This window comes from Halorubrum sp., assembly GCF_046498025.1.
In the GTDB taxonomy this organism is placed as follows: domain Archaea; phylum Halobacteriota; class Halobacteria; order Halobacteriales; family Haloferacaceae; genus Halorubrum.
Genome location: NZ_JAWOBM010000002.1, coordinates 1 through 52,635, shown reverse-complemented (window position 1 = coordinate 52,635; position 52,635 = coordinate 1). Strand labels below are relative to the sequence as shown.

Here is a 52,635-nt window from a genome sequence, read left to right as displayed (position 1 = left end):
CAGCCGCGCTCTCGAAAGCCGAGATGGCGACTGCGATGCCCGAGTCCGGCGGAACGTATCTCTACATCGACCGGGCGCTCGGCCCGTTGTTCGGGACGATCGCCGGGGTCGGAGCGTGGTTCTCGCTGGTGTTCAAGAGCTCGTTCGCGCTCGTCGGACTCGGCGCGTACCTGCTGTTGTTCGCGCCGCTCTCGCAGGGCGCGGTGGTGTACGTCGCGCTCGCGCTCGGAGCGGTCGTCGTCGCCCTGAACGTCTCGGGGACGAAGATGAGCGGCCAGATACAGGCGGTCATCGTCACGCTCGTCGTCGCGGGGCTGCTCGCGTACGTCCTCAACGCCGGGTTCGTCGCCGACCCCGCTCGGTACACCCCCGTCACGACCCACGGCAGCGGCGGCGTCATCACGGCCGCCGCCTTCGTCTTCGTTTCGTACGCGGGCGTCACGAAGATCGCGAGCGTCGCCGAGGAGGTGAAGGACCCGGGAACGAACCTCCCGCGCGCGATGCTCGGCTCGATGGCGATCATGACGCTCCTGTACATCGGGGTGGTCGGAGCGATCATCGGTCTGAGCGACCCGGAGGTGTTGAAGACGGGCGGCCCTGGCGGGACGGCGTCGCTTACCCCGATGGCCGACGGAGCGGACGCGCTCTTCGGCGGCTTCGGGATCGCGTTCATCTCCGTGATCGCCGTCGTCGCGCTCACGAGCATGGCCAACGCCGGCGTGTTGTCGTCCTCGCGGTTCCCGCTCGCGATGAGTCGCGACGACCTCCTCCCACCCGCGCTCCAAACCATCGACGACCGGTTCAAGACCCCGCGGAACGCCGTGCTGCTCACCGGGGTCGTGTTGCTGCTGCTCATCGCGTTCGTCCCGGTGATCGAGCTGGCGAAGCTGGCGAGCGCGTTCCAGATCCTCGTCTTCTCGATCATCAACCTCTCGCTGGTCGCGTTCCGCGAGGCGGACCTCCCGTCGTACCAGCCCGAGTTTCGGGCCCCCGGCTACCCGTACGTCCAGCTGTTCGGCTTCCTCGCGGGGATCGGCCTCTTGACCCAGATGGGGACGCTACCGATCCTCGGAGCGGTCGGGATCATCCTCGGGAGCGCGCTCGTGTACGTCGCGTACGGCCGGTCCAGGACGGACCGAACCGGAGCGATCGGAACGATCCTTCGGGCCCGTCGCGGCGAGGAAGACGACGGGATCGCCTCGACGGAACCGGAGTGACGGCGTACCGCGGAAGCGAGTCAGTAGTCGCGGTTGACGACGATAACGGGGTCGCCGGTCTCGTCGGCGATCCGGTCCGCGAGCGTCCCGAAGACCCGGTCACCGAGGCGGGCCTCCGGCTCGTACATCACGACCGCGTCGTACTCGGCCGCGACCCGGAGGATCTCCTCGTCGTGTTCGTCACCCTCCACGACCAGCGTGTCGACGGCCTCGGCGTCGAACCCGTCCTCGATCAGGCGCTCGCGGGTCTCCGTGACGACGGCCTCGCCTCGCTCGCGGGACTCCTCGCCCTCGACGACGTGGAACAGCGTGATCCGCTGGGTCGAGTCCTCGCTCAGGATCCGAACGAACGTCGGAAGCCGATCGAGTTCGGCGACGTCCGGGATCGGGACGAGGATCGTCTCGATCCCCTCGGTCGGGGCGGGGTCGAGCTCGGCGGCACAGTCCTCCTCGGCCGCGACCTGTTGGATGGCGGCCGCCCGATCCTTCCCGAACACGAGCCGCGTCCGGACGGACGCGCCGGCGTCCGCGAACGCGTCCGCGACCTCGTCGAGCGTCGCCTGCGCCTCCTCGCCGAACTGCTCTCTCGCCGAACTGGCCGGCGTCTGTTCGGGGAGGTCGTAGTGACCAAGGACCACGACCGAGAGCGAGGCCAGGTCCTCGACCAGCACCGGTGACAGGGGCTCGGGGTCAGGGAGCTCGAGCGGAACGAGGATCGTGTCTGCCATGGCTCCCCGTTGCTCGTCCAGAATAATAAACGGGCAGACTCACGACGTCGGCGGCGGCGTCTCGTCCCCCTCGGCGATGAACGCTTCGATGACCTCCTCCCCAGACGACTCCTTCGGAAGCACCGTCACCACGTCGTCCGGCCGGATCGTCGTGTCGTCGACGGGATGGATGATCGACCCGTCGCGCTCGATCGACGTCACGATGTCGTCGCTCGACAGGAGTCCGTCGGCCTGCGCCTCAGACGGAGAGCGACCCACGATCGGCGCGTCATCGGTGACGCATACCTCGATCACGGCGCTCCCGTCCGCGAGCGTGACGGTGTCCGTGACCACCGATCGCTTGGAGTCGTCAGCGAGGAACCGCGAGTACGGGGTGTGTAGTTCCGTCTGGAGCAATTCCTCGTCTTCGATGCGGATGTCGAGGCCCGAGAGCGCGCGGGCGATCTCGCGGAGGTCGCTCGTCTCCTCGCCGACCGCGACCACCTGAAGGTCCCGACGACCCGCCATCAGCACGCGCACGTTGATCACGCCGGGAATGGACCGGGCCGCGAGCGCCAAGCGCTCCCGCTCGTCGGCGGGAACGGTGCACATGAACACCGAGGTGAGTCGGCCGCCCGCCTGCTCGAAGTCGACGATGGCCGTGTATCCACGGATGACGCCCGCCTCCTCGAGGCGTTCGATCCGGTTTCGAACGGTCCCCGCCGAGACGTTCATATCCTCCGCGATCATCGGCGCGGAGGTGTTTCGCGCGTCCGACATCAGCGCGTGAATGATCTGTCGGTCGATCTCGTCGAGGTGGTGGCTCACGGGAGAGTGCCTCCTCCTCCGGGTGAGACCGCACTGTGTCGTCGAACGGTCATCATAAGAAATCATAGCCGCCAGAGCGTAATATGGCTTACTCACGAGGTCTCGCTCGCTCCTCGCGGACGCGAGCCGCCCGGTAACGTTACCGGCTCGTCGACGGAAACGTCACGCATGCACTTCGACGTGATCCGAGGCGACATCGCCGAACAGCGCGCGGACGCGCTCGTGAACGCCGCTGGAACCAGTCTGCAGATGGGCAGCGGCGTCGCCGGTGCGCTCCGCCGAAACGCTGGCGGACCGATACACGAGGCCGCCGTCTCGAAGGACACGACGACGTCACTCTGTTCGCCGGACTCTGCATCCGCGGCATCGGTGATCGCACCGGCAAACGCATCCCCCGGCGAGGAACTCGTAACCCGGAGCGTATCGGGATAGTTCAGGTCTTCGGACGCGGGTCCATTGACGTCATCGTCTGTCATTGATCTGGAGCGCCTCGTTAGGGAAGCGCTCGACAGGGTCATCGAGACCGGTCAACTCGATTCCGGTCAGTCCTTCGCGTACCGGTGGTGTCCCGATTCACTCGTCCTCGTCGGGCAATTGTTGAGGGAGCTCCGCACCGTGCTCGACCAATTCGGAATCAAACGAGACGAGGGCTGCGTCGGCAGCGTCGGCTGCCGAGAGGATCATCGCGTCCATGGGGTACAACAGCGTTTCCGATTGGAGGCAGTTCGCTGCCATCATATCGGAGGTGTCGGGAAAAGTCACGGTCATACGAGAGGTAACTCGGTTCTCGATAGCCTCGATGCGATTTCTCGATAGCCTCGATGCGATCTCGTTCGAACCGTTTCTCTTTGCTCAGAACACTCCGCAATTCCATGAGGCTAAGAACCGAAACGAGTGGACTGTCGACTTGATCAAGCAGTTCGATCGCTTCATCAGATCGATCGGTATCCCGAGTAACTGCTGCGACGAGAACGTTCGTGTCGAGGAGTATTCTCATAACCGTTCGCGGACGTCACGAACGGCTTCGACGGAGTCAACCTCGACGTCGAGTCCCAGCTCTGAGAGTGCCTGTCCGAGCGGGACCGTCTCGTCATCATCGGGGTCCGAGGAAACGAACTCCTCGAAGTCGTCTGGAGTGAGACTCATACCTGTTTTTATCCACCAACTCGCAAAAGACTACTGGTGGTCTCGTTGCGTAATGAGGCGACGGACCTCCAGACCGTCGGTTCGAGTATGCGTCTCACCGCAGTATCAACACTGTGAAACTGTTTCTGCGTTGCAGTTTCCCTCGTGTTTCGTCGTAATGCGGTGCTGTTTGAATTGACATGGACAGAGCCGACATCGAGCGAGGTAGAGGCGAAATCGTTCGTCGCCATGATTCCGTACACGTATCCGAATCAGATGATGTACCGACACTCGTCCGAAGTTCATCGGCCTCTGTTTGCTTGACTGACGACCGGATCGAGTCAGTTTGGTTATTCGTGACTGAGTCGACCTCGTCGAGCTGGCCGAAAACGTCGTTCGAGTTGGTAGCTGCGACCACTTCTAAGTGGGAGACGAGTGAGCACAAAGCAGTCGCTCAGTGTCGAAAAAGAATGTAAAGAAGTGTGGATGTTCGTTACTCGTTGCCGAACATCTGGCGCATCATCGGATGCATCTCCATCAGCTGCTCCTCGGCGATCTCCTCGTACAGCTTGTACGTGATCGAGACCGCGAGCAGCAGCCCGGTTCCGGAGACCTGTCCGATAGTGCCGAGCAGGTTCGCCATCACGGCGAGGAACCCGACGAGGGCGCCGCCGATGACGGTCACCTGCGGGATGTACCGCTCCATCACCTTCTCGACGACCTGTGGATTCCGCCGGAATCCGGGGATCTGCATCCCGGAGTTCTGGATCTGCTTCGCGGTCGCCTCCGGGCCCATCCCGGTCGTCTCCACCCAGAAGATGGCGAAGATCGCCCCGCCGACGATCATGAAGGTGAGGTCGATCGCGAGCCGAACCGCGATCATCCACGGTTCGCCGGTCGCCTCGCCGCGGAACCACATCCACTGCTCCGGCTGCTGAATGGGGTTCAGGTAGTAGAACAGTCCGGACGTGGGCTGTCCCTGCTCACCGTACGCCCCGAGCCACGCCGGCATCCCCGCCCACTGCGAGGAGAGGAGCTGGCCGAGGAACTGGATGTTCGCCTGCAGCGCGCGGACGAGGATCATCGGCAGGACGGACGCGTAGATGAGCTTCACCGGGAACCGACCGCGCGCGCCCTTCACGCGGGCGTGCGAGAGCGGGATCTCGACGCGGACCGACTCCGCGTACACCACGATCCCGAAGATGAACACCGTCGTGAACAGCGCGAGGATGTTCCCCGGCTCGAAGAGCAGCGACTCCAGCCCGGCCGACGTGAACGGCGACCCGAGCTGGGTGCCTCCCGTCGCGATCGCGTACCAGTTCGCGAAGAAACCGGGTGCGCCGAGCGCGGAGAAGCTGAAGAAGCCGCCGACGATCTGCTGGCTCACCGCCGCGATGATGAACAGCCCGACGCCGGAGCCGACGCCCCACTTGCTCACGATCTCGTCCATGAACAGGAGGAGGACGCCGCCGATGAAGATCTGCACGAAGATCAGCCCTTGAACGCCGAACGTCCCGATGCCGAGCGCCTGTCCGACGGCCGGGTCCGCGGGCAGGAACTGTCCGGTGAACACCATCGGCGCAGCTGTCAGCGCCGTGACGATGATCACCAGCAGCTTCTGGAGGCCCTGATACAGGACCTGGTCACGCGGGTCGTCGGTGTCGAGGCCCAGCAGATTCGCACCGCCCAACAGCTGGAGGACGATGGACGCCGTGACGATCGGTCCGATACCGACCTGAAGCAGCGAACCGGACTCGCCGGCGAGCACCGACCGGAACTGCCCGAAGAAGTCCGTTCCCCCCGCCGCCAACCCGAACGGGTTGATGTTGGTCAGGAAGAAGTAGACGATCAGGATGCCGGCCGTCCACGTGAGTTTCCGTCTGAACGGGACGTGACCCGTCGGTCGCTCCACGACGGGCATCCGCGAGAGCACCGGTTCGGCGGCCTCCTTCCAGCTCATGATTACGCCTCGTCAGTCTCGTCGTCTGAAGTGTTTTCTGATTCGGCGGCGGCTTCCTCGGCGCGCTCGGAGAGCGTCGCCTCGCCGCCGGCCTCCTCGATCAGCTCGACCGCGCCGGCGGTGAACGCGTCGGCCGTGACGCGGAGCTCGCGGCGGACCTGCCCGCCGCCGAGCACTTTTACGACGTCGGCGTCGTGGCCGTCGTCGACGACGTCGCGCGCGTCGATCACGTAGGCGTCGCCGTCTTCCTCGGCGAGGTCCTCCGCGGCGTACAGCGCCGCGTCCTCGTCGAGCTTCTGGACCTTGACCTCGAGGACTTCCGTCTGGGCGTCCTCGGGGCGCTTGAATCCGTACTTGCCGAGCGGCCCGTAGTTGTGGAACTCGTGTTTCGAGCGGCCGGCCGCGCCGCGACCGCCACGGTGCCCGGCGCCGCGCCGGTTCTTGTGCGTTCCGCCGCCGTGCGTCCGGGATCCGCGCTGTCGACGTTTCTTGCTCGTCATCGCATCGCCTCCAGGAGACCGTCGATCTCCTCGGTCGTGTGTCTGCCGAGCTCGCCTCCCTCGATCACGGGGTGTTTGATGCCCTCGTGACCGCCGCGGGGCGCGTGGAGTCGCAGCGTCGGGGAGAGCCCCTGCTCGCGCAGAGTCGTCTCCTCGGCGACGAGCGCCTCCGCCAGCGCCTCCACGTCGGCGTAGTCGGTGTTGTCGTCGATCCACTCGTCGTCGATGTCGGCGGAGCCCTCGAGGGGCTCGCCGCGTCGCGCGATGGTGGTCGCGACGGCGTCGACGCTCGGTTCCCCGAACGCGACGATGTCGTTCACCTTGGTGATCATGCCGCGGTACGAGTCCGTCTCAGGGACGAACGTCGCGTGGTTGACGCGCCCGACGTTCAGCATGTCGAGCGTGTCCTCGACGCCGTACTCGAGGTTGACGTCACCGCGGAGCTGCACGATCGCCTGCATCACTCGCTCACCTCGTCGTAGTGGACCTCGCGGGCGTGCTGCGGAGTGCGGGACTGCGCCGCGTTCTCCAGCGCGTTGAACGTCGCCTTCGCGAGGTTTACCGTCGTGCGGGTGTTGCCGTCGGAGCTCGTCCAGGCGTCCTCGACGCCAGCGAGCTCCAGGATGTTCCGGACCGTCTCCGCGGCCGCGAGTCCCAGCCCCTGCGGGGCGGGCTTGATCTCGACGGTGACGGAGCCGGCCTTGCCGGTGGCCGTCCGGGTCAGGGAGTTCGTGCCGCCGGGCTGGTCCTCCCAGGAGCCGGAGCCGCGGTCCACCTTGATGATGTTCAGCTTCGCGACGTCGATCGCCTTCTGAATGGCGCCGCCGACCTGGTCGTCCCGGGCCTGCGCGTAGCCGAGGTAGCCGTCGCGGTTGCCCACGGCGACCACGCAGCGGAACTTCACGCGGCGGCCGGAGTCGGTCATGCGCTGGACCATGTTGATGTCCAGCACCTCGTCTTCCAGCCCCGGGAGGAGCTGGTCGACGATCTCCGCCTCCTTCAGCGGGAGGCCGGAGTCGAGCGCCTGTTCCATCGACGTGATGTCGCCGTCCTGTACCTTGCGGCCGAGTCGCGTCCGCGGTTCCCAGCCGTCGTTGTGTCTACTCATGGTCCTCCTGGATTGTCGCGAGCACGTCGTCGAAGTGCTCGGGTAAGTCGGCCGCGTCGAACTCGCCGCTGTACAGCGGCTCGTCGAGCTGCTCGTCGTACGCGGCGATGTGCTCGCCTCGCGTACGCGACCAGTCGGCCAGCACGCTGTCGTTGTGCGGGATCTCGAGGCCGGCGTCGATCGCTCCTTCCTGTACTGCGAACGTCTTGTTGCCGGGCGTCGCCGTGTTGAGCCCGATGTCGAGCACGGCCTCGTCGAGGCCGGCATCGACGGCGCGGGCGCCCACGAGGTATCCCGTGAGGTACGCGCTGGGGAGGTTGCCCGTGGGGGCGTCCCAGCCGTACTCCGCGAGGTCCTCGCTGGAGGCGGCCGCGTGGGTCTCGTCGCCGTCGGGTCCGGGGGTTACCAGCTGCGCCCTGATGTGAGCGTTGCTCGCCCGGGCGACCAGGCGAGGCTTGCCCGATTTCAGCAGGCGCAACCTCTGATGGTAATCAGTCCGGACCTCGCGGCGGCGCCGCATCGGCACCTTGTATCGTGGTCCTGTCGCCATTAGTCGGTCACCTCATAGCCGTACTGCGTCTGGATGTACGCCTCCAGTCGCGCGACGTCCTCGAACTCGCCGCCGCTCGCCTTGTTGTAAAGCGTGCGGTACTCGCTGGCGTCGAGCACGTCCTTGTCGTCGCGGAGTTCCCTCAGGCGGGCGCGCTGCGCGCGGATCCGCGCCTTCCAGTCGTCCTTCGTGTTCTGTCGCGCACCGGCCTTCCCCTTCCGGGTGCCGGCGCCGGACTTGTGTCCGTACGAGCGCTTCGCGGCGCGCTCGCGGGCCCGACCGCGGGAGTTCGACTTCGCGTCCTTCGCGCGGATCGTGCCCTGTTCGATGAGCTCGCGGACGTCCTCGCGGGTGATGGCGTCCTCGATCTCCTCCTGTGCCTCGGGGTCGAGCCAGACGCGGCCCTTGCCGACGTCCAGCTCGTCCGCTGCGAGCCGTTTCTGTGCTTTCAGGTCACTCATCGTCGTCGACCTCCACTTCGACGTAGGTCGGGTTCAGCACGCGGATCTCGCGCTCCTCCGCCTCGTCTTCGATCAGTTCGCGCTTGCGACCGCCGACCTTCGAGGCGATCCGCACCGCCTGCGTGTCGCCGTCGACGCCCTCGAGGTCGTCCGTGTTGTGCACGCGGACCTCCTCGAAGCCGCTCGGGTGCAGGTCGCGGGACGCCCTCGGAGAGCGGAACCCCGCCTCGACGACGGGGCCCTTCGCTTTCATCCGACGGCGCTGCTTCGAGAGTCCGCCGCGCGGCTTGCGCCACGACGTCGGGATGCGCTTTTTCTTGTGGTAGTCCTGCCGGTTGAACTGGGGTTTTCCCTCGCGGTGCTTCTGTGCGAGCGCGCGAGCGGTCTCGTCGTCCAGTTCCGGCGTCTTGTCGGCGTGACCGCGGGGGCGAAGCTCCGTCTCGACCTCCTCGTCGGCCTCGGCCTCGTCGGCCTCCTCCTCCTCGTCGGTCTCGTCTTCGATCTCCGCGTCCGCCTCCTCGTCGACCTCCAGCCCGCCGACGTCGGCCTTGATTCGCGCTGCGAGCGCGTTGCCGACGCCTTCGACCTCGGAGAGCTCCGACTGGGAGGCGGCCTTCACGTCCTCGACCGTCTCGTAGCCGGCCTCGCGAAGGGCGTCCGCCTTCGAGGGACCGACACCGCTGATGTCTTCCAGTTCTTCGGCCATTGGTTAGGCACCTCCGGTGGGCTTCTCGACGATGTACACGCCGTCCTGGAAGACGCGCGTGTCCTTGTCGGTCACCTTCGTCAGCTGTTCGATGTCGGCGGCGGTCTGCCCGACGGCCTCCTTGTCGGAGCCCGTAAGCCGTACCGTCTCGCCGTCGACCTGTACCTCCGTGTCACCGCGGATCGGGGTGCGTCGCTGTGCTCGCTCGCCGAGGAAGTTCTCGATGACGACCTCGTCGCCCTCCACGGACACCTGCATCGGGAAGTGGGCGTAGTACACTTCCATCGTGTACTCCCATCCGTCGGTGACGCCGTGGATCATGTTGGCGACGTGGCTCTCGAAGGTGCCGACCGTGGCGTTCGTCTTCGCGTCCTCGTTCTCGGAAGCGATCGCGACGACACCGTCCTCGACCGTGACCTCGACGTCGGGGTACCAGAGGCGTCGCGTGACGCTCCCGTTGGGACCCTCGACGGTGAGTTCGAGGTGGTCGGTCGCGGCGGAGACGTCGTCCGGAATCTCGATTTCGACTCTGTTCATTGTTAGTAGACGTATGCGATCACTTGGCCGCCGATGCCCGCTTCGCGTGCATCGTAGTGGCTCATGACGCCGTGGCTCGTCGTGACGATGAGCGTCCCGTAGTCACGGGCCGGGAGGTATCGCTTCTCCCACTTCTCGAACTCGTCCGCGCCCGCGGAGTAGCGGGGCTTGACGGCGCCACACTCGTTGATCGCGCCTTTCAGTTCGACCTCGAACTTCCCGGCTTTCCCGTCGTCGACGTACTCGAAGCCGTCGACGTACCCGCGGTCGTAGAGGACCTCGAGGACGGAGCCGATGATGTTGGAGGCGGGCTCAACCGTGTACGACAGGTGGCCAACGCTCTCGGCGTTGTCCATGCCGGCGAGCGCGTTGGTGAATGGATCGTTTCCTGTCATGATCAGCTGTACTTCTCGAATCCCATGTCTCGGGCGACTTCGCGGAAACACTGCCTGCAGAGGTTGATGTCGTACTTGCCGACGAGCCCCTGCTCGCGGTCGCACCGCCGGCAGGTGTGCCGGGTGTCGGTGCGCTTCGCCGCGTGTTCGCCCGTGTCGTTGTTCGCTTCGCTCATTCCGTTACCTCTACGTCGAAGTTGGTCTCGAGGAACGCCGCTGCGTCCTCGACGGTCATCCGGTGTTTCGCGGGGATAGACGCCGTCGCCTTGTCCCGCTTCGACACGCGGTAGCCGGGCCGGACGATCGTCGTCGTCACGTCGAGCCCGTAGATGCCGATGTTCGGGTTGTACTCCTGGCTCGGGAAGTCGGTGTGGTCCTCGACCCCGAAGCTCAGGTTGCCCGTGTCGTCGAACTGGCTGGCGGAGACGTCGACGATGTCGAGCGCGGTCTCGAGGAACCCGTGCGCGTCCTCGCCCCGCAGCGTCACCTTGACGCCGATCGGGTCGCCCTTGCGGATCCCGAATTCGGCGATGGTGCGCTTCGAGGTGGTCCGGACCGACTGCTGGCCCGTGATCTCCTCGATGATCTCCTCGGCGTCGGCGAGCGGCTCACCGCCCTGCCCGACGCCCATGTGGACGACGATCTTCTCGAGGTACGGTTCGCGCATCTCGTGGGCGGCGCTCTCGGCTTCACTCATCCGAATCACCCGCCTCCTCGGCGTCGTCGCCGGTAAAGTTCTCGTCGATGACGACGAGGTACTCCTCGACCGTCTCGTAGCCGTCGCCGTCGTCGGCGACGTACACGGTGTTCGATCCCGAGCCGAGCGTCACGTCGATGTCGTCGACCTCGCCGATGCGGCCGGCGTGCTGGCCGGCGACGGCGGTGACGAGCGCGCCCTCCTCGTACTCGAAGTGGGCGACGACCTCCTTCGACTCGTTGTCGATGACGATCGAGTCTTTGGTGTCGTACGACGCGTCCGCGTCGACGCGAACGTTCGTCCCGTCGTGGAGCGTCAGCTGGACGTCTCCGCCGGGGACGACGGACTTGTTCGTGATCCGTCCGAGCCGGCTGCCCGCGGCCTCCTCGTCGACGGGGCTCAGCGCGAGCCGACCGCCCTCGTCGGGGAAGACGCGGAAGAACTCCCCGCGCTCGGGGAACGCCAGGATGTCGAACATCCCGATCGGACGCTGCTCGTCCGAGATCGCGTCCCCGTTGACGAGGACCGAGTCGTTGTTCAGCGCGTAGCGCGCCTCCTTCGTCGAGTCGACGTAACCGAGCACGTCCCGCAGCAGGACGACGAGCGGAACGCCCGCCTCACCGTGCGGGCCGGCGCCGGCCTTGACGGTGAACGTGTTGGTCTTGCGCTCGACCGGCCAGGAGTTCGGTACTGCCAGTCGCTTCTGATGTCGCGTCATTCGTTATCCTCCTGGAGCCGCGCCTCCCGGCGATCGTCTTCCAGGTCCAGATCGGTCACCCGGACGTTGCTCGCCGGGATGGGGCGGGGAACCTCCTCCCCGTCCGCCTTCTCGACGGTGACGTCCTCGACGGTGATCCGTTCCGCGGACAGGTCGACGGAGATGACCTCCGCCTCCGTCCCGGCCGCGTCGCCGCGAAGCACCTCGACGGTGTCGCCGGCGTTGACGCGGACGTTGCGCTGTCCGTACTCCTCGCGAAGGTCTTCCGTGAGGGTGGCCCGGACCTGGCTCTGCCGCTCGTGGAGCGGCGCGGTCTCCGACCGTTTTCGTTGTTTGCGTGGCTGTTTCGTCATGATTAGACGATCATCGTCGCGGTCGAGGCGATGCTCCCGAATCGTTCGGCGACCTCGCGGGCGACGGGGCCTTTGATTTCGGTGCCCCGCGGCTCGTCGAGGTCGTCGATGATGACGGCCGCGTTGTCCTCGAACTTCACGCGCGTGCCGCTCGGGCGGCGGATCGGCTTGCGCTGGCGGACGACGACCGCCTCCAGCACCTGCCGCCGCATCTCCGGCGTCCCCTTGGTGACCGAGACGGTCACCTTGTCACCGATACCTGCCTTCGGGTGGCGGTTCTTCGTGCCGGAGTAGCCCGCCACGGAAATCACCTTCAGCTCACGGGCGCCGGTGTTGTCGGCGCACGCGATGAGCGAGCCCTTCGAGAGCCCCTGCGTGACGTCGGCCTTGAGCGCCTCCATCACTGATCACCCGACAGGTTCTCGACGACGACGTGGGACTTCGTCTTCGAGAGCGGTCGCGTCTCCGCGATCTTCACTTCGTCACCGACTTCGAGCGAGTCGAGCACGCCCGGCACGTGAGCCGGGATGCGCGAGCGACGCTTCATGTACCGGTCGTATTTCGGTACGAACACGTCGTATTCTCGCTCGACGATGACGGTCTTTTCCATATCCGTCGACACGACCGTCCCCTCACGGGTCTGGCCGCGGACGGAGAGCTGCCCGTAGAACGGGCACTTCTCGTAGTCGTAATCCTCCGGGTTGTCTGGCTCCGGAGGCGTGGGTACGTCGATTCCTATCGCCATTGTGTGACACCTCGTTCGGTGCGTTCGGCGGGTCGATGTCGCAACCGTTCGCCATCCACCGTTACGTAGACCGCGTCTTTGCACTCGCCGCGATGGCTCGCCGGACCCGCGTCGTCACCGGTGACGACGCTTGTGGACCCGGACGGGCCAGACTGACGGGGGCGGACCCCCGTAGTATCCGACCCGAGTTGGGACGCGGACCCCGACGACTGACAGTCGTCGGCGGCTTCATCTGTGCGGACGGTCGGGACGTCGACGACCGCGAACTCCAACGTCGCGCCCGACTTGGGCACGCGTTTGTCCCCCGACGGCGTTCGGACCACGAGGGTGCCGAACGTCTCGGACAGCACGCGGCCGGCGATGCCCACGTGGGCGTCGCTGGCGGCGTCGACCACCCGAACCGGGAGGCCGACGAGTTCGTGCCGAACGAGGGTGTCGGGGGAAATCATCGTTATTCGTCGTCGAAGTCGCCTTCTTCCTGCTGGATCGTCTTGATCCGCGCGATCGTCTTCTTCAGTTCCTTCACGCGGCCCGGGCTGTCCGGCATGCCGCCGGCCGCCCGCTGCGCCTTCGAGTTGAGCAGCTCGGTCTCGAGCTCCTCGAGCTCGACCTGACGCTCGGCCGCCGTCATGTCGCGAATCTCGTCCGTGTACAGGATCGCCATGTTACTCGTCCTCCTCTTCGTCGTCCGCGGCTTCCATCTCCGCGACCAGGTCGGCCGCTTCCGACTCGATCTCTTCGTCGAGCTCGTCGATGTCCTCCGCGTCGGCGTCGCCGACCGGTTCCTCGGCGGCGACGTCGGTCGCCTCCGTGGCCGTGTCCTGCGTCTCCTCGACGACCTCCTCGACGACTTCCTCGTCGATGACGTCGGCGGGGTCCTCGTCGGGCACCTCGACGTCGTCGTCGGCGCCGGCGTCCGGCACCTCCTCGGGCTCCTCTTCGAGGAGCGCCTCGACGCCTTCGTCGTCGCCCGCGACGGCCTGCTCGACCTCCGGGACCTCGGCGTCCTCGCGGACGTCGAAGTCGTCCGGGAGCTTCGCGCCCGGTGGAATGATCTTCACGTTGACGCCGATCGTCCCGAGCTTCATCACCGCGACGCCCTGGCCGTGGTCGACGACCTCCTGTGCGGGCTCGCCGTTGTGCTTGATGTAGCCGCGGTTGAATTTCTCGACGCGCGAGCGCGCGCCGGTGACCTTTCCGGCGAGAACGATCTCGGCGCCCAGCGCACCGGCGTCCATGATCCGGTCGATCGTCGTGTGGCCGGCCTTCCGGAAGTACCAGCCGCGCTCGAGGGCGTTCGCGAGACGGTCCGCGACGATCTGGGCGTTCAGGTCGGGCTCGTCGACCTCCTGAACGTCGATCTGCGGGTCGTCCATGTCGAAGCGGTCCTCGAGTTCGGTGGTGATCTTGCGGATGTTCTTCCCGCCCTTCCCGATCACCATACCGGGCTTTTCGGCCTTCAAGACGATCTGCGTGCCCATCGGCGTCTTGGCGACGTCCATGCCGCCGTAGCCGGCTCGGCCGAGCTCGTCCGCGAAGAACTCGTTGATCTGTGAACGGCGCAGGCCGTCCTCGATGAATTGGTGTTCGTCAGCCATTATTCGTCAGCCTCCGGGTCCTCGATGATGAGTTCGACGTCGGCGAGCGTGGTGTTCCACTGGGTGGCGCCCGCGGCTCGCGGGTTCCGTCCGGGTCGTTCGCCGACCTTGTGTGGGGCGACGTGTTTGATGATCATCTCGTCGCCGTCGAATCCCTGTTCGTCCGCGTTGTGCTTGACGTTCTCTAGGAGCTTGAGGAAGTCCTTCGCGGCCTTCTCGGGGTAGCGGCCCGCGTCCCAGCCGTCGATGTCGGACCGGTGGCCCGCGCCGGCGTTGTGCTGGCGCATCGGGACCGACCGCTCCTTGTCGATGACGGCCCGGAGGAACTCCTCGGCGTCGGCGACGGTCTCGCCTTTGATCTCCCGGGAGATCTCCTTGCTGTCCTTCACGCTGATGGGCCGGTCGCGGAGCATCCCCTTGGCGGTGGTCTCCGGGTCGGCCTCGACGCTGTAGTTGATTCCCATGGGTTACTTGAGGGGCACGAACTTCGAGGACCGGGTCGCGCCGATGCCGGCCTGACCGTGTTCGACGGTGCTTCGCGTGAGGTGGAACTCGCCCAGGTAGTGTCCGATCATCTGGGGTTCGACCTGCACGCGCTCGAAGCTGTGTCCGTTGTACACGGAGAAGGTGACGCCGACGAACTCCGGAAGGATCGGCATGTCGCGCAGATGCGTCCGGATCGGATCGTCCGCCGTCGTCTCCTTGTCGCGGCTCCGGGCCTTCTCCAGCAGCTTCTGCTGTTCGGTGCCGAGGCCGCGAACGATGCTTCGCCGCTGGCGTGCGGGGAGCAGTTCCGCGACTTCGTCGACGTCCATCTCCTGCAGCTCGTCGAGCGAGTGACCGCGGTAGGCGAACTCTTTGCCCTCGCGGCCTGTTCGGTAGTTGGAACTCATTTGTTGCCACCTCGTCCGGTGCGCTTGGATGCGATGTCACCGACCTTGCGTCCCGGCGGGGCGTCCCGCGAGACCGACTTCGGCTGGCCGGGGTGTTGGCGACCGCCCCCGCCGAAGGGGTGGTCGACGGCGTTCATCGCGACGCCGCGGACGCGCGGGTACTTGGTCCCGCGCGACTTCATCTTGTGGTACTTGTTACCGGCCTTGACGAAGGGTTTCTCCGTCCGACCGCCGCCGGCGACCACGCCGATCGTGGCGCGGCACTGCGGGTCGAGCCGCTTCACTTCCCCGCTGGGGAGTTGGACGACCGCGACGTCGCGGTCGTGGGTGAGAAGCGTCGCGGACACGCCGGAGGCGCGCGCGAACTTCCCGCCGTCCCCGCGGTTGCTCTCGACGTTACAGACCGGGACGCCCTCGGGGATCTCGGCCAGCGGGAGCGTGTTCCCGGGCTTGATCTCCGCGCTCACGCCGACCTGGATCGTCTCGCCCACGCGCACGCCTTCCGGCGCGAGCACGAGCCGACGGTCGTCGTCCTCGAACTCGATCTCCGCGAGCGGAGCCGAGCGGGCCGGGTCGTGTTCGATCCCGACGATTTCGCCGGAGATCGTGTCCACGTCCTCGAGCTTCTTGTGCGACAGTTCCGCCTTGTAGCGGTGGGAGGGGGCCCGGAACGTCGGGCCGCCGCGTCCACGCCGCTGTCCTTGGATTCGTCGTCCCATATCAGAACACCCCGATGCGCGAGGCGATTTCGGTCGCGTCGTCGTCCTCGGAGAGCGTGACGGTCGCCTTCTTCTTGCCCTTCGAGGTCACCTGCGTGTTCACGTCGACGACGGTGACGCCGTAGCGGTCCTGGACCTCCTCCCGGACCTCCGGCTTCGTCGCGTCGACGTCGACGAGGAACAGCAGCTTGTTCTTGAAGTCCATCTCGTTCATCGCCTGCTCGGTGACGAGCGGGTGCTCGATGATGGAGTTCATCGGTCGGCCACCTCCTCGACGGCGCTCTCGGTCCACAGCGTGAGTCGGCCCGGGTGTCCGCCGGGCGCGAGGTCCTCCGCGTTGACCTCGGCCGCGGTCGCGACATCGACGCCCGAGAGGTTCCGGGCGGCGCGAGACGGCTCCTCGCTGGTGACGACGAGGACGGACTTGGGCTGGCTGTACTTGCGTCCGCGGGTCTTTCCGCGGCCGGACCGAACGGAGCGACCCTCCTCGGCGCGCTCGATGTCGGCGTCGGCGCCGACGGCCTCCAGCACGCCCAGGGCCTCCTGGGTCTTCTCGAGGTCCTCGAACTCGTCGGAGACGACGAGCGGGAGGTCGAGGTCCGCGTCGAACGCGTGGCCGCGCTCGGCGACGAGCTCGGCGTCAGCGGTGGCCGCGACGGCCGACCGGATCGCGAGCTGTCGTTCCTTGTCGTTCAGTTTCTTGGTCTGGTCCTTCTCGGCCTTCGGCGGGTGCGCGGCGCGGCCCGAGACCGCTTGCGGGACGCGGCGGGCGACGTTCTCGGAGCGCGGGACGTGTGCGAGCCCGCGTCCGGAGCCGAACGACTCCGCGGGGGTTCGCAGCCCGGCGAACTCGTCGGCACCGTAGGCCTGCTTCCGGTTAGCCTGTGCGGCGGAGACCGCCCGACCGATGAGGTCCGGTCGGAACGCGGTCTCGAAGATCGCCGGCAGCTCGACGCTGCCCGCGTCCCCGCCGTCCAGGTCGTGTACTGTTGCGTTCATGGATTATCCCTGGTTGGATGCGGTGGATACGTACCGGACCTCGGGGTCGAGGCGCGGCTGGTCGTTCGGCCGGATGGCCGGGCGGAACCGAAGCAGGCGCTGGTCCGGCCCCGGCAGCGAGCCCTTGATGAGCGCGTACTCGCCGTCGACCTCGCCGTAGTTGACGAAGCCCCCGTCGACGCTGGCGTCGTCGCCCTCGCCGAAGTCGATGAGGCGCTTGTTGAGCTCGGTGCGCTGGTGGTAGCCGGTCTGCCCCTGCTGGGGAACGGTGGAGCGCACGCGGGAGGGGTTCCACGGACCGAGGTTGCCGATCCGGCGCCGCCATCCCTGGCGGGCGTGTTTGCCCTTCCGCTTCTGAACGCCCCAGCGCTTGACGGGACCCTGTGTCCCCTTCCCCTTCGTGATGCCCGAGACGTCGGTGTACTGACCGGCGCGGAAGACGTCGCCGAACTCGTGGGCGCCGCCCTCCTCGATCAGGTCGAGTCCGAAGTCGACGCGCTCCTCGAGGGAGCCGCCGCCGACTCGGGTCTCCATGACGTCGGGCTTCTTCTTGGGAATGTTCGCGAGCTCCGAGGGGACGGTGTGGGTGATGACGCGGACGTCGTCGACGACGTCGTCGTCGAGCAACGCGCGCAGCTCCTCTGCGTCCTCCTCGAAGGTGGTCTCCGCCGGGAGGTCGAGCGCGCGGTCGAGCTCCTCGTGGAACTCGGTCGCCCAGACCTCTTCGACCGGCTTCTTTCCGTACGGCGTCTGTTCGTAGGCGCGCAGGGCCACCGCGTACATCGGCGGCGTCTCGACGACGGTGACGGGAACGGACTCTTCCATCCCCTCACGCGGCGAGTTGGCCTCGTCGTTGACCATAACGACGTGGGTCATTCCGGCCTTGTAGCCGGCGAACCCCTGCAGCGCGGGGGCTCCGTCGTCGTCGGGCCACGAGCGAATGCGCGGGACCTCTCGGTCTGCGCGGGTGCGCGGGCCGTAGCCCAGCGAGCCTTTTCGTGGTCGGCTTGGTTGTGGCATGTGTTTACTCCGTGAGTGTGAGCGAGCCGAGAGTCACGAACAGAGCCTCCTCCGTCCGGACGACCTCGCTCGCCTGTGCCGGGATCGTGTTCAGCCAGAGGTCGAACCCCGGATCGGGTTCGACCGGACGGCCGTCGGCAACGGCCGCCCGAATGCCGTCGGGCGAGAGCCCGAGCATCTCCGGAAGCCCTCGCTCGGGCGCGCCGAAGGCGACGACGTAGCCGCCGGCCTCCCGCGCGTCCGAGACGATGCCGCCGAGCCGCGAGACGGAGAGTTCTTCCCCGTGTCGCGATGTCGCGACGGCCAGTCCGTCGCCGGCGAGCGCTTCCGACAGGTCCGCTTCCACGACCTGGAAACCGTCCTCCGGCTTCCCGGTGATGCGGGCGCGGACCGGTTCTCTCGAAGAGACCCTGATGGTGACGCGCTCCCCCTGCTCGACCTCCATTCCGGATGGCACGAGCAGGGAGATCGGGTGTTCCCGCAGCGGGGAATTGACCCGGACGCGGCCTTCAGGTCCGACCTCGGTCACGAGTCCCTGTGTTTTCGACTCTTCCCCGTCTGGGGTCGAGCCGGTCCGCCACGGCACGCGGAGCGGCGGGAGCACGCCGGCGTACCGGAGCTCGTCGCGCTCCCCCCAGAGGTCCTTGCGGAGCCTCGGAGGGGTCGCGGCGTACCCCAGCACGGTTCGAACGTACTCGCCGCCCCGTCGCCGCTCGCCTTCCCTGTCGGGGAAGACGACCAGTCGATCCGCCCGGAACACCGCCGCCGCACGGGCGACGTAGCCGAGTTTGCGAGTCGCCTCGCGGTCGTCCTCGGCCTCCCGGACGACCGAAGACGGAACACAGATCGTGAGTCCGTCTTCGGTACGCATCGTGGCGAGACTGTACCCCTCGATTCCGGACGACAGCGTAAAAGGATAGCGGTCCCGTTTCCGGGCTGTGGGGCGTTCACACGGGGTCTAGCGGGGGATTCGGTCACAGGATCGAGAGAGTCTGTGACACGGACCGGGGGCCGGCCACCGCCGAGGAACGCGCCCGTCACCGGCGCGGCTCACGGTCGCCGACCGTCGGTTCAGGCCGGAACGATCCGCGCGATCGGCGCGTCGGCGTCGTCGACGGCGAGCTACGACGACGCGTCGACGATATCGCCGTTCTCGTCGAGACGGAGCGTGAGTTCGTCGTCGTCGAGGGAGAACGTGAGCACCACGCGGAGGGGGTCGGTCGAGCTGATCGACTCGTCGTAGTCGCTGAAAAAGCGGTCCAGGCGACCGACCGACCGCGGCGAGAGCGGGTCGATGTCGTGCTCCAGCATGAATCCCAACAGCGCCGGGGACGACAGGAGCCCGAGCCCCGCTGCGCTCCCGACGTGGTACGGGCAGTTGGTGCACGAGGCCTGGAACACCACCGCGAAGCTGGACCGGCAGTTCGAGCAGATGCCGTCGTCCTCGTGGTCCGCACAGGCGTCGAGCTCCGTCTCGACGGTCGCCGCGCACCGCGGGCAGATACCGGTACCGACCGCGAGGAGTTCCACGACCGTCCACGCGTGGGCCGCCCGGAACGCCTCCTCCGCCTCCCGATTCCGGATCCCGGCCGGCGGGAACGGCAGTCGCCCGAGGTACCCCGATTCCGGCTCCTCGGCGGCGTCGACGTGACTCGACGACCGCTCCCACCGGCTCTCACAGCTCGGACAGAACACCTCGATGCTCCCGTCGCGCCACCGGATCTCCAGCCGTCCGTCGCAGGCGGGACAGCGGTCGTCGATCGACGTGCGTTCGAAGTCGGGGTCGTCGGTGACCGCTCCGGACCGAATCGCCTCGACGACCCGTCGACCCGGGTGATCGAGCGCGTAGCCGCCCTCGTCTTTCCGGACGAAGTGGCCGCGGAGCTCGCCGAGGTGGTAGTTGAACCGCGACGTGTCCTCGATCGGGAGCCGGTCGTACAGCTCGGAGAAGGCGAGCGGCTCCGCGGCGTCGCCGAGGACGCGCAGGATCCGCACCCGGACCTCGTCGCCGAGCGCGGCGAACGCTTCGTCGGGCGAGAGCCGGCCGTCCGGATCCGTCTCGGTCATCGTGGTAGCCCGTCGGTCCGCCTCGCGTAAAGAGCCTGTCGTGGGGGCCCGCCGGTCACGCGCCGAGACAGACGTCCGTTCCGGGCACGCACACCGGCCCGAACTCCCATTCGTCCGTTCGCTTTCGGAGGCGCCGCACGAGCGGTCGCGCTCCGTAGCGCGCTGCGAGGACCACCGCCGCGAGGCCGACGCTCGCGACCGGATACGAGGCGGCGACGAGGACGCCGGCCGTGATCGCGAGCATCAGCAGCGTTCCACGTACCGACGGCGGCGGCCCGCGCGGAGCGCTCTGTGCGTCGATTTCCGTCCGCATACCGTTCAGTCTCATGCGATCGGTGCTACGCGCCACGGGAGAATAAATGTAATCTGAACGATATTTTTGTAAGGCGCCCTACGTAAATTCGGTTACGTGCGTCGACGCGAGCCGTCTCCGTCTTCACGCCGGGACGATCCGCACGACCGGCGCGTCGGCGTCGTCGACGGCGACGTAGAGGTGACCCGTGGCCGGCTCGGTCGCGAGCGCCCGGACGCGCCAGCCGCGGTCGGCGAGCAGGGGGTCGCGCTCGGTCACTGCGGCGTCCGTGCCCGTCCCCTCGACGGTGAACCGCCCGAGGTACTCGGCCGCGAGCGTACCGGCGAACAGGCCGCCCCGCCACGCGGGGAACGCGTCGCCCTGATAAAAGACCCCGCCGCTCGGCGGGAACCCGCCGGAGCCGCACGGCCAGTAGTGAACCGGAGCGACGACGTCGCCCCGCTCGCGGTGGCTCGGCGCGACGCGCTCGTCGGTGCCGTACCGGCACGCCTCGCTCGCGATCGGCCACCCGTAGTTGCCGCCGCGCTCGACGACGTTGATCTCGTCGCCGTCGCGCTCGCCGTGCTCGCACTGCCAGAGCGCTCCCGTCTCGGGACGGACGGTCATGGCCTGCGGGTTCCGGTGGCCGTAGCTGTATATCGCGTCGGCCGCCTCCGGCTCGTCGACGAACGGGTTGTCGGGGTGGGCGTCGCCGTCGGGCGTCAACCGCAGCGTCGCTCCGAGTTCGTTCGACAGGTCCTGCGAGACGTGTTCCGGACCGAACTCGGTGTCTCGCCGGTCCCCGACGGTGACGAACAACGCCCCTTCCGGACCGAACGTCGCTCGCGAACCGAAGTGCTGGTCGGAGCCCGCGAACGGACGCGCGACGCGGATCGGCTCGAAGCCCTCCAGCGCGGGCGCTCCGCCCTCGGCGTCGAGCGAGAGCCGACCGCTCCCGACGTGCGTCGCCGATCGCCCCTCGTCGTCCGTCCCCGCGTACGTGAGGTACACGCGCGCGTCCTCCGGGAACTCCGGGTGGACCGCGACGTCGAGGAGCCCGCCCTGTCCGGCGGCGTGAACGGCCGGGACGCCGTCGACGGTCGCGCGCGTCCCGTCCGCGGGGTCGACGAGCGAGAGCCGGCCGGGGCGCTCCGTGACCAGCAGCCGTCCGTCGTCCGGGAGGAAGGCGAGGCCCCACGGGTTCTCGAACCCCTCCGCGACGCGCTCGACCGCGTACTCGACGTCGGCGCCGTCGTCGGGCGGGACGCCTGAGTCGTCGTCCCCGTCCCCGCCCGTGCCGGTCGCTCCGTCGTTCGTTCCGCCCTCGCCGAGACACCCGGCGAGCGAGAGCGCCGCGAGGCCGCCGGTCGTTCGAAGGACGGTTCGTCTGTCCGCGGCGGGGTCAGTCGGTCGGCGTGTCATGGGAGTCGTCTCGTATCGCTCTTGGTCGGGAGCCCGATGACGCTTCCGGCGGTCGGGTTCGGGCGGGAATCCCGCCTCGCCGGCCGTCGTTCGGAACCCTTATATCTCCGACTCGGGCTATGTGCAGATGCGAAGCACGCACCGGTAGTGTAGTGGTATCACGCAACCTTGCCATGGTTGCAACCCGAGTTCAAATCTCGGCCGGTGCACTCCCTGCGGTCGTGCACCGCCCTGACTCCCCGCTCGCGCTGCTCGCGGGGAGTCTCGGCCGGTGCATTTTCTAACTGACTGCGTCAGTTAGCGTTCGCTTCACTTCGTTCAGCGAACTTGCGAACGAAGTGAGCAAAATCACCAAGTGATTTGAACGCAGAAAGACGCAGCGGCGAGCGAAGCGAGCCGATCGTCTTTCCCTAGTTCAAATCTCGGCCGGTGCACTCCCTGCGGTCGTGCACCGCCCTGACTCCCCGCTCGCGCTGCTCGCGGGGAGTCTCGGCCGGTGCACGGTGCGAACGACCTGAACGAAATCGCCGAGTGAATCTCTCGATCAGCGCTTGCTCCATTCCGTTTATTCGGCTCTGTTTAATTTGTGACTAGTGACACGTTTTGCAGTCCTGCCGAACAGAGAGGGTGAGTTCGGCTTGGAAAATTGAGTGGTTATATAGAATGTATTACCTAAACTTTCCTTACTATCACGTCATCCATAAATACGTTTAAGTTACTATCTCTCTACTTATGATTGTCTCTGTGAGAATCAGCCGGTCGAAACCGGTTCGGCCTCAGCTATCAACTAATAATATAGATAATAAAAGTGACTGGGATTAATCTGTCAGATCCCCGTTGACGCCGTAGCGGTCCGAGAGAAAAAATAAGACAAAATACGTATGAAAATTAACAATGATAATAACAGTCCGAGAAGCTTCGATGACGAGCAGGCCTTATCAGCGGTGTTCCGACTTCTCTCCCACCACCGTCGTCGAGTTACAGTCCAGTATCTCGCCACACAGAACGATCCAACCTCAGTAACCGACGTGGTTGATCAGATCGCGCTCCTCGAAGACGAGCAGACAGATACATATAAATTTCAGATCTGGATGAGCCTCGTTCACATCCACCTCCCGTTGCTGGCTGAAGCTGCCGTTATTAAATTCGATCCAGATCGAGAAACCGTTGAGCTGGATGCCCAAGCCAAGAGCATGCGCTCACATCTTGGCCTCGTTGCAGCCGACTGAAGGCCGATGGATGACTACCTCACGCCAATTATCGAGGCACTCGCCAGAGCGGAGGGTGTCTCACACAAGGCTCTCACGCCCCCGCTTGGGGTGGTCATTGATGCCGACGCTCTGACTCAACTCTTAGCGTCCGGAACGGTGCGCGTTACATTTGCATACGAGGCCTACAGTGTGACAGTCACCAGCGACGGCGACGTGGAAGTCACACCACGAGTGGATTGACATCCTCCCCGCGCTGAAGCGCGAGGATTCCCACGGCACCGTACCGCTGGGTTGGGATATTGTGGTTTACGACGTGACCTGTTCTTGAGGTGCGAACGCACCGCTTTTCGTGTCAAACAAGAACGTCGATGGCTGTGCCAACCAGCCGTTACTCCTATTCACCGAGAGGTTCGGTGAATTCGGAGATACTTTTTGCCGAATATTCTCAGCACCGTTCACGTCTGCGTTCGCCACTGTACCGCACTCATCGCAGACGTACAGTCCACGTTCAACACGGTTCGCATCACGCTTCCGGCCACAGCACGAACACGACTTCGAGGTATCTCGCTCAGACACGTGCTCGACCGTCATGCCTTCCATCTCGGCTTTGTATTCGAGGAGGTCGGTGAAGCGGTCGAACGCCCACGAGTGCAAATCGAGATTCCCGTGTTTACCCCAGTTTTTTGACTCGGCGTTCTCCTCATCCTCACGGATGCCGGAGAGATCGCCCACCACGATCGTTCCAATTTCCTCGTCAACACACCGCTGGACGATATGATTGGAGAGTGTGTGGAAATAGTGGGTGCGGCGGGCCGACTTCTTCTGGTTCAACCGCGTGGCCTGCTCGGAGTTCGAGTCGTCACACCGAGCGATCCGCTTGCTGAAGTAGTAGTCGTCCTGTTTCAAGCAGTCCAGCGGGTACAACTCGCTGTAACCGTCTTCATAGGCGAGCACGGCGAAGTTGTTGATACCGAGATCAACACCCACCGTCTTCTCACCGGGGGCTTCATCCACGTCGATTCCGACTTTGCAGACGAAGTGCAGTTCCCACTCGTCACCTGTCCATACCGCCTTGACTTGTTGGACGTTCTCCACGGTGGAGAGGTCAACGTCAGGCTGCGTTTGAAATTTACAGAGGATAAAATCCGACCAATACTCCTTAAGATTCGACCCTTGAGAGAGTCGGACGCGATTGTACTGAGTGTCGAGTTTGAAGCCGGCAGTTTTGAACGTGACCGTGGAACGTGGGTGGTCGTCGCCGTGTTTGCGGTAGCCGGGTGGGTTTGCTCTCGTGTCTCCGTTTTGTCGTTTGCCGTACCAACCGTTGAACGCCTCAGCGAGTTCTTGAAGGACTCGCTGACTCGACTGAGAATGTAAGTCATCGTAGCGTTCGTGTGACTTCAGGTACGTGGTGAGGTCGTTGTGGTTCGGGATGTGACCGATCTCATCCCAGATGCGACTGCATGTCCACCGTCCGACGTTCCAGAGCTTACTGGCTGCGAACCCGAGCGAATCAAGGCCGTCTTGCACCCGCGACTGGTTCCGTATGGACGCAGTGTAGGTGCGAGTAACGACCTGTTTCGCCATATGTAACCTATGTAGACAAAATTACTTGAAAGTGTTTATTGGGGCAGCGTGGAATATCTCGCCGTGCCATCGAACGGTGGATTATAAAGGGTAGTGTCGGATTCATCCCCGCGCTAAAGCGCGAGGCTTTCTCCTCGATTCTCCGTAATTGCCGTATACGCGCCCTGTATTCAGCACGCAGTTCTTATCAAGATCAAAGAGTAGAGCCGCCGTTCCCCGACCGGTAGTTTCAATCGGCGATCCGCCGAACCCGTGGCGTATGACCGTTCCGACGAAGACGCTCCCGAGCGGCGCCGAGCTACCGGGGCTCGGGCTGGGCACGTACGACCTCGACGACGACCAGACGGCCGAGAGCGTCCGCGCGGCGCTCGACGCCGGCTACGCGCACGTCGACACCGCCGAGGGGTATCGGAACGAGGAGGTCATCGGCGAGGCGCTCGCGGAGTACGACCGCGACGACGTATTCCTCACCTCGAAGGTGCTCGCGAAGAACCTCAACTACGAGTCGGTGATCGAGTCGTGCGAGGCGTCGCTCGACCGACTCGGCACCGACTACCTCGATTTATACCTCATCCACTGGCCGAACCCCGCGATATCGCTGCGCGAGACGCTCCGAGCGATGGCGGAGCTCCGCGAGCGGGGGCTCGTGCGCGACGTCGGCGTGTCGAACTTCAGCGCCTACCAGCTGAGCTGCGCCCACCACGTCTCAGACGTGCCGATCGCGGTCAACCAGATCGAGTTCCACCCGTGGCTCCAGCGCCCCGACCTCGTCGACTACTGCCGCGAGTCCGACACCGTGATCGAGGCGGCGGCGCCGCTCGCGCGGACCGACGTGTTCGGCGACGAGGTCGTCGCCGAGCTCGCCGAGACGTACGACAAGAGCCCCGCGCAGGTGGTGCTCCGGTGGGCGGTCGATCGCGGCGTGGTCCCGCTGCCGCGGTCGTCGACCCCGGCCCACGTCCGGGCCAACGCCGACCTCGACTGGGAGCTCGACGCGGCCGACCGGCGGCGGCTCGACGAGCGCGACCGCGACGAGCCGGTGTACGACACCCCGGCCCGCGACTGGACGAGCGACGTGTACGGGATCGAGCAGTGACGACGTCCCGGCCTCAGGCCGCGTCCTCGTCGAGCGTCACCGGCCGGCCGGTCTCGGCGGACTGGTAGATCCCGTCGAGCGCGCGCATGTCGGCGAGGGCGTGCTCGCCGTCCGGATGGAACGGCTCGTCCGCCAGCAGCTGGTGGCCGAAGTACGCGAACTCCTCTTCGATCTGGTGGACCTGGTCGAAGTCGACGTCGACGCGGGTGCCGTCGCGGACGACGGCGAACCCGCGGTCCTCCCGCTCGTAGAACGCCGGATCTAAGATCAGTCTGGCCTCCGTCCCGGTGACGTCCAGCCGGCTCGCGTGCTGGGCGTTCTGGCTCACCGTACACAGCGCGTCGACGCCGTCGGGGAACGCCAGCCGGAACGAGGCGTCCTCGTCGACGTCGGCGAACGCCACCCGGCGCGTGTGGGTCCGCCCGGAGACGCGGACCGGGTCCTCGCCGAGCACGAACCGGGTCGTGTTGAGCGGGTACACGCCGAGATCCATGAGCGCGCAGCCGCCCGACAGCTCCGGGTCGAGCCGCCACTGGTCGGTGTCGCCGGCGAGCTCGCCGAGCATCGTCTGCGACATCGTCGCGTGGACGTGGATCACGTCGCCGGCGACGCCCGCGCGGAGGAGGTCTCGGAGCCGTCGGACGGCGGGGTCGGTCTGCATCCGGTAGCCGACCATCAGGGGGACGTCGGCGTCCCGACACGCGGCCACGAGCCGACGGGCGCGATCCAGCGTCGCCTCCAGCGGCTTCTCGCAGAGGACCGCCTTCCCCTGCTCCGCGGCGGCCCGGACGTAGTCGAGGTGGGCCGCGTTCGGCGTCGCGACGTACACCGCGTCGTAGGCGTCGACGGCGGCGCCCGAGCGGAACTCCTCGGGAGTGACGCCGGTCGCGTCGCGCTCGGCCGCGACCGTCTCCACCGCGTCCGAGTCGACGTCGGTGACGACGGTCGCCTCGGTGTACGCCGACCGGGCGATCCCCGGCAGCGCCCACTCGCGGGCGAACCAGCCGAGGCCGACGGCCGCGACCCGAACGGGGTCCGTGACGGCCTCGGGGTCGAGCGTCTCCCAGTCCCGGCGCGTGAACTCGTCGAGGTAGTCCGCGAAGGCGGTCTCCATGCCGGGGACTCCGCGCGGCGTGAAATAACTCCGGCGGCGACGCGGTCTACCCGACCGATCGGGTTGCCGGCGACGGCGCCCTCACCACGGACCGTCGTAGTTCACCCGCGGCCGGTCGACGTCGACCCCGAGGTCCCGGAGCGTCGCGGTCGCGTTCTGGACGGGCGAGGGGGCCGGCCGGTCGAGCGCGTCCGTCGTCGCCTCCGCGAACCGAACGGTCCAGTCCCCGTCGATCACGACTGTCGCGCGGCGCGGAATGTGCGAGTGGCTCTCCCACGACTCGGCGGTCAGGTCGTACGAGTCGGCGACCCCGGCGTGGAAGTCGGAGACGATCGGGAAGGGAAGCCCGAATCGGTCCGCGTAGGCGAACCCGGAATACAGCGAGTCGCCGGTGAGCGCGACGACGGCGAGGTCGTCCCGCTCGTGCCAGCCCGCGTCCCGGACGGCGGCGAGGACGGCCGTGCAGGTGGGGACGAAGTTCGCGGGCGCGAAACAGAGCGCGACCGCCTCGTGACCGTCGACGAGCCGGAACAGCGCCAGCTCCACGGCCGTACCGTCGGTGACCGCGGGGGCGATGAAATCGGGCGCCTTGACGCCGACGTCTATCATGGGTGACACCTGCGCGGGCGACCGACAAATACCCCACCCCCGACCGTCCGGCCCCGGTCGGGTGCGCTGGAAATTCGATAGCAGCCGATGAGATCCCGTCTTGGCGCCTGAGAGCACTGTTCACGGTGTAAGAGCTTTACGTGTGCCCGGTCGAAGGGAGGCGTGTTCGGTTCCCACGCGGCGACCGCGCTCGCCCTCGTCGACAGCTACGGCGCCGTCGCGGTGTTCGCCGTGTTCGCGCTTGAGGGCGCGCTCGTCGGGAAGGTACTCCCGGCGCGGACGCTGTTCGTCGCCGCGGTGGTCGCCGTCGGCGTCGAGGCGGTCGCGGTCCTGCCGGTGTTCGTCGCGGCCGTCGCCGGCGCGACGCTCGGGCAGGCGGTCGTCTTCACGGCCGTCCGTCGGTTCGACGTGGACCCGACGGCGCTCGCCGTGGTCCCGGTCGGCTCGGGTCGACTGGAGCGCGCGGGCGGTTGGTTCGACCGGTGGGGGCTCCCCGCGGTGGCGGCCTCGAACGCGGTCCCCGGCACCCGCGGGTGGCTCGCCGTCCCCACCGCGACCGCCTCGTCCGTCTCCGCCCCGCGGTTCGCCGCCGCGTCGCTGGTCGGCTCCGTGGCGTACGTCGGCGCGCTGCTGGCGGTCGGCGTCGCCGTGGCGCTCGGGATCGGGGGCGCGGTCGAGCTCCTCGGCGCCGACTGGGTCGCGGCCTTATAAGAGTGGACCGCCGCCGAGCCCGCTTACAGTACCGTCCCGTGTTTCTTGTCCGGCAGCTCTTTCTCCACGTCCGCGTAGAACGCGAATCGAGCGGCGAGCTCCTCGCGGAGCGCGGACGGGGCCACAATCTCGTCGATGACGACCTCGCTGGCCATCCGGTGGATGTCGATGTCCTCGCGATACTCCTCGCGGAGCCGCGCCTCGGTCTCGGCGCGCTCCTCGGGGTCGTCTATCTCGGCGAGCTTCCGGGCGTACACGGCGTTGATCGCGGCCTCTGGCCCCATGATCCCGATCTCGCCGGAGGGGAGTCCGATCACGCTCTCGGGGTCGTACGCGGGGCCGCCCATCGCGTAGATCCCCGCGCCGTACGCCTTCCGGGTGACGACGGTCTGTTTCGGGACGGTCGCGGAGGAGGTGGCGTAGATCATCTTCTTGCCCTTCTCTAAGATCGCGTCCTTCTCGACCTGCGAGCCGGCCATGAACCCCGGCGTGTCACAGAGGTACAGGAGGGGAACCTCGTAGGCGTCGCAGGTCCAGATGAACTCGGCGGCCTTCTCGGCCGCGTCCGGGAAGATGGCACCCGACCGCTCGGTCGGCTGGTTGGCGACGGCGCCGACGGGCCGACCGTCGATCCGGCAGAAGGCCGTGACGATCTCGGGTCCGTACCCCTCCTTCAGCTCGAAGACGGACTCCGCGTCGGCGATCCGGTCGAGGAGGTCGCGGACGTCGTACGGGCGGTTCGGCGACTCGGGGATCAGCTCGTCGATCCCCTCCGGGGAGAACTTCGGCGGCTTCGGCTCCCGTTTCGGGGGTTTCTCACCGGCCCGATCGGGGAGGTAGCCGATCAGGTCGGCGACGAGCTCGCGGGCGTGCTCCTCGTCGCGGGCGACCAGGTCCGCCGACCCGGACTCCTCGGCGTGGACGCGGGGGCCGCCGAGGTCCGCCATCTCGATCTCCTCGCCGGTGACCATCTTCACCATCCGCGGCGAGGCGATGGCCATCGCGGACATCCCCTCGACCATCACTGTGAAGTCGGCGAAGACGGGCGTGTAGGCCGCGCCGGCGATACAGGGGCCGTACAGCACGCAGATCTGCGGCACCGCGCCCGAGAGCATCGAGTGGTTGTAGTAGTACTTCCCGATCCCCTCGCGGTTGGCGAAGAAGCCGCTCTGCTGGTCGATCCGCCCGCCGGAAGAGTCCATCAGGTAGAGCACGGGCTTGCCCGTCTTCAGGGCGCGCTGCTGCATCCGGAGGAACTTCTCGACGCCCTTGGCCGCCATCGACCCCGCCTTCACCGTGAAGTCGTTGGCCATGAAGTGGACGTCGCGCCCCTCGAACTCCGCGGCGCCGGTGAGCAGGCCGTCGCCGGGGAGGCGGTCGCCGCCGTCGTCGGTGTCGCCGTCGTCCTCGTCGCCCCCGCTCGTCTCGTCCGCGCTCGCCTCGCCCTCTCCCGTCCGTCCGGGCGCGTTCGGGTGCCAGTCGTCGAACGCGGCGAACTTCCCGTCCTCGAAGTGGAGGCCCGCCGGGTCGCCGTCGGTCGCGCTCGCGTCGCCCGCGCCGCGTGTCCCGCCCTCGCCGCCGAACCAGAGGTCGAGCCGGTCGCGGACGAACAGCTTCCCCTGCTCCGGGAGTCGATCGCGGTACTTCTCCGGCCCGCCCTCCAAGATGTCCTCGATCTCGGCCCGGAGCTCGCGCTCGCGGGTCGTGGGTCCGAGGTCGTCCTCGAGCGGGTACGACGTTTCGGGCGGCTCGGCGCTCGCCGCGGGCTCCGAATCGTCGCCGACGTGGACGTCGACGTCGACGCCGAGGTGTTCGGCGAGCGATCGCGCGATCGCCTCGGCCTCCTCCGGCGTCGCCGCCGCGCCGACGTGAACTTTCATGGACGCAAGGTTTGCGGTCTATCCTAAACAGTTTTTCATGCGCCGGGGCGTTGCGGACCGCTCGCGCGCGGCGCTCGCCGCGAAACGTGTCGAGCCTACGAGGAAGCCGTCTCCCCGAGGCGGTCACGGAGCAGGTCGGCGACGCGGTCGAGGTGGTGTCGGCCGACCACGGCGACGACGTCGCCGTCGTGACGGAGGCGACCGAGGCGGTGGGCCATGTGCGACTCGCGGACTTCGTCGCTGAAACACGAGGCCCGCGAGGGCTCGAACGCGTCCATCACGGCGCGTGCGCGGGCGATCTGGTGACCTTCGTTTTCGGCCTGGCGTGCCGCGCTGTCGGTTCGGTCTGTCGAGTAGGTGGCCGGCGAGTCGACCTCCAGACGGACGTCGGTCCTCGCGGCGAGCGCGCAGGCGAGACGACACCGGAGGGTGCTCTTCGTCACCGACGCGAGCCGGGTGAGCACGCCCGCGGCCGTCGTGAGCGAGTCGCCGTCGCGGTACAGCGTCGCGACGAGCCGGCGGAGAAAGCGCGGGGTCGGACCGTCGATCCCCACGAGGCGATCCGTCGCCGCGGCCTGAATCGCCGCGCTCACCTCCCCGCCGAACACCGGCGGGGTCCGAGTATCCTCGGCATACCGCTCGAAGAGGGGGAGCGAAAGCGGCGGGAGTTCGAGGGCGAGCACGTCGGGATCGCGCCCCGAGATCAGCGTTCGAACCCGGAACACGCTGGCGGGGTGGTCGTGGACGACGCCGACGAGGGTGACCGTCCCCGTGGGCGTGTCGATCGACCGGACGTGCTCGCCCGTTATTCTGGGATCGTCGTGGTTCACGGCTCTAGTTCGACCGGCAGCGGTCGCGCCGGAGTTACGCTGCTGTTAGGATCGGATTTGAATAAGTGTTACTCCCAGCGTATTTCACGATAATTCGTTCATAACCCGGTCAGTCGGGGGAGTGTACCCGCGACGGTCCGACCGCCGGATCGGTTCCGAAGCGGTCGGGAAACGAACGGTTACTGTCGCGCGACACCGGGACGCCGCGGTTCCCGGGGAGCTCGTGAAACGGTCGGTCGCAATGAGGCGGTTTCGAGGGGCTGCTCGACTGCGGGCCGGTCGAAAGAGCGGGGGAACGACGGTGCGCAAGACGACCGTCCGTCACGATAAAAAAGGCGGCCGCGTTCACAGCCGGACAGCGGCCGGCGTGGTCTTCGCGTGGGTTGGACTTCGTCGCTATCGCTTCAGTTGCACTTCGTCGTCGGTGACGGCCGCGACGTCGGACTGCTTGAGAGCGTACGTGTCCCCGTCGGCGTCACCCCAGCCGAGTCTCGATTTGATCTTGTCAGTGAGCCCCGGGTCCGGGTCGACGTGTACGTCGTGGCCCTCGACTTTCGACACCATTCCGACCTTCTCTCCCGCTTCGTTTACTACCGGCTTGCCTTCGTCGTTCTCTGTTATGTCCATCTGTAGGTTCCTCCGCAGGCAATATATTTACTTTAGACTATATTGTAATTTATTTAGTAACTATTAATAATGTTTTTACGACGAGCGTAAGCAACCGACCGCGCTGCGGTCGGCCGCGGCCGTGCGCGAGTCGATACGACCCCGGACCGGCGGGTGAACGGCGTCGCGGGCGCTCGCTATCGAATCGGGGGCGAGCCGTCCGTTTGAGACGGGAAGAGACGGAATGGGTCGGAGCAGCGGCGCGCTGGAATGCGGCGCCTGCCGGCCCGTCACTCGTCGCCGAGCGCGGCTTCGAGCCGCTCGACCAGCTCCTCGTTGCCGACGTACAGCGGGACGCGGTCGTGGACGCCCTCGGGCTCGACGTCGAGGATGGCGGTCCGGCCGTCGGTCGCCGCCCCGCCGGCGCGCTCGATGACGTAGGCGATCGGGTTCGCTTCGAAGGAGAGCCGAAGCTTCCCGTCGGGCGCGTCGACGAGGGCGGGGTACGCGAAGATCCCGCCGTAGGTGAGCACCTGGTTCACGTCGCCGACCATGGCGCCGCCGTACCGGAGCTTCAGCTCGTCTTCGACCTCGCGGGCGAAGGCCGTGAACTCGTCTGGCCAGTCGGGGACGCGCCCGCCGAACCCGTAGACGAGGGGGTCGTCGGGGAGCCGGAGGTCGTCGTCGACGACCGACCGGGAGACCGATCCGTCGGCCTCCGCCTCGACGACCTCCTCGCGGACGCCGTCCCCGTTGGCGACGACCATCGTCGTGATCGGGCCGTAGAGCACGTAACCGGCGGCGACGAGGTCGCGTCCGGTGGCGGGCAGCGGCGCGTCGTACACCCCGACCACCGTGCCCATGGCGTTGTTCGACCGAAGGTTCGAGGAACCGTCGAGCGGGTCGATCGCGACCGCGTAGGCCCCGTCGCCGACGGAGCCGCCGGCGCCGACCGCGGCCTCGCGCTCCTCGCTGACGAACGAGCCGACGCCGTCGATCGCGGTGATCGCCTCGCCGAGCAGCTCGTCGGCGTACAGGTCGCCGGCCATGACGCTCTCGCCGGAGGGGTTGTCCGTCCCGCTCTCGACGCGGCGGCCGGGGAGCGCGGCGCGGATCTCGGGGGCGGTCGCCGCGACCGCGTCGAAGACCGCCTCGACGGTCGGGTCCGCGTCGCGGTCGGGGACAGGGTCGCTCATCAGTCCGCGCTCTCGGCGACGGCGAGCGCCTCGTCCGGGTCGTCCTCCTGGAAGATGACGGCCTCCAGCGCGTCGAGGATGCGCTCGGGCTCGTCGCGCTGGAAGACGTTCCGGCCGACCGCGACGCCGGTGGCGCCGGCGTCGATGGCGTTCGAGACGTTCCGGAGGAACTCCCGGTCGTCGCGCATCGTCCCGCCGGACATCACGACGTCGGCCGGGGCGGCCATCTCGACGGCGTGGCCCATCGCCTCGGGAGAGCCGGGGTACTTCACTTTCACCACGTCGGCGCCGAGCTCCAGGCCGAGCCGCGCGCCGTACGAGATCACGTCCGGACTCCCGTCGTTGCGGAGCCCCTGCCCGCGGGGGTACGACCACATGACGACGGCCATGTCGTGTTCGCGGGCGCTCTCCTGAGCCCTTCGGAACTCCTCGGCCATCTCGACCTCGTTGTTCGAGCCGCCGTAGACGGTGAACCCGATCGCGTCGGCGCCCAGTCCGGCCGCGTACTCCGAGGTGCAGTTGACCGCGCTGTCCGGCTCTCCCATCCAGAGGTTCGAGGTCCCGTTGAGCTTCACCACGAGGTTGACCTCGTCCTCGTAGTCGGGGTAGTACGCCTCGGCGAGCCCCTTCTGGACCGCCAGCGAGGTGACGGCCTCGTGGGTGGCGAGCTCGAAGATTCGCTCGGGGTCCGCCGTTTCGGGATTCGGTTCGAAGTCGACCGGTCCGTGCTCGATCCCGTGGTCGTACGCGAGGATCAGCGACTTGCCGTCGCGGGAGATGTCGTCGGCGGCGTGGGGAAGCATCGGTTCGTATTCCAGTCACATCGATAAAAAACGCTATGATCGTTTCGGTGAACGTAAAAAAATAGATTCGGGGGTCTCCGCGCGGTTTGCCGGCGGCTGTGACGCATTCGAAGCCTACGATACTTACTACTCAGATAGTTAACTATCATGCAAACGGAACGAACGCCCACCCGGACCCGTCGCCGTCGACCGCGGAGGCGCAATACTTACGCCTCGCGGCGCGGCAGCGACCTCCATGCGGGAGCTATCCGACATCGACGTCGTGGGCGTGGTGGGGGCCGGCACGATGGGCAACGGGATCGCGCAGGTCGCCGCGACCGCCGGCTACGAGGTCGTGATGCGCGACATCGAGGACGAGTACGTCGACAGGGGACTCGCCGCCGTCGACGACAGCCTCGACCGGCTGGCGTCGAAGGGCGCCCTCGACGAGGACCCGACGGCGATCCGCGACCGGATCGCGGGCACCACCGACCTCGACGATCTGGCGGACGTGGACGTCATCGTCGAGGCGGCGGTCGAGGACATGGGCGTGAAACGCGAGGTGTTCGCCGACCTCGACGACGTGACCGACGACGACGTCGTCCTCGCGACGAACACCTCGACGCTGTCGATCACGACCATCGCGAGCGCCACCGAGCGCGCGAGCGACGTGATCGGCCTCCACTTCATGAACCCGGTCCCGATCATGGACGGCGTGGAGGTCGTCGTCGGGGAGCGCACCGCGGACGCGGTCGTCGAGTTCGCGCACGCCTTCGCCGCGGACCTCGGCAAGGAGACGTGGGAGTCCGACGACAAGCCCGGCTTCGTCACGAACCGCATCCTGATGCCGTGGATCAACGAGGGCGTCCGCGCCTTCGACGAGGGCGTCGCCGACAAGGCGGACATCGACCGGGGGATGAAGCTCGGGACGAACGTCCCGATGGGGCCCCTAGAGCTCGCCGACCACATCGGGCTCGACGTGGTGCTCGACGCCAGCGAGACGCTCCACGCCGAGCTCGGCGACCGCTACAAGCCGGCGTACCTCGTCAAGCGCAAGGTGGAGGCCGGCGACCTCGGGAAGAAGACGGGACGCGGGTTCTACGAGTACGGGGAGGAGTAGGGCGGGCGGTGGGAGCCCGGCTCAGGCCCCCTTCGCGTTCCGGTCGTTGTTCGCGGTCCACCGCCGTGCGCCCGGAAGAAGGCCGACCAGCCTCGTCACGTAGCCGAACCGGAACAGCCCGAACTGCGAGAGCGCGCCGAGGACGAAGACGGCGAGGAACGCCGGTGCGGTAACGTCGAACAGGAGCGGCTCGACCGTCGTCCCGGCCGCGGCCGCGTCCAGCGTCGTCGGGGTGATCGACCGCGACGCGAACGCCGCGCCGATGAACGCGGTGGAGACGACGAGCGTCGTCCGGCTCAACGCGAACCCGAACAGGGCGCCGACCGCCACGCCCGCGAGCGTCGCCCCGACGAGCAGCAGCGTCCCCTCGATCCCGGCCGCGTCAGCCGCGTACATGGGGCCGACGGCGAACCGACCGGCGAAGCCGCCGACCAGCCCGCCGATGGCGAGGACGGCGAAGGAGAGTCCGGCGTACGCGAGGAAGCCCCCGACCGCAGCGCCGGCGACGACGGCGACGCCCGTCAGCGCCAGTCCGTCGACCGCGACGAGTCCGGCGAGGCTCGGCGCGGCGAGGTAGCCGGCGCCGCCCCCGACGAGCAGCCCGGTCAGCGTGACGGCGTACACGGAGACCGCGGCGCCGACGAACGCGAGGAGCAGCCCCGCGAGGACGAGTCCGGCGTCGAGTACGCTGAGCATACTGATCGCTTCTCGTCGGTGATATTTAAAATACGCCGGACCGGACGGCGACGGAAGCGAGGAGTCTCGGTCTCACCGCGCCCGCCGCCCCGCCTGCCGGTCGACGTGGCGCGTGTAGCCGCCGACGCCCAGGCCGAAGCCGACGACGAGCAGCAGGAAGCCGAGCAGCCGGCTCGTCCCGATCGTCAGCATCGCGAGGATCAGGCCGAAGGCGAACGCGAAGACGCCGGCGACGATCACCCCGACATCGACGAGCGGCGACGGCTGGACCGCCTCGCAGTGGGGACAGATCCGGGCGTCGCTCGGGATCGGCTCCCGGCAGTCGACGCAGTGGACGCGGTCGCGTGACACGGTCGCTCGTTGGAGCCGGGATCGGTTATACGCTTCAGTCGGCCGCGGCCGCCCCGGCGTCGTCGTCCACGCCGAGCGTCTCCTCGACCTGCGTCACGACCGCCGCGAAGGCGACGACAGCGAGCGCCGCGCCCACCGCGAAGGGGACGACGAAGCCGAAGCCGACGAGCCAACCGGACGCCAGCGGGCCGAGCGCGACGCCGAAACCGAACCCCATCGTGAGCACCGACAGCGTCGTTCCGGACTCGCCCTCCCGCGCGAGGTCGCCGGCGAGCGCCAGCGACGGCGCGAAGACGAACGCGACGGCGACGCCCTGCGCCAGCCGGACGAGCGTCATCACGATCGGATCGGTGACGATCCCCTGCAGCAGGGTCGTCGGGACGAGGAGGACGAACCCGGCGAGCAGGAACGGCCGGCGACCGATCCGGTCGCTGGCCTGTCCGACGGGCACCTGCAGGAGCACGTTGGCGATCGTGACCGAGGCGAACTGGAGGCCGAACCACACCGGCGCCTGGTCGAGCCTGACGTTCACCTGGTTCTGGAGCGTCGCGAACAGCGCGATGCACACTCCCATCGCGATCGTCGCCAGCCCGAGCGCGAACACGGGGTCGAGCAGGCGGTCCTCGCCCCGCACGCGGATCGAGAGGTCGTCGCTCGCCTCGCTGGACTCGGCCGCGTCTCGCACCAGGAGGAACACGAGGACGAAGCTGAGGTACGCCCCACCGCACGCGGCGATGAACGCCGCGTCGAACCCGTCGACGACCGGGAGCCCGACCGGCGAGAGGTCGTACGGGCCCGCCTCGACGACGGCTCCGGCCAGCACCGGCCCGAAGCCGAAGCCGATCAGTCGGAAGGTGTTGTACACGCCGAAGTTCCCCCCGCGGTCGGTGTCGGCGGACGCGTACTCGTTGACGAGCGCGACCGTCGCGGGGATGATGAGGGCCGCACCGAACCCCTGTATCGCCCGCAGGACGACGAGCTGCCAGTAGACGGTCACGATCGTGTAGAGCCCGCTGGCGGTCCCGAGGAGGAGGATCCCGACCAGCACGAAGGGGCGTCGAACCCCCATCCGGTCCGAGAGCCGCCCGGTCACCGGCTGCGAGAAGCTGTTGAGGAAGCCGAAAAGCGAGAGGACGAGACCGATGAGCAGGGGCTCCGTCACCGTGACCGACGCCGCGCCCACCCCGACCTCGGTGCCGAGGAGCGCGTCGACGTCGATCAGGTCGCTCGCGATGTACAGCGGGAGCACGACGATGAGGAAGGAGTTACCGGCGGCCCCGACCATCCGAGCGAGCGCGAGCACGATGACTCGCCGGTCCGTGTCGGCGACGCCGGAGACGAGTCCCATCTGTCCGGACTTCGGTCGGGAATATAAAGGCGCTTGCGAACGGCGGGAGTCGTTCCGGTTCCGAGGCGGTCCCTACGTCCCGGCCATCGGCGGGTGACCGAGCTCGATCCCGCGTATCTCGAAGCGCGCCCCCCCGACACTACTCTGTCCGGGCTCGAAGAGCACGTCCGCGACCTCCTCCGGGATCCCCGGGCCGTCGTCGTCGGCGTAGAAGCCGTCCTCGAGGTCGCCGACGCGGATCGTCACGTTCGGACCGCCGTGGTCCACCGCGTTCCGCACGAGGTTCTCGAAGAGGTTCCGGAGCCGGTCCGGGTCGGCCAACACCTCCCGATCGGTGTCGATCGCGAGCTCGGCGGCCGCGGTGTCGACCGTCTCCCAGCCGTCCGCGGCGACGGCCGCCAGAGGGACCGCCTCCGGGTCGCCGACGGTCTCGCCCTCGCGGGCGAGCGTGAGAGCGTGTTCGACGATGGACTCGATCCGGTCCAGCGCGTCGGCGGCGGCGGCGAGGTGCTCGGCGTCCCCTTCGGCCGTCGTCTGCGCGAGGTCGACGCGCCCCTGCGCCACGTTGAGCGGGTTTCGGAGGTCGTGCGAGACGATGCTCGCGAAGGCGTCGAGCCGCTCGTTCTGCCGTTCGAGCGCCGCCTCGCGCTCCTTGAACGCGGTGATGTCCTCGTGGAAACCGACCCACTCGGTGACCCGGCCGTCCGCGTCGCGGAGCGGCGCGACGCTGACGCGGTTCCAGAACTCGGTCCCGTCCTTCCCAGCTCGGCGCTGGTCGGCGCCTCCGCGTCGACCGCCCGCCGGAGCTCGGCGACGGGCTCCGCCTCGGTGTCTGGGCCCTGCAGGAACCGACAGTTGACGCCGATCGACTCCTCGCGGTCGTATCCCGTCATCTCGACGAACCGGTCGTTGACGTGCACCATCGGGTTGTCCGGGCGATCGGGGTCGGTGATCGCGATGCCGACGGGCGCCTCGTCGAGCGCGCGCGTCTTCGTCTCTAGCTCCTCGCGTCGCTGGATCTCGGCCGAGACGTCGCGCAGGATGCCGACGCTCCCGTCGAAGGAGTCGCCCTCGTACGGCAGCGCGGCCATGTGGTCCCGACAGGGTATCGGATCGCCCTCCTCGGGGACGATGTCCACGCCGAACCGCTGGACGTCCGGCCCGGTGCTCGAGAGGATCGTGCCGAGCCGGTTCTCCGCCTCCGCAACCGCCGCGTCGCCCTTGATCAGGCCCGGCTCGCTGCCGACGATCTCCTCGCGGTCGTAGCCGGTCAGCTCCGCGAACGGCTCGTTGACGAACCGGAACGTCCCGGTCTCGTCGACGACGTACACGGGGTAGCCGAGCGCCTCGATGACCGTCGAGTAGCGGTCGGCGATCTCTCGGGTCCGATGCTCATCGACCGCCTGCCGGATGCGGTTCGCCAGCCGGCGGAGCCGCTCCGGACCGCCCTTCTGGAAGTAGCCGGTGACGCCCGCGTTGAGCGCCCGACTCGCGATCTCCTCGCTCCCCTTCCCGGTGTACAGCACGAAGGGGATCGAGCGGCCGGTCTCGCGGAGCCGCTAGAAGAACTCCAGCCCGTTCGTGCCGGGCGTGTCGTAGTCGCTGACGATGCAGTCGAACCGCTCGTCGTCGGGTTCGTTGAGTTCGTCGAGCGCGGTCGACGGCGCCGTGACGCTCGTCACCGCGACGTCGTCCAGCTCGCGTTCGAGATACGCCTCCGTGAGATCCAGGACGGAGGGGTCGTCGTCGACGTGTAACACGTCGATCCGGTCGGGCATACCAGCCGGTACGCGGGCGCTTATTAAACGATCGACCCGGGTATCAGAACTGAGCATTAGGCGGGCGGCGCGACGGGGGGATATTCGGTGACCGCGCGAGCGACCGGTTCCACTGCCGCCGCGCGTGGCTGATTCTTAAGGTGACGCGGCGCGGAGCCTCGGGCGATGGCGGGCGGCACGCTCCCCGGAACGGCGGCCGACGAGGCGGACGGGAGCGACCGCGTCGTGTTCCACGTGGACATGGACTGCTTTTACGCCTCCTGCGAGCGGCTCCGTCGCCCCGAGCTCGCGGGCGAACCCGTGGTCGTCGGCATGGGGTACGAGGCGGGCGAGTCGATCGGTGCGGTGGCGACCGCGAGCTACGAGGCCCGCGCGTTCGGCGTCGAGAGCGCGATGCCGATCTCCGAGGCGCTCGACCTCCTCCCCCGCCGAGCGAACGCCGACCCCGACGACCCGGACGCGCCCGACCCCGAGGAGACCGGTCGGTACCTCCCCGTCGACCTCGACTTTTACAAGGAGGTCGCGGGCGACGTGAAGGCCGTCCTCCGGGACTGCGCCGACGTGATCCGCGAGGTGAGCGTCGACGAGGCGTACCTCGACGTCTCCGACCGGACCGCGTGGGACGTCGCCGAGGGGGAGAGCGCCGCCGCCGGCCCCGCCGAGGCGCGGACGCTCGCGGAGGGGTACGCCCGGCACGTCAAACAGCGCATCGAGCGGGAGGCCGGCGTCCCCGCGAGCGTGGGCGTGGCGCCGAACATGTCGACCGCGAAGGTCGCCAGCGACGCCGACAAGCCCGACGGGCTCGTGGTCGTCCCGCCCGGCGCGGTCGAGTCGTTCCTCGCGCCGCTGTCGACCGCCGAGATCCACGGCGTCGGCCCCGTCACGGAGCGCACGCTCGCCGAGATGGAGATCGAGACCGCCGCGGACCTCGCCGCGGCCGACCCCGACCGACTCGCGGACGAGTTGGGCGAGCGCGGCCCGGAGCTCCGCCGGCGCGCCCGCGGCGACGACGACAGGGAGGTGACGCCGACGGGCCTCCCGAAGAGCCTCTCGCGGGAGTCGTCGCTGTCGCCGACGGCGGACGAGGAGACGAAGCGCGAGACGGTGGCGGCGCTTTCGGCGGACGTGGCCCGGCGGGCCCGCGAGCGGGGCTGTCTCTACCGCACCATCGGGATCAAGGCGGTCGAGCCCCCCTACGACGTCAACACCCGAGCGCGGAGCCTCCCGGGCCCCGTGGACGACCCGGAGCTCGTGGAGTCCGTCGCGTTCGACCTCCTCGCTGAGTTCGCCGACGACCGCGTCCGCAAGCTCGGCGTGCGCGTCTCGAACCTCGACTTCGCCGAGAGCGACCAGGCGACCCTCGGCGGGTTCGAGCCGGGCGGAGACGGCGGCGGGGCGGGGGACGACGCGGGCGACGGGAGGCCGAGCGCGCGCGCCCCCCGGACCCGGTCGGTCGCCACCGACGGCGACGGCGGCAAGCTCACCGACTGGGTCGGCGGGGAGCCGACCGAGGTCGACGAGGAGGAGGCGGGAGAGCGAGGGACGAGCGAGCCCGGCGACGGGCAGGCGTCGCTCGGCGACTGGGCGTGAGGAGCGGGGTTCGAGGCCGCGAGCGTGTCTACTCGGAGCCGCGAGTACGCCGGCCCGGAACCGCGAGTACGCCGGCCCGGACCCGCGAGCACGCCGGGTCGAACCACGGGGGCGGCGCCGGCCGAGTCCGGGGATTTAGGTGCCCGAGCGCCGACCCGGAGACATGGACGATCTGGCGTGGGAGACGCTCGACACCGGCATCGACTACCGCTGCCCCGGCTTCGACGTGCGGCGCGACGAGGTGCGCTTCCCGGACGGCGACACCGACGGGTTCCACTACGTCGACGAGCCGCCGGCGGTCGTGGTACTCCCGTTCACCCCCGACGGCGACGTGGTGGTCATCGACGAGTGGCGCCAGGCGGTCGGCCGCGTCAACCGGGGGCTCCCCGCCGGGACGGTCGAGGAGGGTGACGCCGACGACCTGGAACGGGCTGCCGCCCGCGAGCTCGCCGAGGAGACGGGGTACGAGGCCGACAGGTTCGAGCGCCTGACGACGGTGGAGCCGACGAACGGGATGGCGAACGCGGTCCACCACCACTTCCTCGCGACGGGCTGTGAGCCCACGGCGGAGCGCGACCTCGATCACAACGAGTCGATCGCGGTCGAGACGGTGCCGTACGACGACCTGCTCGCGGCCGTCGTCGACGAGGGGCTCCGCGACGGGCGCGCCGTGACCGCCGTGCTGTGGTACGAGCTGTTGCACCGCTGAGCCGGATCCGTCTCGGATCGCGAGCACGTGAGACGAACAGCCCTATTATGCGTCGGCCCGTACCTAGGGTAATGCCAGACACCCCGAGCGACGACGCACACCGGCGAGAGCCGGACACCCCCGACCGCGGCGATCCCGGCGCTCCCGACGGCGGCGAGCCGGCCGACGGCGCGACCGGCGACGGGTCGACCACTGTCGACGGCACCGCGTCGGCGGGCGACTCGGGCGGGCGCGGCGTCGCGATCGCGCTCGTCTCGGCCCTCCTCCTGGGACTGCTCGGCCCGGCGATCGCCCTCTTGGGCGGGGGCGTGGTGCTCGGGATCAACATCGTGGCCGGCGGGCTGCCGCTCGCCGCGAACCTCGTGCTCACGCTCGTCTTGGGCCAGTACGTCGCGTTCGGCGGGCTGGCGATCGCCTATCTGACGTGGCGCGGGCTCGACCGAGCCGGGACCGTCGCGTACCTCGGCGTGCGGCGTCCGAGCCTGAAGGAGATCGGTCTGATCGTCGGGGGCTGGGCCCTCATTCTGGTCGCGATCATCGTCGTCTCGTTCGTCGTCCAGCTGCTCGGGACCGAGACCGCCTCCAACCAGAGCGCGGAGCTGGCGATGCAGAACCCCGCGATCATCCCCCTGCTCATCGCGGCGTCGTTCCTCGTCATCGGGCCCTCCGAGGAGATCCTGTACCGGGGGGTCGTGCAGGGGCGGCTCCGTGAGTCGCTGTCGCCGGTGCCGGCGATCCTGATCGCCTCCGCGATCTTCGCGGCGGTCCACGTGATAGCGCTGACCGGCGGCGCCTCCGCGCGGTTCACCACCATCGCCATCCTCTTCCTGCCGAGTATCGTCTTCGGCGCGGTGTACGAGTACACCGAGAACCTCGTCGTCCCGGCGCTGCTCCACGGCCTCCACAACGCCGTCATCTTCACCATCCTGTACGTCTCGATCGCCTACGGCGACCGGATCCAGGAGATGGCCGGAGACAGCGCGGTGCTCCTTCCTATTTAAAAAGACGAGCGACAGCGGGCGTTTCGGACCGCCGACGGCGACGTGGTGTGTATAAACGACCGGCAGTGCGGTGGCGCGTGCCGGTGAGCGGCCCCGAGGGCCGCGAGCCGCCCGTGCGAGGGAGTCAGTCGCCCGAAGCACCGCGGAGGGCGACTGACGAGGCTGGGGAGGCGCGAGGTGCGGTTGCTGTGCTGTCGGGAGGGACTCAAAGGGCAGCCGCGAGGAGGACGCAGGCGTTCACGAGAGCAGAGCTCTCGTGAGCCGATCAGAACGCGGAGCGTTCTGATGACGACGCAAGCACCGCAGAGAGCGAACGGAACGAGCGACTGAGGTGCGTGGTTCGAGAGAGCGGAGCTCTCTCGTCATCGCCGGAAATCGGAGATTTCCGGCTAGCAGTCAGAACGCAAAGCGTTCTGACGACGTCACGAGACGCCTTCGGTGTCCCGAACGACAGCGAGAGTGCGTCCTCCTCGCGGCTGGGGCTTTGGCGGTGCTCTCCGTGGAATCACCGGCAACCGCTTATTCCCGAGCGGCTGGGGCTTTGGCGGTGTTCACCATGCCGCAATCGACGACTCAGTTTGTAGATAGTCGAACTCTCATACCTGCGACTACCGAGTACGAAAGCGGACTGAGGGGAGTAAGCCCCCTTCGGTTCGTCCCGACATTCGGCTAAGCGTCCGCGCCGTGGCCGGACTACCTTGTGGCGCGGACTTGCACCGGCGAGGATTCGCCGTTCCATCCGTTCCCGCCCGTCGGCTCTCGACGGGTTACCTCCCTTCCCTTGCGGGTCGGTTCGCGCGTTCGCGGGTGACCCCGCGAACGCCGCCGGTCGCCGAAGCGACCGAGCGCGTCTCATCGATCGGGGCGGGGGGTATCGTTTCTGTTCCAGAGCCAGCCGTCTCCGACTCCGGGCGTGTGCCCGGTCGCCTGTCCGGCCGGTGGGGGGACTTTCCTCATGCCAGAGGCACGGGAGTCGGGCTCCCTCTGTCCGGTTCCACGTAGTCCGCGGCCGCGAATAAGCGATCCGGTCGGGGCGGAGTCCCAGATAACGACCCGAGTAATCGCGGCTTAATCCGTCCGACACACGTGGTCGCGTTCCGACCGCGTTCGCGGCCCGATCCGCCGCACGAACGGGAGAAAACGGAGACGCGAAACGATGGATCCGTGCGACTCGTTCGCAAGGGAAGCGTTCAAGTCCACAGCAACGTAATGGATGTACATGTCCGAGGCTCAGACCGTTCAGCTGTCGTACGACGACGGTGCACGAGCGGTCGAACTCGCGCGGGAGGCGGTCGAGTCGTTCGTTCGACACGGACAACGTGAACAACCCGGCAGCATGCGCGAGGCGTTCTACGCCCGCACCGGGGCGTTCGTTCGACTGGAATCCACGAGGGGCCGCGGCCGACTCCGCGGCTGCGCCGGCGCGTGGGAGACGTCCGACCAGCTCGGCCACGCCATCGTCGAGGCCGCGATCAAGGCCGCCTCCGGCGACTCCTGCGGCTCGGAGGTCGAGCCCAAGGAGCTCGACAACATCACCGTCTCCGTGTTCATCGTCTCGAACACGGTGCTCACCAACGACCCCCTCGCCGATCTGAAGATCGGCACTCACGGCGTCGCCGTCGACGGCGGCAACTCCCACGGCTGGCTCTACCCGACGGTCCCCGTCGAGAACGGCTGGTCCGGCGCCGAGTTCCTCTCGCGCGCCTGCCGGAAGGCGAAGCTCGCCCCGAACGCCTGGGAGGACGACGAGACGATGGTGACGCTCATCGAGGGACAGGTGTTCCGAGAGCGCGCCGACGGCGGCGCCGTCGAAGAGCTGTAGCGGCGACCCCGCGCGTTCGTTCTCTTATTGGTCGTCCGTCCCGTTATCAGTCGTCCGTCCCGTAGCCGACCGCCTCCGCGTCCGCGAGCGCCCGCTCCGCAGCGGCCGCGAGGTCGACCGCGTCGTCGGCGACCACCTCCCCGTCGCGGATCACCGGCTCCATGAGCGATTCGGCGTTCTCGGGACCCGAGCGGTCCGCGATCCCGACCGCGTGCGCGCCGTCCGCGGTGCGGTAGACGGCCTTCGCGCCCGAGAGCTTGCCGCGCTTCGCGGCCGGCTCGCCCGCGACGGTGACGAGGTCGAGCGCGAAGTCCACGGGGTCGGCGTTGGAGACGTACCCGCCCACGCCGAACCCGTCGGCGACGTCGCGCAGCTCGCGGAGGTCGTCGGGGCCGAGCCCGCCGGAGACGTACACGTCGACGTCCTCGTGGCCGCGGGCGGCGAGCTCCCACCCGACCTCCCGGACGATGTGCCGGAAGTCGCCGCGGCGCGAGCCGGTGGTGTCGAGCCGGACGCCGTCCAGGCGGTCGCCGAGGGCCTCGGCCGCGCGGAGCGTCTCGTCGACCTCGTCGGAGTAGGTGTCACAGAGGGCGATCCGCGGCACCGCCTCGTCCGCGGCCTCGTCGAAGGCGCGCCACGCGGCCTCCTGCTCGCCGCGGCCGAAGCAGATCGAGAGGGCGTGCGGCATCGTCCCCGACGCCTCACGGCCGATCAGGTCGCCGGCGGCGACGTGCGAGAACCCGTCGAATCCGCCCACCAGCGCGGAGCGCTCCACCGCCGCCGCCATCGACGGGTGGACGTGGCGGGCGCCGAACGAGAGCACCTGCGAGTCCGGCGCCGCGACCCGGCAGTCGAGCGCGGCCGTCGCCATCCCGGAGGCGTGCGAGAGGAACCCCAGGAGCGACGTTTCCAGCCGTGCGAACGCCAGGTACGGCCCCTCGATTCGCATCACCGGTCCGCCGTCGAACAGCCGTCCCTCTGGGATCGCGTCGACGTCGACGTCGCGACCCTCCAAGAGGGCGAGCGCGTCCTTCAGCCCCGCGAACAGTTCGAAGTCGCCGTCGGGGAACTGGTCGGCGGTCACCTCGGCGACGACGCGCGGGTTCCGGCCGGCGTGCGCCAGCGCGTCCTCGGTCCGCTCGAAGTAGGCGTCCGTCGCCCGGCCGTCGCGGATCGCGGCCGCGTCGACGATGTCGAACTCGGTCATACAGGGAGTACGCCGGCGCGGGAGCAAAAGCGGTCCGGGTCTCGCACCTGCACCGCGTCACGGCGGGAGCACTGGCCGGCTCCGATCCGTCACCGCCTCGGCTGGCGCACTCAGCGTCGCGCCCGTCGAGCGAGCAGCGACACCGCCGCGACCAGTCCGAGGACCCCGGCGACGGCACCGAATCCGGGGACCTCGTCGTCGGTCGAGGCGTCCGGGCCGGACGAGCCGTCGGCGTCGTCGCCGTCCGAGCCGGTGTCGGTCCCGTCGGCGTCGTCCGAGTCGGTGTCGTTCCCGTCGCCGGCACCCTCCCCGTCGTCGGTCGCGGGGGGCTCCAAGTCCGCGTCGGGACGCAGTTCGAGGACGCCGGCGGGCTCGGGCGCGTGAACGATAGTCACGGTGGTCCCGTCCCGCACGACGCCGTAGGCGCCGGGGAAGTCGCCGTCCTCGATCTCGTACACCCGCCCCTCCTCGTACTCGGCGTCGCCGTGGGCGGTCAGCATCGTGAGGTACGCCTCGTGGAAGTCCGCGGCGTCGTCGGCGGTCTGCCACTCGGTCACCCAGACGTAGCCGTCGCGGGCGTCGTCGCCCTCGCTGGCGCGGTACGGGTAGAGCTCGTCGCCCGCCCAGCCGTCGGTGGACTCGTGGGCGTAGTTGTAGTTCGCGCGGGTCCGGAGCTCCTCGTCCGGCTGCGTGTGGATCCGGACGTTCGCCCCCGCGCTCGTCTCGGGTTCGAGCACCGGGTAGTCGTACTCGAAGCTCTGGTACCAGAACATGACGAACATCGACGCCTCGCCCGTCGTCTCGGCGCCGTCGACGCCCTGGTCGGGGTACGTCTCCCAGTCGCCGGTCGCCTCGTCCTCGAACGTCACGTTACGGGTCTCGTAGTCGGGGTTCCGGTGGATCACCTCGGCGGTGCTCTCCGGCGGGTTCGTCATCGTCTCGTTGACCGCCTCCCACCCGCCCTCGTCGACGAGCGACTCGACGTAGAGGGCGCCGTCGGAGTACGGCTGGAGCACGGTCTGGAGGATGCCGAAGTTGAAGTCGGCCCCCGATCCGCCGCCCTCGCCGGCGGAGTCGGGCGCGTCGAGGCAGCTCCAGTTGCCCGCACAGCGGGCGTCGTACAGCTCCTCGACGTGGACGGCCTCGCCCTCGACGATCCCGTCGACCGCGAGATCGCCGTCCTGCGTGGCGCCCGCGTAGCGGGGCCGGGTGAGGTCGTGGTACTGGTCCTGCATCGCGTGGACGAGCTCGTGTGCCAGCGTCGAGGGGTCGATCTGCGTCTCCTCGCCCTCGGCGACGACGAGGACGATCCGGTCCTCGGCCGGCGAGTAGAAGCCGGAGACGGCACCGCCGAACACGGCGTCGATCTCGTCGTTCGCGTTCTCGTCCTCGCCCACGACGAACAGCGCCTCCCACACCTCGTCGTTCCAGCGCCGGAACGACTCGTCGGTGGTGTTGTTTCCGCCGGTGGAGTCGTTCATGAACTCCGACCGGCTCACCGTCTCGACCGGCACGTCCTCCCGGAACGGCCGCTCGCGGATGTGTTCGACGCGCGCCATCGTCAGGTGCGTCAGGGCCTCCAGCTCGGACGCGTTGAGCCCGTCGCTCTGGTTGAAGGACAGCTCCTCCTCGTAGTGCGTCCCGTTCCAGCAGCCGACGACCCCGGTGCCGTCGCCCGCCTCGCATTCGGCCGCCGTCGCGCTGGCCGGAGCGTCACCGGGCGTGACGTCCGCCGGAGCGTCGCCGGGCGTGACGTCCGTCGGATCGGCGGCAGCGACCCCGCCGCCGAGCGAGACGAGCAGTATCGCGGCGACGACGACCGAGAGGGTGAGAACGCGTCGCATAGGCTCGATTACGACCGACCGGGTAAGTAGTTTATCCGTCTGGCGGTCGGGCGCCCGGACGGCTTCGCCTTTTTGAGTCGCGACGCCCAACGGTCGCCCATGCCGTACGATCCGACCCAGACCGCGGTGATCGTCGTCGACATGCAGAACGGGTTCTGCCACCCCGACGGCAGCCTCTACGCCGAGCCCAGCGAGGCGGCGATCGGACCGGTGACGGCGCTCGTCGACCGGGCCCGCGATGCCGGTGCGAGCGTCGTCTACACCCGCGACGTCCACCCGCCGGAGCAGTTCGCGGAGACGCACTACTACGACGAGTTCGACCGGTGGGGCGAACACGTCGTCGAGGGGTCGTGGGACGCCGAACTCGTCGGGGAGCTCGACGCGCGTGAGACCGACCACGTCGTCGAGAAGCACACCTACGACGCCTTCTACCGGACCGACCTGGAGGGGTACCTCGACGCGCACGGGGTCGACGACCTGCTGATCTGCGGGACGCTCGCGAACGTCTGCGTCCTCCACACGGCCGGCAGCGCGGGACTCCGCGACTACCGGCCCGTCGTCGTCGAGGACGCGCTGGGCTACATCACCGAGGACCACCGCGAGTACGCCGTCGACCACGCGGACTGGCTGTTCGGCGAGACGACGACCCGGGACGCGGTGGCGTTCGCGGAGGCGTGAGCGTCGGGACGCGGTGTCGTTCGCGAAGGATCCGAGCAGCAGACCGGTCGAGCCGTTATCAGCCCCGTGAATCGGCGTGTAACCCTTTTGAACCCCGACGGGAACGCTGGCGTATGGAACTCTCTCGACGCGGCACGTTCGCCGGAATCGGGGCCGCGTGCGCGGTGGGCGCCGTCGGGTTCGTCGGAGCGACGACGGTGACGGACGGCGACGCCGGCGCGGGCGACGGGGACCCAGTGGACGGCGAGTCGACCGACGACAGCGAGTCGACCGGCGACGACGAGAACGGCGGCCCGGCCGGCGCGGTCGACGCCGACCCGGACGCCCCGTTCGAGGCGCACCTCCGCCGCGACGGCGAGGAGGACCGACGGCTGTTCCGCGCGAGCGACCTCGACGAGGTGGAGGGCGTCTTCGAGGACGGCGGCGAGTACCTCGTGTACGTCGCGCTCACCGACGACGGTGTCGACGCCTTTCAGGAGCGACTGGCCGCGTCCGGGGCGGTCGACGAGCCGGAGCGGTACGTCGCGTCGATGACGCTCGACGGGACCGAGGTCAGGCGCGTCGACCTCGACGAGCCGACGGTGGACGCGCTCACTGACGATGGGTGGGGCGGCGTGTTGACCCTGCCGTTCGACGAGGAGCGGGTCGCGGACTCGGTGTACGAGTCGGTGGCGTCGACCTGACTAGTTAGGAAAATCTGATATATGAGCGGCAGAGTCTCGTCCGGATGGGAGCGATTATGCGTCCGGCGCCCGTAGGTGACCGTATGGGAGTGGGCGACGGCGGCGGGGGGACGGACGGAGACGCGGAGAGCGGTGCCGGCGGTCGACCGTGCCCGCTCTGTGAGACGCCGATGTACCACAGACACTGTAAGTACGTCTGCCCGCAACACGGGGTCGTCTACGACTGCAGCGACACGTTTTACTGATCGATTGGCGCCGCTGTACCCGGGTTTTCGGCGTTTCACGCGGTCTTCTCGTTCCTCGGACTCGCCCGTGATCAACGGGCGACAAAATGAAGCTGACGATGGATGTGCGAACTGTTATGTTCTTGGAGAGCGAGTTTTCGCGTATGATTGGCGACCCGCTCTCGACCCTCCTTACCGACCTGCAGGGGTCACCATGGTAGAGCACACACAGGTTGCCCAGAGCAAGCGCATCCAGCGCCGAACGGGCAAGACCTTCCACGTCGCCACCCGGCTGCTCCCGAAGCGGATCCGCCACGCCACGTACGTGCTGTACGGCTTCTTCCGGATCGCCGACGAGGTCGTCGACGCGGAGGACACCGCCCCGCCGGCCGAACAGCGGGCCGAACTCGACCGGCTGCGACGCGCCGCTCTCGGGGAGAAGCCGACGGACGAACCCGTGTTGCAGGCGTTCGCCGAAGTCAAGGCGGAACACGGGATCGCCGACGAGGACGTCCACTCGTTCGTGGACGCGATGGAGAGCGACATCGACACCGACCGGTACGAGACCTACGACCACCTGGAGGCGTACATGGACGGTTCCGCGGCCGCGGTCGGGCGGATGATGACGGCGATCATGGACCTCGACGACGAGACCGAGGCGGAGGCGCTCCCGCACGCCACCAAGCTCGGCGAGGCGTTCCAGATGACGAACTTCATCCGTGACGTCCGGGAGGACGTCGTCGAGCGGGACCGGATCTACCTCCCCTTAGAGACCCTCCGGCGGCACGGTGTGAGCGAGGAGCAGATCCTCGAGTTAGAGTTCGACGCGAACGTCGCGGTCGCGATCCGCGAGGAGCTCGCCCGGACCGAGCGCCTCTACGAGGAGGGCGTCGCGGGGATCAAGTACCTCCCCGACGACTGCCAGCTCGCGGTGTTGCTCGCGGCGGTGCTGTACGCGGACCACCACCGGCTCATTCGCAATCTGGGATACGACACGGTGTCGACGACGCCGGAGCTCTCCTTCGCCCGCAAGATCTCGCTGCTCGTTCGGACGCGGTGGAAGTGGCAGTGGAACAAGGACCCCGAGGCGGTGTTCCACGAGGTGTGCCGCGGCTTCGACGGGACGCGCGACCACCGCGAACGCGGGCCGCACGGCCCGGGCATCGCCCAGTCGGACTGAGCGTCGGTGTCGGGAGCGCCGTGAACAAGTCCCGATTCGTCGGCCTCGTGCTGCTCGCCTTCGGGCTCGTCTTTCTCTCGTTCGTCGTTCGCGGCACGACCCGTCTCGTCGCCTCCTACGAGCTGGCCGTGGCGCTCTCGGCGCCGATCCTCTTCGCCGCCGCCGGGCTGCTGGCGGTCCTCGTCGTCCTCGCGACGCTCGACGTGACCGGGATCCGGCCGTTGGAGTGATTGACGCTGTTGGGAAGCGGGGAGTCGGGTGGGTTTGACCTGATCACAGTTACCGGGAACAGCAGCGAGCGGTTACCCGAGCGCGTGGCTCGGTATGCATGGTCGGTTAGTTATAAATTAGCGACAGGTCTGCAGTGAACACTCACAAAGCCCCAGCCGCTCGGTTGTAATCCGCTGACTCCAGATCGACGGTGAACACCGCCAAAGCCCCAGCCGCGCTGCCCCTCTGAGTCCCACCCCGCACCGCACCCCACACCTCCCCAGCCTCGTCGCTGGCGGCTCTCGCCGCCAGCGACTCCCTCGCACGCGCTCCTCGTGGCGGCCAGAGGCGGCCACTCGGAGGCGCGCTGGTCGAGAGCGAAGCTCTCGCTTGCAGCCGGCGCTGCGCGCCGGCGACGCCACCGCACCGATTCATAAGTGGTTGTCGCCGTCGCTCGCGGTTATTTAAGTGTCGTATCGCCGGAATCCGGTCGCCGGATCGGGGGGCGCCGCTGAGGTGGACGAAGTCGCAACGCCCTTTTAACCGCGGCTCGGAGGGGATGTATGGACGTACGAACCGTCGCCGACCTCTCGCCGGGCGAGCGGCGAGCCTTCTTCGAGCGCGACGCCGGCGTCGACGCGGTCCGCGACGACGTGAGCGATATCGTCGGCAGAGTGCGCGAGGAGGGCGACGTCGCGCTGCGGCAGTTCGCCGAGGAGTTCGACGGCGTGACCGTCGGCAACATCGACGTCACCGACGACGCCGAGCGCGCGCACGCCGAGCTCGACGACGCGAACGACCCGGTGCTGGACGCGGTTCGCGACGCCGCCGCCAACGTCCGCGAGTTCCACGAGCGCCAGCGCCCGGAGGACTGGCGCGACGAGTTCGGCGGCCGGGAGCTGGGCCGCCGGTTCCGGCCGATCGACCGCGCGGGGGTGTACGTGCCCGGCGGCGCGGCCGCCTACCCCTCCAGCGCGCTGATGGGGGTCATCCCGGCGACGGTCGCGGGCGTCGACCACGTCGCCGTCGCGACGCCCCCGGCCGAGGACCTGAATCCGGTCACGCTCGCGGCGGTCCACGAGGCCGGCGCCGACGCGGTGTACCAGGTCGGCGGGGCGCAGGCGATCGCCGCGCTCGCGTACGGGACGGAGACGGTGACGAGCGCCCAGAAGGTGGTCGGCCCCGGCAACAAGTGGGTCACCGCCGCGAAGGCGGTCGTCCAGGGCGACGTGGAGATCGACTTCCTCGCGGGACCGAGCGAGGTGCTGGTGCTCGCCGACGGGACCGCCGACCCCGCGCTCGTCGCGGCCGACCTCGTCGCGCAGGCCGAACACGACCCGAACGCCTCCGTGGTCGCCGTCACCGCGGACGCCGAGCTCGCAGAGGCGGTCGCCGAGGCGGTGAAGTCGCAGGCGGCCGAGCGCGAGCGCGAGGAGACGATCCGGGCCGCGCTCGACAGCGACGCCTCCGGCGTCCTCCACGCCCGCTCGATGCCGGAGGCGGTGCTGTTCGCCGAGGAGTACGCGGCCGAGCACCTCTCGATCGTCGCCGAGGACGACGAGGCCCTTTTGAATCGGATCACGAACGCGGGCTCCGTGTTCCTCGGACCGTACTCGCCGGTCGCCGCGGGCGACTACGCGACCGGGACGAACCACGTGCTGCCGACGAACGGCGGCGCGAAGCGCTACGGCGGCCTCTCCGTGGACACGTTCCTCCGGTCGTCGACGGTCCAGCGGCTCGACCGCGACGCGCTCGACGACCTCTCCGACACGATCACGGCGCTCGCGGAGGCCGAGGGGCTGGAGGCGCACGCCGAGAGCGTCCGGAAGCGGTTCGAGTAGGGGACGGGCGACCCCGAGGCCGGGTGACCCGAGACCGGATGACCCGTGACCAGATGATCCTCAGGCCGACGCCTCGCCGTCGGACTCGACCTCGCGGTACCACGCCGGGGGGACCGCGACGGTGTCTTCGAGGCGCCCGTACCGGAAGGCGACCCGGACGCGCTCGCCGGTCGGTTCGTGGACGTACGTGGCCGACAGTTCGAGGACGAGTCCGTCGGCCGTGACGAACGCGACGGACCGGAAGTCACGGACCTCGTCGCCGAGCGCACCCGGTTCCCCGGTGACGTCGATCCGGTAGAGCGGGAGCTCCGTGGCGGCCGGTCTGACCGTCGAGTCGCTTCCGTTCAGGAACCGACGGATCGGCTCCTCGGCGACCGCACCGACGAGCGCCGTCGCGTTCGGCGCCTCGGAGGGAGGGACGCGACGCGTCTCGACGCCAGCGGGACCCGCCGCCCGCTCGTAGACGGCGTCGCCGTCGGCGAACACCTCGACGGTCCCGTCGTGGGTCTCGTTCACGATCGACGCGTTCGCGGAGCCGGTGAGCCGGTACCGGGACGGCGACGCGACGGCCAGTTCGACGCCGCCGTCGCCGGCGATCCCCACGCGGCCGCCGGTCGCCGCGTCGAGGTCCGTCGCGCTCGCCGGCCCGGAGGCGACGAGGAGGGCGGAGGCGGACGAGGTGTTCGTCGCGGCGGCGACGTGGGCGTCCGCGAGCGCGTCGGGGTCGTACACGCCGGTCAGGAAGACGCCGGGGGGCGTCCGCGCCGTCGACCCGATCGTTCCCGTGAGCCCGTCCCCGTCGAGCCCGAGCGACGCGTCGTCGAGGGAGGCCGCGCCGCGCTGCGCCGACTCGGCCGTGCCGATCGCGCTCGCGGCCGCGGCGTACTCCCCGTCGGCCGGCGGCGACGGGGCGGTCGGCTCCGGCTCCGCGACCTCGGCGCCGAGGCCGTCGATCCCGGCGAGCCCCCCGGCGGCGAGGACCCCGACGACCCCCAACAGCAGGGATCGACGGCCTCGGCGCCGAGGTCGCGGAGCCGGACCCGACCGCCCCGTCGCCGCCGGCCGACGGGGAGTACGCCGCGGCCGCGAGCGCGATCGGCACGGCCGAGTCGGC

64 protein-coding genes, 1 tRNA gene, 1 other RNA gene and 3 pseudogenes (1 of these 69 only partly in view) are annotated in these 52,635 nt (G+C 68.3%); 18 read left to right on the top strand and 51 right to left on the bottom strand.

The window, feature by feature from the left end; genetic code table 11:
- A protein-coding gene (locus tag R6U01_RS00365) for an APC family permease (protein ID WP_410284473.1) crosses the window boundary here: on the top strand, positions 1-1,217 show its 3' portion. It extends 166 nt beyond the left edge of the window; only the last 1,217 of its 1,383 coding nucleotides appear in the window; its start codon lies off the left edge, out of view; the stop codon is at positions 1,215-1,217.
- A gap of 20 nt (positions 1,218-1,237) precedes the next feature.
- Here the strand turns inward: R6U01_RS00365 and R6U01_RS00360 are convergent, their stop codons facing one another.
- Positions 1,238-1,945 (bottom strand): universal stress protein, encoded by a 708-nt coding sequence (locus tag R6U01_RS00360; RefSeq protein ID WP_410284472.1) that lies wholly within the window; start codon positions 1,943-1,945, stop codon positions 1,238-1,240.
- Positions 1,946-1,984: 39 nt separating this feature from the next.
- Positions 1,985-2,752 (bottom strand): winged helix-turn-helix transcriptional regulator, encoded by a 768-nt coding sequence (locus R6U01_RS00355; protein ID WP_410284471.1) that lies wholly within the window; start codon positions 2,750-2,752, stop codon positions 1,985-1,987.
- 168 nt (positions 2,753-2,920) lie between these two features.
- On the opposite strand from R6U01_RS00355, the pseudogene R6U01_RS00350 reads away from it, so the two are divergent.
- Positions 2,921-3,073, top strand: a pseudogene (locus R6U01_RS00350) (macro domain-containing protein); the annotation flags it as partial.
- A gap of 252 nt (positions 3,074-3,325) precedes the next feature.
- Here the strand turns inward: R6U01_RS00350 and R6U01_RS00345 are convergent.
- The 31 genes and pseudogenes from R6U01_RS00345 to R6U01_RS00195 form a co-directional block, all read right to left on the bottom strand.
- Positions 3,326-3,520 (bottom strand): hypothetical protein, encoded by a 195-nt coding sequence (locus tag R6U01_RS00345; RefSeq protein WP_410284491.1) that lies wholly within the window; start codon positions 3,518-3,520, stop codon positions 3,326-3,328.
- Between the two features lie 94 nt (positions 3,521-3,614).
- Positions 3,615-3,749, bottom strand: a pseudogene (locus R6U01_RS00340) (PIN domain-containing protein); the annotation flags it as partial.
- Complete coding sequence (locus R6U01_RS00335) at positions 3,746-3,898, bottom strand: hypothetical protein (RefSeq protein WP_410284470.1); 153 nt, start codon at positions 3,896-3,898, stop codon at positions 3,746-3,748. The pseudogene R6U01_RS00340 and the gene R6U01_RS00335, both read right to left, overlap by 4 nt.
- A 472-nt stretch (positions 3,899-4,370) precedes the next feature.
- The gene (gene secY / locus R6U01_RS00330) at positions 4,371-5,837 is read right to left on the bottom strand and encodes a preprotein translocase subunit SecY (RefSeq protein WP_410284469.1); all 1,467 of its coding nucleotides are present in this window, start codon (positions 5,835-5,837) and stop codon (positions 4,371-4,373) included.
- A gap of 2 nt (positions 5,838-5,839) precedes the next feature.
- Positions 5,840-6,337, bottom strand: coding sequence for an uL15m family ribosomal protein (locus tag R6U01_RS00325; protein WP_410284468.1), 498 nt, complete (start codon positions 6,335-6,337; stop codon positions 5,840-5,842).
- Positions 6,334-6,798: a 50S ribosomal protein L30 gene (locus R6U01_RS00320; RefSeq protein ID WP_410284467.1), complete on the bottom strand. Its 465-nt coding sequence runs from the start codon at positions 6,796-6,798 to the stop codon at positions 6,334-6,336. Before R6U01_RS00320 ends, R6U01_RS00325 begins: the two co-directional genes overlap by 4 nt.
- Entirely contained in the window at positions 6,798-7,445 is a 648-nt protein-coding gene (locus tag R6U01_RS00315) for a 30S ribosomal protein S5 (RefSeq protein WP_410284466.1), read from the bottom strand. The genes R6U01_RS00320 and R6U01_RS00315 overlap by 1 nt, the downstream gene beginning before the upstream one ends.
- Positions 7,438-7,995, bottom strand: a complete 558-nt coding sequence (locus tag R6U01_RS00310; protein ID WP_410284465.1) for a 50S ribosomal protein L18 — start codon at positions 7,993-7,995, stop codon at positions 7,438-7,440. The genes R6U01_RS00315 and R6U01_RS00310 overlap by 8 nt, the downstream gene beginning before the upstream one ends.
- On the bottom strand, positions 7,995-8,456 hold the full coding sequence (locus R6U01_RS00305; protein WP_410284464.1) for a 50S ribosomal protein L19e: 462 nt from the start codon (positions 8,454-8,456) through the stop codon (positions 7,995-7,997). Before R6U01_RS00305 ends, R6U01_RS00310 begins: the two co-directional genes overlap by 1 nt.
- On the bottom strand, positions 8,449-9,162 hold the full coding sequence (locus tag R6U01_RS00300; protein WP_410284463.1) for a 50S ribosomal protein L32e: 714 nt from the start codon (positions 9,160-9,162) through the stop codon (positions 8,449-8,451). The genes R6U01_RS00305 and R6U01_RS00300 overlap by 8 nt, the downstream gene beginning before the upstream one ends.
- 3 nt (positions 9,163-9,165) lie before the next feature.
- Complete coding sequence (locus R6U01_RS00295; protein ID WP_410284462.1) at positions 9,166-9,699, bottom strand: 50S ribosomal protein L6; 534 nt, start codon at positions 9,697-9,699, stop codon at positions 9,166-9,168.
- 2 nt (positions 9,700-9,701) lie between these two features.
- Positions 9,702-10,094 carry a 30S ribosomal protein S8 gene (locus R6U01_RS00290; protein ID WP_410284461.1) on the bottom strand — a complete coding sequence of 131 codons (393 nt, stop codon included), beginning with the start codon at positions 10,092-10,094 and terminating at the stop codon, positions 9,702-9,704.
- A gap of 2 nt (positions 10,095-10,096) precedes the next feature.
- Entirely contained in the window at positions 10,097-10,270 is a 174-nt protein-coding gene (locus R6U01_RS00285) for a 30S ribosomal protein S14 (protein WP_092566565.1), read from the bottom strand.
- Complete coding sequence (locus tag R6U01_RS00280) at positions 10,267-10,791, bottom strand: 50S ribosomal protein L5 (protein ID WP_410284460.1); 525 nt, start codon at positions 10,789-10,791, stop codon at positions 10,267-10,269. Before R6U01_RS00280 ends, R6U01_RS00285 begins: the two co-directional genes overlap by 4 nt.
- The gene (locus R6U01_RS00275; RefSeq protein ID WP_410284459.1) at positions 10,784-11,509 is read right to left on the bottom strand and encodes a 30S ribosomal protein S4e; all 726 of its coding nucleotides are present in this window, start codon (positions 11,507-11,509) and stop codon (positions 10,784-10,786) included. Before R6U01_RS00275 ends, R6U01_RS00280 begins: the two co-directional genes overlap by 8 nt.
- Positions 11,506-11,862, bottom strand: a complete 357-nt coding sequence (gene rplX / locus R6U01_RS00270; protein ID WP_410284458.1) for a 50S ribosomal protein L24 — start codon at positions 11,860-11,862, stop codon at positions 11,506-11,508. The genes R6U01_RS00275 and rplX overlap by 4 nt, the downstream gene beginning before the upstream one ends.
- A 2-nt stretch (positions 11,863-11,864) precedes the next feature.
- Positions 11,865-12,263: a 50S ribosomal protein L14 gene (locus R6U01_RS00265; protein ID WP_410284457.1), complete on the bottom strand. Its 399-nt coding sequence runs from the start codon at positions 12,261-12,263 to the stop codon at positions 11,865-11,867.
- Positions 12,263-12,607 carry a 30S ribosomal protein S17 gene (locus R6U01_RS00260; protein ID WP_008001361.1) on the bottom strand — a complete coding sequence of 115 codons (345 nt, stop codon included), beginning with the start codon at positions 12,605-12,607 and terminating at the stop codon, positions 12,263-12,265. The genes R6U01_RS00265 and R6U01_RS00260 overlap by 1 nt, the downstream gene beginning before the upstream one ends.
- On the bottom strand, positions 12,598-13,056 hold the full coding sequence (locus tag R6U01_RS00255; RefSeq protein WP_410284456.1) for a ribonuclease P protein component 1: 459 nt from the start codon (positions 13,054-13,056) through the stop codon (positions 12,598-12,600). The genes R6U01_RS00260 and R6U01_RS00255 overlap by 10 nt, the downstream gene beginning before the upstream one ends.
- A gap of 2 nt (positions 13,057-13,058) precedes the next feature.
- Positions 13,059-13,271, bottom strand: coding sequence for a 50S ribosomal protein L29 (gene rpmC / locus R6U01_RS00250; protein WP_410284455.1), 213 nt, complete (start codon positions 13,269-13,271; stop codon positions 13,059-13,061).
- Between the two features lies 1 nt (position 13,272).
- Positions 13,273-14,205: a 30S ribosomal protein S3 gene (locus tag R6U01_RS00245; protein ID WP_410284454.1), complete on the bottom strand. Its 933-nt coding sequence runs from the start codon at positions 14,203-14,205 to the stop codon at positions 13,273-13,275.
- Positions 14,205-14,669, bottom strand: coding sequence for a 50S ribosomal protein L22 (locus R6U01_RS00240; protein WP_410284453.1), 465 nt, complete (start codon positions 14,667-14,669; stop codon positions 14,205-14,207). Before R6U01_RS00240 ends, R6U01_RS00245 begins: the two co-directional genes overlap by 1 nt.
- A 3-nt stretch (positions 14,670-14,672) precedes the next feature.
- Positions 14,673-15,098: a 30S ribosomal protein S19 gene (locus R6U01_RS00235; RefSeq protein WP_410284452.1), complete on the bottom strand. Its 426-nt coding sequence runs from the start codon at positions 15,096-15,098 to the stop codon at positions 14,673-14,675.
- On the bottom strand, positions 15,095-15,817 hold the full coding sequence (locus R6U01_RS00230; RefSeq protein WP_410284451.1) for a 50S ribosomal protein L2: 723 nt from the start codon (positions 15,815-15,817) through the stop codon (positions 15,095-15,097). The genes R6U01_RS00235 and R6U01_RS00230 overlap by 4 nt, the downstream gene beginning before the upstream one ends.
- Before the next feature lies 1 nt (position 15,818).
- The gene (locus R6U01_RS00225; RefSeq protein ID WP_410284450.1) at positions 15,819-16,073 is read right to left on the bottom strand and encodes a 50S ribosomal protein L23; all 255 of its coding nucleotides are present in this window, start codon (positions 16,071-16,073) and stop codon (positions 15,819-15,821) included.
- Positions 16,070-16,816 carry a 50S ribosomal protein L4 gene (gene rpl4p, locus R6U01_RS00220; protein WP_410284449.1) on the bottom strand — a complete coding sequence of 249 codons (747 nt, stop codon included), beginning with the start codon at positions 16,814-16,816 and terminating at the stop codon, positions 16,070-16,072. Before rpl4p ends, R6U01_RS00225 begins: the two co-directional genes overlap by 4 nt.
- Positions 16,817-16,819: 3 nt before the next feature.
- Positions 16,820-17,836, bottom strand: a complete 1,017-nt coding sequence (locus R6U01_RS00215) for a 50S ribosomal protein L3 (protein WP_410284448.1) — start codon at positions 17,834-17,836, stop codon at positions 16,820-16,822.
- Between the two features lie 4 nt (positions 17,837-17,840).
- Entirely contained in the window at positions 17,841-18,707 is an 867-nt protein-coding gene (locus tag R6U01_RS00210; RefSeq protein WP_410284447.1) for a putative RNA uridine N3 methyltransferase, read from the bottom strand.
- A 251-nt stretch (positions 18,708-18,958) separates the two neighbouring features.
- The gene (locus tag R6U01_RS00205) at positions 18,959-19,903 is read right to left on the bottom strand and encodes an ArsR/SmtB family transcription factor (protein WP_410284446.1); all 945 of its coding nucleotides are present in this window, start codon (positions 19,901-19,903) and stop codon (positions 18,959-18,961) included.
- Between the two features lie 55 nt (positions 19,904-19,958).
- Positions 19,959-20,231, bottom strand: coding sequence for a hypothetical protein (locus R6U01_RS00200; RefSeq protein WP_410284445.1), 273 nt, complete (start codon positions 20,229-20,231; stop codon positions 19,959-19,961).
- A 108-nt stretch (positions 20,232-20,339) separates the two neighbouring features.
- Positions 20,340-21,617 (bottom strand): PQQ-dependent sugar dehydrogenase, encoded by a 1,278-nt coding sequence (locus tag R6U01_RS00195; protein ID WP_410284444.1) that lies wholly within the window; start codon positions 21,615-21,617, stop codon positions 20,340-20,342.
- A 138-nt stretch (positions 21,618-21,755) separates the two neighbouring features.
- On the opposite strand from R6U01_RS00195, the gene R6U01_RS00190 reads away from it, so the two are divergent.
- The 3 genes from R6U01_RS00190 to R6U01_RS00180 all read left to right on the top strand — a co-directional run bounded on the left by R6U01_RS00190 (position 21,756) and on the right by R6U01_RS00180 (position 23,068).
- Positions 21,756-21,826 (top strand) — tRNA-Gly (locus R6U01_RS00190).
- A gap of 672 nt (positions 21,827-22,498) precedes the next feature.
- Positions 22,499-22,846 carry a hypothetical protein gene (locus R6U01_RS00185; RefSeq protein ID WP_410284443.1) on the top strand — a complete coding sequence of 116 codons (348 nt, stop codon included), beginning with the start codon at positions 22,499-22,501 and terminating at the stop codon, positions 22,844-22,846.
- Between the two features lie 6 nt (positions 22,847-22,852).
- Entirely contained in the window at positions 22,853-23,068 is a 216-nt protein-coding gene (locus R6U01_RS00180) for a HalOD1 output domain-containing protein (RefSeq protein ID WP_410284442.1), read from the top strand.
- Between the two features lie 66 nt (positions 23,069-23,134).
- On the opposite strand, the gene R6U01_RS00175 is transcribed toward R6U01_RS00180, so the two are convergent.
- The gene (locus R6U01_RS00175) at positions 23,135-24,415 is read right to left on the bottom strand and encodes an RNA-guided endonuclease InsQ/TnpB family protein (RefSeq protein WP_410284441.1); all 1,281 of its coding nucleotides are present in this window, start codon (positions 24,413-24,415) and stop codon (positions 23,135-23,137) included.
- Between the two features lie 259 nt (positions 24,416-24,674).
- On the opposite strand from R6U01_RS00175, the gene R6U01_RS00170 reads away from it, so the two are divergent.
- Positions 24,675-25,511 (top strand): aldo/keto reductase, encoded by an 837-nt coding sequence (locus R6U01_RS00170; RefSeq protein ID WP_410284440.1) that lies wholly within the window; start codon positions 24,675-24,677, stop codon positions 25,509-25,511.
- A gap of 13 nt (positions 25,512-25,524) precedes the next feature.
- On the opposite strand, the gene gfo6 is transcribed toward R6U01_RS00170, so the two are convergent.
- Entirely contained in the window at positions 25,525-26,625 is a 1,101-nt protein-coding gene (gfo6, locus tag R6U01_RS00165) for a D-xylose 1-dehydrogenase Gfo6 (RefSeq protein WP_410284439.1), read from the bottom strand.
- Positions 26,626-26,706: 81 nt separating this feature from the next.
- On the bottom strand, positions 26,707-27,234 hold the full coding sequence (locus R6U01_RS00160) for a redoxin domain-containing protein (RefSeq protein ID WP_410284438.1): 528 nt from the start codon (positions 27,232-27,234) through the stop codon (positions 26,707-26,709).
- A gap of 162 nt (positions 27,235-27,396) precedes the next feature.
- Between R6U01_RS00160 and R6U01_RS00155 the strand changes: the two genes are divergently transcribed.
- Positions 27,397-27,945 (top strand): DedA family protein, encoded by a 549-nt coding sequence (locus R6U01_RS00155; RefSeq protein WP_410284437.1) that lies wholly within the window; start codon positions 27,397-27,399, stop codon positions 27,943-27,945.
- Between the two features lie 23 nt (positions 27,946-27,968).
- Here R6U01_RS00155 and R6U01_RS00150 read toward each other — a convergent pair whose 3' ends face one another.
- The 5 genes from R6U01_RS00150 to R6U01_RS00130 all read right to left on the bottom strand — a co-directional run bounded on the left by R6U01_RS00150 (position 27,969) and on the right by R6U01_RS00130 (position 33,260).
- Entirely contained in the window at positions 27,969-29,825 is a 1,857-nt protein-coding gene (locus R6U01_RS00150) for an acyl-CoA carboxylase subunit beta (RefSeq protein ID WP_410284436.1), read from the bottom strand.
- Between the two features lie 95 nt (positions 29,826-29,920).
- Complete coding sequence (locus tag R6U01_RS00145; protein ID WP_410284435.1) at positions 29,921-30,655, bottom strand: hypothetical protein; 735 nt, start codon at positions 30,653-30,655, stop codon at positions 29,921-29,923.
- A gap of 396 nt (positions 30,656-31,051) precedes the next feature.
- Positions 31,052-31,282 carry a PRC-barrel domain containing protein gene (locus tag R6U01_RS00140; RefSeq protein WP_410284434.1) on the bottom strand — a complete coding sequence of 77 codons (231 nt, stop codon included), beginning with the start codon at positions 31,280-31,282 and terminating at the stop codon, positions 31,052-31,054.
- A gap of 269 nt (positions 31,283-31,551) precedes the next feature.
- Positions 31,552-32,457 carry a class 1 fructose-bisphosphatase gene (locus tag R6U01_RS00135; protein WP_410284433.1) on the bottom strand — a complete coding sequence of 302 codons (906 nt, stop codon included), beginning with the start codon at positions 32,455-32,457 and terminating at the stop codon, positions 31,552-31,554.
- Complete coding sequence (locus R6U01_RS00130; protein WP_410284432.1) at positions 32,457-33,260, bottom strand: class I fructose-bisphosphate aldolase; 804 nt, start codon at positions 33,258-33,260, stop codon at positions 32,457-32,459. The genes R6U01_RS00135 and R6U01_RS00130 overlap by 1 nt, the downstream gene beginning before the upstream one ends.
- A 235-nt stretch (positions 33,261-33,495) precedes the next feature.
- Between R6U01_RS00130 and R6U01_RS00125 the strand changes: the two genes are divergently transcribed.
- Positions 33,496-34,359, top strand: coding sequence for a 3-hydroxyacyl-CoA dehydrogenase family protein (locus R6U01_RS00125; protein ID WP_410284431.1), 864 nt, complete (start codon positions 33,496-33,498; stop codon positions 34,357-34,359).
- Between the two features lie 21 nt (positions 34,360-34,380).
- On the opposite strand, the gene R6U01_RS00120 is transcribed toward R6U01_RS00125, so the two are convergent.
- The 6 genes and pseudogenes from R6U01_RS00120 to R6U01_RS00095 form a co-directional block, all read right to left on the bottom strand.
- On the bottom strand, positions 34,381-35,055 hold the full coding sequence (locus R6U01_RS00120; RefSeq protein WP_410284430.1) for a phosphate ABC transporter permease: 675 nt from the start codon (positions 35,053-35,055) through the stop codon (positions 34,381-34,383).
- A 72-nt stretch (positions 35,056-35,127) separates the two neighbouring features.
- The gene (locus tag R6U01_RS00115; RefSeq protein WP_410284429.1) at positions 35,128-35,406 is read right to left on the bottom strand and encodes a zinc ribbon domain-containing protein; all 279 of its coding nucleotides are present in this window, start codon (positions 35,404-35,406) and stop codon (positions 35,128-35,130) included.
- Between the two features lie 34 nt (positions 35,407-35,440).
- On the bottom strand, positions 35,441-36,754 hold the full coding sequence (locus R6U01_RS00110) for an MFS transporter (protein WP_410284428.1): 1,314 nt from the start codon (positions 36,752-36,754) through the stop codon (positions 35,441-35,443).
- A gap of 72 nt (positions 36,755-36,826) precedes the next feature.
- Entirely contained in the window at positions 36,827-37,609 is a 783-nt protein-coding gene (locus R6U01_RS00105) for a histidine kinase dimerization/phospho-acceptor domain-containing protein (protein WP_410284490.1), read from the bottom strand.
- A pseudogene (locus R6U01_RS00100) lies at positions 37,603-38,085 on the bottom strand (PAS domain S-box protein); the annotation flags it as partial. The gene R6U01_RS00105 and the pseudogene R6U01_RS00100, both read right to left, overlap by 7 nt.
- A gap of 228 nt (positions 38,086-38,313) precedes the next feature.
- Positions 38,314-38,532, bottom strand: coding sequence for a response regulator (locus tag R6U01_RS00095; RefSeq protein ID WP_410284427.1), 219 nt, complete (start codon positions 38,530-38,532; stop codon positions 38,314-38,316).
- A 165-nt stretch (positions 38,533-38,697) separates the two neighbouring features.
- On the opposite strand from R6U01_RS00095, the gene R6U01_RS00090 reads away from it, so the two are divergent.
- The 3 genes from R6U01_RS00090 (at position 38,698) to R6U01_RS00080 (ending at position 41,832) form a co-directional block, all read left to right on the top strand.
- Positions 38,698-40,122, top strand: coding sequence for a Y-family DNA polymerase (locus R6U01_RS00090; RefSeq protein WP_410284426.1), 1,425 nt, complete (start codon positions 38,698-38,700; stop codon positions 40,120-40,122).
- Positions 40,123-40,285: 163 nt separating this feature from the next.
- Positions 40,286-40,831 carry an NUDIX hydrolase gene (locus R6U01_RS00085; protein ID WP_410284425.1) on the top strand — a complete coding sequence of 182 codons (546 nt, stop codon included), beginning with the start codon at positions 40,286-40,288 and terminating at the stop codon, positions 40,829-40,831.
- A 71-nt stretch (positions 40,832-40,902) separates the two neighbouring features.
- Positions 40,903-41,832 carry a CPBP family intramembrane glutamic endopeptidase gene (locus R6U01_RS00080; protein WP_410284424.1) on the top strand — a complete coding sequence of 310 codons (930 nt, stop codon included), beginning with the start codon at positions 40,903-40,905 and terminating at the stop codon, positions 41,830-41,832.
- 626 nt (positions 41,833-42,458) lie between these two features.
- Here R6U01_RS00080 and rnpB read toward each other — a convergent pair.
- An RNA gene (rnpB, locus tag R6U01_RS00075) (RNase P RNA component) lies at positions 42,459-42,821 on the bottom strand.
- Between the two features lie 230 nt (positions 42,822-43,051).
- Here rnpB and R6U01_RS00070 point away from each other — a divergent pair.
- The gene (locus R6U01_RS00070; protein ID WP_280586882.1) at positions 43,052-43,654 is read left to right on the top strand and encodes a TIGR00296 family protein; all 603 of its coding nucleotides are present in this window, start codon (positions 43,052-43,054) and stop codon (positions 43,652-43,654) included.
- Between the two features lie 46 nt (positions 43,655-43,700).
- On the opposite strand, the gene R6U01_RS00065 is transcribed toward R6U01_RS00070, so the two are convergent.
- Together R6U01_RS00065 and R6U01_RS00060 are read right to left on the bottom strand one after the other, a co-directional pair.
- Entirely contained in the window at positions 43,701-44,861 is a 1,161-nt protein-coding gene (locus R6U01_RS00065) for a nicotinate phosphoribosyltransferase (protein ID WP_410284423.1), read from the bottom strand.
- A 110-nt stretch (positions 44,862-44,971) separates the two neighbouring features.
- Entirely contained in the window at positions 44,972-46,705 is a 1,734-nt protein-coding gene (locus R6U01_RS00060; protein WP_410284422.1) for an Hvo_1808 family surface protein, read from the bottom strand.
- A 99-nt stretch (positions 46,706-46,804) separates the two neighbouring features.
- On the opposite strand from R6U01_RS00060, the gene R6U01_RS00055 reads away from it, so the two are divergent.
- The 6 genes from R6U01_RS00055 to hisD all read left to right on the top strand — a co-directional run bounded on the left by R6U01_RS00055 (position 46,805) and on the right by hisD (position 51,521).
- Positions 46,805-47,383, top strand: coding sequence for a cysteine hydrolase family protein (locus tag R6U01_RS00055; protein WP_410284421.1), 579 nt, complete (start codon positions 46,805-46,807; stop codon positions 47,381-47,383).
- 113 nt (positions 47,384-47,496) lie between these two features.
- Positions 47,497-48,066 carry a hypothetical protein gene (locus R6U01_RS00050; RefSeq protein ID WP_410284420.1) on the top strand — a complete coding sequence of 190 codons (570 nt, stop codon included), beginning with the start codon at positions 47,497-47,499 and terminating at the stop codon, positions 48,064-48,066.
- Positions 48,067-48,149: 83 nt separating this feature from the next.
- Positions 48,150-48,311 (top strand): HVO_2523 family zinc finger protein, encoded by a 162-nt coding sequence (locus R6U01_RS00045; protein ID WP_410284419.1) that lies wholly within the window; start codon positions 48,150-48,152, stop codon positions 48,309-48,311.
- A 193-nt stretch (positions 48,312-48,504) separates the two neighbouring features.
- Complete coding sequence (locus tag R6U01_RS00040; RefSeq protein WP_410284418.1) at positions 48,505-49,470, top strand: phytoene/squalene synthase family protein; 966 nt, start codon at positions 48,505-48,507, stop codon at positions 49,468-49,470.
- Positions 49,471-49,490: 20 nt separating this feature from the next.
- Positions 49,491-49,700, top strand: coding sequence for a hypothetical protein (locus R6U01_RS00035; RefSeq protein WP_410284417.1), 210 nt, complete (start codon positions 49,491-49,493; stop codon positions 49,698-49,700).
- 543 nt (positions 49,701-50,243) lie between these two features.
- The gene (gene hisD / locus R6U01_RS00030) at positions 50,244-51,521 is read left to right on the top strand and encodes a histidinol dehydrogenase (RefSeq protein ID WP_410284416.1); all 1,278 of its coding nucleotides are present in this window, start codon (positions 50,244-50,246) and stop codon (positions 51,519-51,521) included.
- 60 nt (positions 51,522-51,581) lie between these two features.
- Here the strand turns inward: hisD and R6U01_RS00025 are convergent, their stop codons facing one another.
- Positions 51,582-52,517 carry a hypothetical protein gene (locus tag R6U01_RS00025; protein ID WP_410284415.1) on the bottom strand — a complete coding sequence of 312 codons (936 nt, stop codon included), beginning with the start codon at positions 52,515-52,517 and terminating at the stop codon, positions 51,582-51,584.
- Between the last annotated feature and the right edge of the window lie 118 nt (positions 52,518-52,635).

Excerpts from the sequence above, each read along its gene's own strand:
- R6U01_RS00185 (WP_410284443.1), top strand. The coding sequence starts at position 22,499 with ATGAAAATTAACAATGATAATAACAGTCCGAGAAGCTTCGATGACGAG.
- R6U01_RS00290 (WP_410284461.1), bottom strand. The coding sequence starts at position 10,094 with ATGACAGGAAACGATCCATTCACCAACGCGCTCGCCGGCATGGACAAC.
- R6U01_RS00305 (WP_410284464.1), bottom strand. The coding sequence starts at position 8,456 with ATGAGTGACCTGAAAGCACAGAAACGGCTCGCAGCGGACGAGCTGGAC.
- R6U01_RS00295 (WP_410284462.1), bottom strand. The coding sequence starts at position 9,699 with ATGAACAGAGTCGAAATCGAGATTCCGGACGACGTCTCCGCCGCGACC.
- R6U01_RS00055 (WP_410284421.1), top strand. The coding sequence starts at position 46,805 with ATGCCGTACGATCCGACCCAGACCGCGGTGATCGTCGTCGACATGCAG.
- R6U01_RS00170 (WP_410284440.1), top strand. The coding sequence starts at position 24,675 with ATGACCGTTCCGACGAAGACGCTCCCGAGCGGCGCCGAGCTACCGGGG.
- R6U01_RS00215 (WP_410284448.1), bottom strand. The coding sequence starts at position 17,836 with ATGCCACAACCAAGCCGACCACGAAAAGGCTCGCTGGGCTACGGCCCG.
- R6U01_RS00225 (WP_410284450.1), bottom strand. The coding sequence starts at position 16,073 with ATGAACTCCATCATCGAGCACCCGCTCGTCACCGAGCAGGCGATGAAC.
- secY (WP_410284469.1), bottom strand. The coding sequence starts at position 5,837 with ATGAGCTGGAAGGAGGCCGCCGAACCGGTGCTCTCGCGGATGCCCGTC.
- R6U01_RS00235 (WP_410284452.1), bottom strand. The coding sequence starts at position 15,098 with ATGAGTTCCAACTACCGAACAGGCCGCGAGGGCAAAGAGTTCGCCTAC.
- R6U01_RS00175 (WP_410284441.1), bottom strand. The coding sequence starts at position 24,415 with ATGGCGAAACAGGTCGTTACTCGCACCTACACTGCGTCCATACGGAAC.
- R6U01_RS00255 (WP_410284456.1), bottom strand. The coding sequence starts at position 13,056 with ATGATTTCCCCCGACACCCTCGTTCGGCACGAACTCGTCGGCCTCCCG.
- hisD (WP_410284416.1), top strand. The coding sequence starts at position 50,244 with ATGGACGTACGAACCGTCGCCGACCTCTCGCCGGGCGAGCGGCGAGCC.
- R6U01_RS00325 (WP_410284468.1), bottom strand. The coding sequence starts at position 6,337 with ATGACGAGCAAGAAACGTCGACAGCGCGGATCCCGGACGCACGGCGGC.
- R6U01_RS00125 (WP_410284431.1), top strand. The coding sequence starts at position 33,496 with ATGCGGGAGCTATCCGACATCGACGTCGTGGGCGTGGTGGGGGCCGGC.
- R6U01_RS00285 (WP_092566565.1), bottom strand. The coding sequence starts at position 10,270 with ATGAGCGAAGCGAACAACGACACGGGCGAACACGCGGCGAAGCGCACC.
- R6U01_RS00095 (WP_410284427.1), bottom strand. The coding sequence starts at position 38,532 with ATGCCCGACCGGATCGACGTGTTACACGTCGACGACGACCCCTCCGTC.
- rpl4p (WP_410284449.1), bottom strand. The coding sequence starts at position 16,816 with ATGAACGCAACAGTACACGACCTGGACGGCGGGGACGCGGGCAGCGTC.
- R6U01_RS00335 (WP_410284470.1), bottom strand. The coding sequence starts at position 3,898 with ATGAGTCTCACTCCAGACGACTTCGAGGAGTTCGTTTCCTCGGACCCC.
- R6U01_RS00315 (WP_410284466.1), bottom strand. The coding sequence starts at position 7,445 with ATGAGTAGACACAACGACGGCTGGGAACCGCGGACGCGACTCGGCCGC.
- R6U01_RS00070 (WP_280586882.1), top strand. The coding sequence starts at position 43,052 with ATGTCCGAGGCTCAGACCGTTCAGCTGTCGTACGACGACGGTGCACGA.
- R6U01_RS00085 (WP_410284425.1), top strand. The coding sequence starts at position 40,286 with ATGGACGATCTGGCGTGGGAGACGCTCGACACCGGCATCGACTACCGC.
- R6U01_RS00050 (WP_410284420.1), top strand. The coding sequence starts at position 47,497 with ATGGAACTCTCTCGACGCGGCACGTTCGCCGGAATCGGGGCCGCGTGC.
- R6U01_RS00360 (WP_410284472.1), bottom strand. The coding sequence starts at position 1,945 with ATGGCAGACACGATCCTCGTTCCGCTCGAGCTCCCTGACCCCGAGCCC.
- R6U01_RS00120 (WP_410284430.1), bottom strand. The coding sequence starts at position 35,055 with ATGCTCAGCGTACTCGACGCCGGACTCGTCCTCGCGGGGCTGCTCCTC.
- R6U01_RS00090 (WP_410284426.1), top strand. The coding sequence starts at position 38,698 with ATGGCGGGCGGCACGCTCCCCGGAACGGCGGCCGACGAGGCGGACGGG.
- R6U01_RS00040 (WP_410284418.1), top strand. The coding sequence starts at position 48,505 with ATGGTAGAGCACACACAGGTTGCCCAGAGCAAGCGCATCCAGCGCCGA.
- R6U01_RS00060 (WP_410284422.1), bottom strand. The coding sequence starts at position 46,705 with ATGCGACGCGTTCTCACCCTCTCGGTCGTCGTCGCCGCGATACTGCTC.
- R6U01_RS00150 (WP_410284436.1), bottom strand. The coding sequence starts at position 29,825 with ATGAAAGTTCACGTCGGCGCGGCGGCGACGCCGGAGGAGGCCGAGGCG.
- rpmC (WP_410284455.1), bottom strand. The coding sequence starts at position 13,271 with ATGGCGATCCTGTACACGGACGAGATTCGCGACATGACGGCGGCCGAG.
- R6U01_RS00260 (WP_008001361.1), bottom strand. The coding sequence starts at position 12,607 with ATGGCGATAGGAATCGACGTACCCACGCCTCCGGAGCCAGACAACCCG.
- R6U01_RS00210 (WP_410284447.1), bottom strand. The coding sequence starts at position 18,707 with ATGCGTACCGAAGACGGACTCACGATCTGTGTTCCGTCTTCGGTCGTC.
- R6U01_RS00320 (WP_410284467.1), bottom strand. The coding sequence starts at position 6,798 with ATGCAGGCGATCGTGCAGCTCCGCGGTGACGTCAACCTCGAGTACGGC.
- R6U01_RS00140 (WP_410284434.1), bottom strand. The coding sequence starts at position 31,282 with ATGGACATAACAGAGAACGACGAAGGCAAGCCGGTAGTAAACGAAGCG.
- R6U01_RS00200 (WP_410284445.1), bottom strand. The coding sequence starts at position 20,231 with ATGAGACTGAACGGTATGCGGACGGAAATCGACGCACAGAGCGCTCCG.
- R6U01_RS00110 (WP_410284428.1), bottom strand. The coding sequence starts at position 36,754 with ATGGGACTCGTCTCCGGCGTCGCCGACACGGACCGGCGAGTCATCGTG.
- R6U01_RS00230 (WP_410284451.1), bottom strand. The coding sequence starts at position 15,817 with ATGGGACGACGAATCCAAGGACAGCGGCGTGGACGCGGCGGCCCGACG.
- R6U01_RS00195 (WP_410284444.1), bottom strand. The coding sequence starts at position 21,617 with ATGACACGCCGACCGACTGACCCCGCCGCGGACAGACGAACCGTCCTT.
- R6U01_RS00205 (WP_410284446.1), bottom strand. The coding sequence starts at position 19,903 with ATGACCGAGACGGATCCGGACGGCCGGCTCTCGCCCGACGAAGCGTTC.
- R6U01_RS00135 (WP_410284433.1), bottom strand. The coding sequence starts at position 32,457 with ATGAGCGACCCTGTCCCCGACCGCGACGCGGACCCGACCGTCGAGGCG.
- R6U01_RS00275 (WP_410284459.1), bottom strand. The coding sequence starts at position 11,509 with ATGACGCGACATCAGAAGCGACTGGCAGTACCGAACTCCTGGCCGGTC.
- R6U01_RS00240 (WP_410284453.1), bottom strand. The coding sequence starts at position 14,669 with ATGGGAATCAACTACAGCGTCGAGGCCGACCCGGAGACCACCGCCAAG.
- R6U01_RS00130 (WP_410284432.1), bottom strand. The coding sequence starts at position 33,260 with ATGCTTCCCCACGCCGCCGACGACATCTCCCGCGACGGCAAGTCGCTG.
- R6U01_RS00180 (WP_410284442.1), top strand. The coding sequence starts at position 22,853 with ATGGATGACTACCTCACGCCAATTATCGAGGCACTCGCCAGAGCGGAG.
- R6U01_RS00345 (WP_410284491.1), bottom strand. The coding sequence starts at position 3,520 with ATGACCGTGACTTTTCCCGACACCTCCGATATGATGGCAGCGAACTGC.
- R6U01_RS00300 (WP_410284463.1), bottom strand. The coding sequence starts at position 9,162 with ATGGCCGAAGAACTGGAAGACATCAGCGGTGTCGGTCCCTCGAAGGCG.
- R6U01_RS00280 (WP_410284460.1), bottom strand. The coding sequence starts at position 10,791 with ATGAGTGAAGCCGAGAGCGCCGCCCACGAGATGCGCGAACCGTACCTC.
- R6U01_RS00065 (WP_410284423.1), bottom strand. The coding sequence starts at position 44,861 with ATGACCGAGTTCGACATCGTCGACGCGGCCGCGATCCGCGACGGCCGG.
- R6U01_RS00045 (WP_410284419.1), top strand. The coding sequence starts at position 48,150 with ATGGGAGTGGGCGACGGCGGCGGGGGGACGGACGGAGACGCGGAGAGC.
- gfo6 (WP_410284439.1), bottom strand. The coding sequence starts at position 26,625 with ATGGAGACCGCCTTCGCGGACTACCTCGACGAGTTCACGCGCCGGGAC.
- R6U01_RS00080 (WP_410284424.1), top strand. The coding sequence starts at position 40,903 with ATGCCAGACACCCCGAGCGACGACGCACACCGGCGAGAGCCGGACACC.
- R6U01_RS00310 (WP_410284465.1), bottom strand. The coding sequence starts at position 7,995 with ATGGCGACAGGACCACGATACAAGGTGCCGATGCGGCGCCGCCGCGAG.
- R6U01_RS00160 (WP_410284438.1), bottom strand. The coding sequence starts at position 27,234 with ATGATAGACGTCGGCGTCAAGGCGCCCGATTTCATCGCCCCCGCGGTC.
- R6U01_RS00245 (WP_410284454.1), bottom strand. The coding sequence starts at position 14,205 with ATGGCTGACGAACACCAATTCATCGAGGACGGCCTGCGCCGTTCACAG.
- R6U01_RS00265 (WP_410284457.1), bottom strand. The coding sequence starts at position 12,263 with ATGGAGGCGCTCAAGGCCGACGTCACGCAGGGGCTCTCGAAGGGCTCG.
- rplX (WP_410284458.1), bottom strand. The coding sequence starts at position 11,862 with ATGACGAAACAGCCACGCAAACAACGAAAACGGTCGGAGACCGCGCCG.